Annotated in this window: 55 protein-coding genes and 1 tRNA gene (1 of these 56 running past the window's edge); 26 read left to right on the top strand and 30 right to left on the bottom strand. The window is 68.5% G+C overall.

Annotated elements, in window-relative coordinates:
* From BVIR_RS00280 to BVIR_RS00265, 4 genes are all read left to right on the top strand, one after another.
* Positions 1-1051: the 3' portion of a divergent polysaccharide deacetylase family protein gene (locus tag BVIR_RS00280; RefSeq protein ID WP_055035934.1), read on the top strand. Its footprint begins 155 nt before the window's first position; the window shows 1051 of its 1206 coding nt (coding positions 156-1206); its start codon lies off the left edge, out of view; it ends in the stop codon at positions 1049-1051.
* Between the two features lie 68 nt (positions 1052-1119).
* Entirely contained in the window at positions 1120-1725 is a 606-nt protein-coding gene (locus BVIR_RS00275; protein ID WP_055035933.1) for a DUF6338 family protein, read from the top strand.
* A gap of 276 nt (positions 1726-2001) precedes the next feature.
* Positions 2002-2520, top strand: coding sequence for an RNA pyrophosphohydrolase (locus tag BVIR_RS00270; protein ID WP_055038561.1), 519 nt, complete (start codon positions 2002-2004; stop codon positions 2518-2520).
* Positions 2510-3019, top strand: a complete 510-nt coding sequence (locus tag BVIR_RS00265) for a GNAT family N-acetyltransferase (protein ID WP_055035932.1) — start codon at positions 2510-2512, stop codon at positions 3017-3019. Before BVIR_RS00270 ends, BVIR_RS00265 begins: the two co-directional genes overlap by 11 nt.
* Before the next feature lie 117 nt (positions 3020-3136).
* Here the strand turns inward: BVIR_RS00265 and BVIR_RS00260 are convergent, their stop codons facing one another.
* The 9 genes from BVIR_RS00260 to BVIR_RS00220 form a co-directional block, all read right to left on the bottom strand.
* On the bottom strand, positions 3137-3571 hold the full coding sequence (locus tag BVIR_RS00260; protein WP_055035931.1) for a F0F1 ATP synthase subunit epsilon: 435 nt from the start codon (positions 3569-3571) through the stop codon (positions 3137-3139).
* A gap of 126 nt (positions 3572-3697) precedes the next feature.
* A complete protein-coding gene (atpD, locus tag BVIR_RS00255; protein ID WP_055035930.1) occupies positions 3698-5137 on the bottom strand; it encodes a F0F1 ATP synthase subunit beta in 1440 nt (479 codons plus the stop codon).
* Positions 5138-5154: 17 nt separating this feature from the next.
* Entirely contained in the window at positions 5155-5559 is a 405-nt protein-coding gene (locus BVIR_RS00250; protein ID WP_055035929.1) for an organic hydroperoxide resistance protein, read from the bottom strand.
* 25 nt (positions 5560-5584) lie between these two features.
* Positions 5585-6460 carry a F0F1 ATP synthase subunit gamma gene (locus tag BVIR_RS00245; RefSeq protein WP_055035928.1) on the bottom strand — a complete coding sequence of 292 codons (876 nt, stop codon included), beginning with the start codon at positions 6458-6460 and terminating at the stop codon, positions 5585-5587.
* Positions 6461-6497: 37 nt separating this feature from the next.
* A complete protein-coding gene (gene atpA, locus BVIR_RS00240) occupies positions 6498-8027 on the bottom strand; it encodes a F0F1 ATP synthase subunit alpha (RefSeq protein ID WP_055035927.1) in 1530 nt (509 codons plus the stop codon).
* On the bottom strand, positions 8027-8587 hold the full coding sequence (locus BVIR_RS00235) for a F0F1 ATP synthase subunit delta (protein WP_082416499.1): 561 nt from the start codon (positions 8585-8587) through the stop codon (positions 8027-8029). The genes atpA and BVIR_RS00235 overlap by 1 nt, the downstream gene beginning before the upstream one ends.
* A 421-nt stretch (positions 8588-9008) precedes the next feature.
* Positions 9009-11183 carry a primosomal protein N' gene (locus BVIR_RS00230; protein WP_055035925.1) on the bottom strand — a complete coding sequence of 725 codons (2175 nt, stop codon included), beginning with the start codon at positions 11181-11183 and terminating at the stop codon, positions 9009-9011.
* A 61-nt stretch (positions 11184-11244) separates the two neighbouring features.
* The gene (locus tag BVIR_RS00225) at positions 11245-11829 is read right to left on the bottom strand and encodes a helix-turn-helix domain-containing protein (RefSeq protein WP_082416497.1); all 585 of its coding nucleotides are present in this window, start codon (positions 11827-11829) and stop codon (positions 11245-11247) included.
* A 234-nt stretch (positions 11830-12063) separates the two neighbouring features.
* A tRNA-Arg gene (locus tag BVIR_RS00220) sits at positions 12064-12140 on the bottom strand.
* Between the two features lie 106 nt (positions 12141-12246).
* Between BVIR_RS00220 and BVIR_RS00215 the strand changes: the two genes are divergently transcribed.
* Positions 12247-13053, top strand: a complete 807-nt coding sequence (locus tag BVIR_RS00215; protein ID WP_145911922.1) for a hypothetical protein — start codon at positions 12247-12249, stop codon at positions 13051-13053.
* The gene (locus BVIR_RS00210) at positions 13050-14573 is read left to right on the top strand and encodes a M48 family metalloprotease (RefSeq protein WP_236823638.1); all 1524 of its coding nucleotides are present in this window, start codon (positions 13050-13052) and stop codon (positions 14571-14573) included. Before BVIR_RS00215 ends, BVIR_RS00210 begins: the two co-directional genes overlap by 4 nt.
* Positions 14574-14924: 351 nt before the next feature.
* Here the strand turns inward: BVIR_RS00210 and BVIR_RS00205 are convergent, their stop codons facing one another.
* The 6 genes from BVIR_RS00205 to BVIR_RS00175 form a co-directional block, all read right to left on the bottom strand.
* A complete protein-coding gene (locus tag BVIR_RS00205) occupies positions 14925-15797 on the bottom strand; it encodes an RNA polymerase factor sigma-32 (RefSeq protein ID WP_055035922.1) in 873 nt (290 codons plus the stop codon).
* Positions 15798-16628: 831 nt separating this feature from the next.
* Positions 16629-17231 (bottom strand): CarD family transcriptional regulator, encoded by a 603-nt coding sequence (locus BVIR_RS00195; RefSeq protein WP_055035920.1) that lies wholly within the window; start codon positions 17229-17231, stop codon positions 16629-16631.
* A gap of 349 nt (positions 17232-17580) precedes the next feature.
* Complete coding sequence (gene fdxA, locus BVIR_RS00190; RefSeq protein ID WP_055035919.1) at positions 17581-17916, bottom strand: ferredoxin FdxA; 336 nt, start codon at positions 17914-17916, stop codon at positions 17581-17583.
* A 160-nt stretch (positions 17917-18076) separates the two neighbouring features.
* Complete coding sequence (locus BVIR_RS00185; protein ID WP_055035918.1) at positions 18077-18361, bottom strand: RNA-binding S4 domain-containing protein; 285 nt, start codon at positions 18359-18361, stop codon at positions 18077-18079.
* A gap of 79 nt (positions 18362-18440) precedes the next feature.
* Positions 18441-21773: a helicase-related protein gene (locus BVIR_RS00180; protein WP_055035917.1), complete on the bottom strand. Its 3333-nt coding sequence runs from the start codon at positions 21771-21773 to the stop codon at positions 18441-18443.
* 328 nt (positions 21774-22101) lie between these two features.
* Positions 22102-22989 (bottom strand): DUF3108 domain-containing protein, encoded by an 888-nt coding sequence (locus BVIR_RS00175; protein WP_058124851.1) that lies wholly within the window; start codon positions 22987-22989, stop codon positions 22102-22104.
* A gap of 194 nt (positions 22990-23183) precedes the next feature.
* On the opposite strand from BVIR_RS00175, the gene rpmB reads away from it, so the two are divergent.
* The gene (rpmB, locus tag BVIR_RS00170) at positions 23184-23474 is read left to right on the top strand and encodes a 50S ribosomal protein L28 (protein ID WP_055035915.1); all 291 of its coding nucleotides are present in this window, start codon (positions 23184-23186) and stop codon (positions 23472-23474) included.
* A 302-nt stretch (positions 23475-23776) separates the two neighbouring features.
* Here the strand turns inward: rpmB and BVIR_RS00165 are convergent, their stop codons facing one another.
* Positions 23777-24073 (bottom strand): DUF2312 domain-containing protein, encoded by a 297-nt coding sequence (locus BVIR_RS00165; RefSeq protein WP_055035914.1) that lies wholly within the window; start codon positions 24071-24073, stop codon positions 23777-23779.
* A gap of 385 nt (positions 24074-24458) precedes the next feature.
* On the opposite strand from BVIR_RS00165, the gene BVIR_RS00160 reads away from it, so the two are divergent.
* Together BVIR_RS00160 and BVIR_RS00155 are read left to right on the top strand one after the other, a co-directional pair.
* Positions 24459-25019: a LemA family protein gene (locus tag BVIR_RS00160; RefSeq protein WP_055035913.1), complete on the top strand. Its 561-nt coding sequence runs from the start codon at positions 24459-24461 to the stop codon at positions 25017-25019.
* Positions 25016-26011: a M48 family metallopeptidase gene (locus BVIR_RS00155; protein WP_055035912.1), complete on the top strand. Its 996-nt coding sequence runs from the start codon at positions 25016-25018 to the stop codon at positions 26009-26011. Before BVIR_RS00160 ends, BVIR_RS00155 begins: the two co-directional genes overlap by 4 nt.
* Before the next feature lie 224 nt (positions 26012-26235).
* Here BVIR_RS00155 and mtaB read toward each other — a convergent pair whose 3' ends face one another.
* Together mtaB and dapF are read right to left on the bottom strand one after the other, a co-directional pair.
* Positions 26236-27498, bottom strand: coding sequence for a tRNA (N(6)-L-threonylcarbamoyladenosine(37)-C(2))-methylthiotransferase MtaB (mtaB, locus tag BVIR_RS00150; RefSeq protein ID WP_055038559.1), 1263 nt, complete (start codon positions 27496-27498; stop codon positions 26236-26238).
* A 96-nt stretch (positions 27499-27594) separates the two neighbouring features.
* A complete protein-coding gene (gene dapF, locus BVIR_RS00145; RefSeq protein ID WP_055035911.1) occupies positions 27595-28458 on the bottom strand; it encodes a diaminopimelate epimerase in 864 nt (287 codons plus the stop codon).
* Positions 28459-28645: 187 nt separating this feature from the next.
* Here dapF and BVIR_RS00140 point away from each other — a divergent pair, with 187 nt between their 5' ends.
* From BVIR_RS00140 to BVIR_RS00115, 6 genes are all read left to right on the top strand, one after another.
* Positions 28646-29251 (top strand): GyrI-like domain-containing protein, encoded by a 606-nt coding sequence (locus BVIR_RS00140; protein WP_055035910.1) that lies wholly within the window; start codon positions 28646-28648, stop codon positions 29249-29251.
* A gap of 165 nt (positions 29252-29416) precedes the next feature.
* Positions 29417-29890: a tellurite resistance TerB family protein gene (locus BVIR_RS00135; protein WP_055035909.1), complete on the top strand. Its 474-nt coding sequence runs from the start codon at positions 29417-29419 to the stop codon at positions 29888-29890.
* A 173-nt stretch (positions 29891-30063) separates the two neighbouring features.
* Positions 30064-30861 (top strand): SDR family NAD(P)-dependent oxidoreductase, encoded by a 798-nt coding sequence (locus tag BVIR_RS00130; protein WP_055035908.1) that lies wholly within the window; start codon positions 30064-30066, stop codon positions 30859-30861.
* 426 nt (positions 30862-31287) lie between these two features.
* The gene (locus tag BVIR_RS00125) at positions 31288-31662 is read left to right on the top strand and encodes a DUF190 domain-containing protein (RefSeq protein ID WP_055035907.1); all 375 of its coding nucleotides are present in this window, start codon (positions 31288-31290) and stop codon (positions 31660-31662) included.
* A gap of 63 nt (positions 31663-31725) precedes the next feature.
* On the top strand, positions 31726-32109 hold the full coding sequence (gene crcB / locus BVIR_RS00120) for a fluoride efflux transporter CrcB (RefSeq protein WP_055035906.1): 384 nt from the start codon (positions 31726-31728) through the stop codon (positions 32107-32109).
* 71 nt (positions 32110-32180) lie between these two features.
* Positions 32181-33308, top strand: a complete 1128-nt coding sequence (locus BVIR_RS00115) for an SbmA/BacA-like family transporter (RefSeq protein ID WP_055035905.1) — start codon at positions 32181-32183, stop codon at positions 33306-33308.
* Positions 33309-33311: 3 nt separating this feature from the next.
* Here the strand turns inward: BVIR_RS00115 and BVIR_RS00110 are convergent, their stop codons facing one another.
* The gene (locus BVIR_RS00110) at positions 33312-34649 is read right to left on the bottom strand and encodes a GH1 family beta-glucosidase (protein ID WP_055035904.1); all 1338 of its coding nucleotides are present in this window, start codon (positions 34647-34649) and stop codon (positions 33312-33314) included.
* A 90-nt stretch (positions 34650-34739) separates the two neighbouring features.
* On the opposite strand from BVIR_RS00110, the gene BVIR_RS00105 reads away from it, so the two are divergent.
* Positions 34740-36119, top strand: a complete 1380-nt coding sequence (locus BVIR_RS00105; RefSeq protein ID WP_055035903.1) for a hypothetical protein — start codon at positions 34740-34742, stop codon at positions 36117-36119.
* A gap of 327 nt (positions 36120-36446) precedes the next feature.
* Positions 36447-36740 carry a hypothetical protein gene (locus BVIR_RS00100; protein WP_055035902.1) on the top strand — a complete coding sequence of 98 codons (294 nt, stop codon included), beginning with the start codon at positions 36447-36449 and terminating at the stop codon, positions 36738-36740.
* 135 nt (positions 36741-36875) lie between these two features.
* Here BVIR_RS00100 and BVIR_RS00095 read toward each other — a convergent pair whose 3' ends face one another.
* From BVIR_RS00095 to BVIR_RS00085, 3 genes are all read right to left on the bottom strand, one after another.
* Entirely contained in the window at positions 36876-37175 is a 300-nt protein-coding gene (locus BVIR_RS00095) for a 4a-hydroxytetrahydrobiopterin dehydratase (protein ID WP_055035901.1), read from the bottom strand.
* A gap of 22 nt (positions 37176-37197) precedes the next feature.
* Positions 37198-37731 carry an RNA 2',3'-cyclic phosphodiesterase gene (gene thpR, locus BVIR_RS00090; protein ID WP_055038558.1) on the bottom strand — a complete coding sequence of 178 codons (534 nt, stop codon included), beginning with the start codon at positions 37729-37731 and terminating at the stop codon, positions 37198-37200.
* Between the two features lie 99 nt (positions 37732-37830).
* Positions 37831-38463 (bottom strand): arylesterase, encoded by a 633-nt coding sequence (locus tag BVIR_RS00085; protein WP_082417267.1) that lies wholly within the window; start codon positions 38461-38463, stop codon positions 37831-37833.
* Positions 38464-38602: 139 nt separating this feature from the next.
* Between BVIR_RS00085 and BVIR_RS00080 the strand changes: the two genes are divergently transcribed.
* Entirely contained in the window at positions 38603-39328 is a 726-nt protein-coding gene (locus BVIR_RS00080; protein WP_055035900.1) for an ABC transporter ATP-binding protein, read from the top strand.
* A 10-nt stretch (positions 39329-39338) separates the two neighbouring features.
* The gene (locus tag BVIR_RS00075) at positions 39339-41912 is read left to right on the top strand and encodes an ABC transporter permease (RefSeq protein WP_055035899.1); all 2574 of its coding nucleotides are present in this window, start codon (positions 39339-39341) and stop codon (positions 41910-41912) included.
* 104 nt (positions 41913-42016) lie between these two features.
* Here BVIR_RS00075 and BVIR_RS00070 read toward each other — a convergent pair whose 3' ends face one another.
* A complete protein-coding gene (locus BVIR_RS00070) occupies positions 42017-42247 on the bottom strand; it encodes a hypothetical protein (RefSeq protein WP_145911925.1) in 231 nt (76 codons plus the stop codon).
* A 291-nt stretch (positions 42248-42538) separates the two neighbouring features.
* On the opposite strand from BVIR_RS00070, the gene BVIR_RS00065 reads away from it, so the two are divergent.
* Positions 42539-43327: a Bax inhibitor-1/YccA family protein gene (locus BVIR_RS00065; protein WP_055035897.1), complete on the top strand. Its 789-nt coding sequence runs from the start codon at positions 42539-42541 to the stop codon at positions 43325-43327.
* Positions 43328-43480: 153 nt separating this feature from the next.
* Here the strand turns inward: BVIR_RS00065 and BVIR_RS16560 are convergent, their stop codons facing one another.
* The 4 genes from BVIR_RS16560 to BVIR_RS00050 form a co-directional block, all read right to left on the bottom strand.
* Positions 43481-43816, bottom strand: coding sequence for a hypothetical protein (locus BVIR_RS16560; protein WP_156331020.1), 336 nt, complete (start codon positions 43814-43816; stop codon positions 43481-43483).
* A 171-nt stretch (positions 43817-43987) separates the two neighbouring features.
* Positions 43988-44494, bottom strand: a complete 507-nt coding sequence (locus BVIR_RS16185; protein ID WP_082416491.1) for a type II toxin-antitoxin system VapC family toxin — start codon at positions 44492-44494, stop codon at positions 43988-43990.
* Positions 44487-45344, bottom strand: coding sequence for a hypothetical protein (locus BVIR_RS16555; RefSeq protein ID WP_145911927.1), 858 nt, complete (start codon positions 45342-45344; stop codon positions 44487-44489). Before BVIR_RS16555 ends, BVIR_RS16185 begins: the two co-directional genes overlap by 8 nt.
* A gap of 18 nt (positions 45345-45362) precedes the next feature.
* Positions 45363-46274, bottom strand: a complete 912-nt coding sequence (locus tag BVIR_RS00050) for an IS1595 family transposase (RefSeq protein WP_055035895.1) — start codon at positions 46272-46274, stop codon at positions 45363-45365.
* 109 nt (positions 46275-46383) lie between these two features.
* Here BVIR_RS00050 and BVIR_RS00045 point away from each other — a divergent pair, with 109 nt between their 5' ends.
* Complete coding sequence (locus BVIR_RS00045) at positions 46384-46938, top strand: GNAT family N-acetyltransferase (protein WP_145911928.1); 555 nt, start codon at positions 46384-46386, stop codon at positions 46936-46938.
* Position 46939: 1 nt separating this feature from the next.
* On the opposite strand, the gene BVIR_RS00040 is transcribed toward BVIR_RS00045, so the two are convergent.
* From BVIR_RS00040 to acnA, 3 genes are all read right to left on the bottom strand, one after another.
* Complete coding sequence (locus BVIR_RS00040; RefSeq protein ID WP_082417265.1) at positions 46940-47296, bottom strand: DUF2794 domain-containing protein; 357 nt, start codon at positions 47294-47296, stop codon at positions 46940-46942.
* Positions 47297-47809: 513 nt separating this feature from the next.
* Positions 47810-48550 carry a DUF1223 domain-containing protein gene (locus BVIR_RS00035; protein WP_055035894.1) on the bottom strand — a complete coding sequence of 247 codons (741 nt, stop codon included), beginning with the start codon at positions 48548-48550 and terminating at the stop codon, positions 47810-47812.
* A 95-nt stretch (positions 48551-48645) separates the two neighbouring features.
* Positions 48646-51354 carry an aconitate hydratase AcnA gene (acnA, locus tag BVIR_RS00030; RefSeq protein ID WP_055035893.1) on the bottom strand — a complete coding sequence of 903 codons (2709 nt, stop codon included), beginning with the start codon at positions 51352-51354 and terminating at the stop codon, positions 48646-48648.
* A 323-nt stretch (positions 51355-51677) separates the two neighbouring features.
* On the opposite strand from acnA, the gene ccmA reads away from it, so the two are divergent.
* From ccmA to BVIR_RS00005, 5 genes are all read left to right on the top strand, one after another.
* Positions 51678-52301, top strand: coding sequence for a heme ABC exporter ATP-binding protein CcmA (gene ccmA, locus BVIR_RS00025; protein ID WP_055035892.1), 624 nt, complete (start codon positions 51678-51680; stop codon positions 52299-52301).
* Entirely contained in the window at positions 52298-52966 is a 669-nt protein-coding gene (gene ccmB / locus BVIR_RS00020; RefSeq protein WP_055035891.1) for a heme exporter protein CcmB, read from the top strand. Before ccmA ends, ccmB begins: the two co-directional genes overlap by 4 nt.
* Before the next feature lie 88 nt (positions 52967-53054).
* Positions 53055-53792, top strand: a complete 738-nt coding sequence (locus tag BVIR_RS00015; RefSeq protein WP_055035890.1) for a heme ABC transporter permease — start codon at positions 53055-53057, stop codon at positions 53790-53792.
* Positions 53793-53799: 7 nt separating this feature from the next.
* Positions 53800-54012, top strand: a complete 213-nt coding sequence (gene ccmD / locus BVIR_RS00010; protein ID WP_055035889.1) for a heme exporter protein CcmD — start codon at positions 53800-53802, stop codon at positions 54010-54012.
* The gene (locus BVIR_RS00005; protein ID WP_055035888.1) at positions 54009-54581 is read left to right on the top strand and encodes a DsbE family thiol:disulfide interchange protein; all 573 of its coding nucleotides are present in this window, start codon (positions 54009-54011) and stop codon (positions 54579-54581) included. The genes ccmD and BVIR_RS00005 overlap by 4 nt, the downstream gene beginning before the upstream one ends.
* The last annotated feature ends 192 nt before the right edge of the window (positions 54582-54773 follow it).

Below are 54773 nucleotides of genomic sequence, written 5' to 3'. Positions count from 1 at the left end.
GATGATGACCGTCAACGACCCGCTCGGCGGCGAACCGGTGGCCCGGGTCAAGATCATCGGCACGCTGGACGAGGCGTCAACACCGCCCCCAGCGTCGACGCCGCCCCCCGCCGCCAGCACGTCCGCGGCGACGGCCGCGCCCGCCCAGCCGGCGGTCAACGTGATCGACGGCCGCAGCGGCAAGACCAACGAGGTGGTGGTCGGCGGCAGCGGTGGAACCGAAGGCGGCCAGCTCGCGCCGGCGCCCGACCCTCGCCTGATCGAGCAAACCCGCCACGGCAACGTGCCGCGGATCGGCAGCGATGGCGCCCGGCCGTTCGATGCCTACGCCCGAGCGGCGCCGGCGCTCTCGCCCGCCAAGGCGGCAATGCCGCGCATCGCCATCGTCATCGGCGGCCTTGGCATCAGCGCCAACGGCACCAGCGAGACCATTGCCAAGCTGCCGCCGGAGGTGACGCTGGCGTTCGCGCCCTACGGCACCGATCTTGAGCGCGTCGCCGCCCGCGCCCGCACCAAAGGGCACGAGCTGCTGCTCCAGGTGCCGATGGAGCCATTCGACTATCCCGACAACGACCCCGGTCCGCAGACCCTGCTGACGACGATGACGGGCGACCAGAACGTCGACCGCCTGCAGTGGTTCCTGTCGCGGTTTCCCGGCTTCATCGGCGTCGCCGCCTATATGGGGGCCCGCTTCACCTCATCGGAAAGCGCACTGTTGCCGGTGATGCGCGACGTCACCCAGCGCGGACTGATGTATCTCGACGACGGCGCCTCCCAGCGCAGCGTGACGCGGGAGATCGCCGGCGGCCTCGGCACCACGTTCGCCCGCGCCGACGTCGTGCTCGACGCCGTCGCCTCGCCGGTCGAGATCGACAACGCGCTGATGCGGCTGGAGAAGCTCGCGGGTGAGCACGGCACGGCGGTGGGCTTCGCCTCGGCGATGCCGGTGTCGGTCGAGCGCATCGCCCGCTGGGTGCGCGAGGCGGAGAGCCGCGGCTATCTGCTGGTGCCGCTCAGCGCCGTCGTCGCCCGCAACAAGAAGCCGGTCTGACCTCCTCCGCAGCACCTGCCGCTGTGATAGGCTGGTTGTATCCACGGAAATCGCAGCGGCCTGCAACCATGGACGACCTGCTTAAGGAGTTCGACACTTACCGGGCAATTGCCCTGTTTGCTCTTCTTGCGCTGCCGGGGTTCATCTCGATCCAGGTGTGGCGGCTTCTGGTTCCGGCAACCGAGCGCAATCTGAAGGATATTATTCCGGAAGCGCTGGCGTTCGGGCTACTCAACGCAGCCGTTGGCGCGCCGCCGGTACTGCTGTTCGCCGCCACGCCCGGCCAGGCTTACGGCTTCGCATTTCTCGTGCTGGTGGTGCTGCCGACGCTGTGGCCTTTCGCGGTGCGGTCAGCACTTGAGCGGCTGGAGCGGGCAAACCTGATCTTGAATCGGGCGCGAACCGGATGGGACGCGGCGTTTCTTCGGCGGGAGCCGTATTTTGTCATCGTCCACCTCAAGGACGGCCGCCGCATCGGCGGATATTACGGCACCGACTCCTATGCGGGGCTCCATCCTTGTTCCGGCCACCTTTACCTGGAGCAAACCTGGACTCTCGACGCTTCCGGCCGCTTCGTCACGCCGGTGGCGGACTCCCGGGGGCTGGTGCTCCGGCCTGACGATTACCATTTTGTTGAACTGTTCTCCCCTGGCCAGGAGGCGAAGAATGTCTGACGGGTCCAAACAAGGCAGAACAACGTTCGGGTGGGGCGTAGCAGCGCTGCCGCAGGGTTCGGGCGACCGCGTGACAGTGCGAAACGGCACCTCAGCGGCGGCAAAGCCATCGCCCAGAACGCCGCACGTCGATCCCCGCCCGCCCGCTGGCGGCTCGGCTGTGCCCCCGGCGGGCGGCCAGAAGAAGTAGCTGGCTTCGCGGCGGCGCTTGAGTGGTGTGGTTGGTTCGGGCAATGAGAGGCTCCGGCGTTTTGAAGCCGGTTGTAGATGCGCAAAATGGCCCGCCACAAAGACGTCTCTCCCGAGCACCTGCCTTACCGCCGTTGCGTCGGCGTGGTGCTGCTCAATGCCGAGAACCTCGTGTTCGTCGGCAGCCGCACCGAAGGACCCGAGCACACCGACAGTGCCCGCCCCTGGCAGATGCCGCAGGGCGGCATCGACGACGGCGAGGAGCCCTACCCCGCCGCGTTGCGCGAGCTCTATGAGGAGACCAACGTCCGCTCGGTCGAGCTTCTCGCCGAGGCCCGTGACTGGTTCACCTACGATCTGCCGCCCGAGCTGGTCGGCCACGCCTGGAAGGGCAAGTATCGCGGCCAGACCCAGAAATGGTTCGCGCTGCGCTTCACCGGCACCGACAGCGAAATCGACATCCACCACCCCGCCGGCGGCGCCCACCCGCCCGAGTTCAAGGCGTGGCGGTGGGAGCGGCTGGAGCGGCTGCCCGAGCTGATCGTACCGTTCAAGCGCGCGGTCTATCACCGCGTCGTTCAGGAGTTCGCCCACCTTGTCGGCTGAGCCGTTTCGCTGGCGGCCGCTGTCGCCGCGCGACCTCGGCGACGTGATGGCGGTCGCCGAGGTGGTGCACGCCGCCTACCCGGAGCGGCGCGAGAGCTTCGCCGACAAGCTGGCGCTGGCGCCGGACTGCTGCTTCGGTCTTGCCGGGGCGAACGACGTCTTGGCCGGCTACGCCGTGGCGTTGCCGTGGACGCGCGGCGAGACGGTGGCGCTCGACGCTATGCTCGGCCAGCTCCCCGCCCGCTGCGACGCGCTCTACATCCACGACATCGCCATTCTGCCGGCGGCGCGAGGGCGCGGGCTGGCCGGCGCGGTCGTCACGCTCCTGGCCGAGGTGGCACGCCGCCACGACGTTCGCGCCATGACGCTCACCGCGGTCTATGGCGCGGAGGCGGTGTGGTCGCGGCACGGTTTCCACCCGGTCGAGACGGCGGCGTTGCGCGCCAAGCTCGCCTCCTACGGCAGCGAGGCGCGTTACATGGAACGGCTGCTTGGTTGAACGGTATCCCGGCCGCACCAGCCCCCCCCCCGGCCAATCCAAAGCGACAGCCTGCCCGCACAAACAAAACGGCCCGGCAGATGCCGGGCCGTTTTGTCGTTTGGTTGAAAGAGCCGGTCAGTGGCCGGGCGTCGGTCCCGCCGCCAGCCCGCTTTGGGCCAGCGCGGCGCGGAATTCGCGCAGCTGCTCAAGCTTCTCCTGTGCCGCCTGGCGCTTGGCATCGTCGGTGGCGTCGGCGACGTCTTCCTCGGCGTCCTGGATCTCCTGGGCAAGCCGCGCGGCGTCGAGCTCCTCAAGCGGCATGGCCACGGTCGCCAACACCGTCAACCCGTCCGGCCGCGCCTCGGCGAAACCGCCGCGGACGAACAGGTATCGCGGCTCGGTGCCGGCGGCGAAGATCGTCAGCAGCCCGGGCTTCAGCGTCGACATCACCGGGGCGTGGCCGGCGAGCACGCCGAACTCACCATCGGAGCCCGGCACCACCACTTGCTCAACCTGACCGGAGAACACCAGCCGTTCCGGGCTCACCAACTCGAAGGGAAATTCGGCCATGTCTCAGCTCTCGGTCTTTCAGCCCACGTCGTCGTTCAATCCACCCGGACCCGGTCGGTCCGGCCGCGATCCCTTTCGCAAGGGACCCCGGCGGCGCGATCGCTCCGGCCGGAGCCGTTCGGCCGCTTACGCGGCCTCGGCGGCGAGCTTCTTGCCCTTCTCGACCGCCTGCTCGATGGTGCCGACCATGTAGAACGCCGGCTCCGGCAGGTGATCGTACTTGCCTTCGCACAGACCCTTGAAGCCTTTGATGGTGTCCTCGATCGCCACGAACACGCCCGGCGAGCCGGTGAACACTTCGGCGACGTGGAACGGCTGCGACAGGAAGCGCTCGATCTTGCGGGCGCGCGCCACCGTGGTCTTGTCCTCTTCCGACAGCTCGTCCATGCCCAGGATGGCGATGATGTCCTGCAGCGCCTTGTAGCGCTGGAGGATCTGCTGAACCTGGCGGGCGATCTGGTAGTGCTCGTCGCCAACCACGCGAGGGTCGAGCATGCGCGAGGTCGAGTCGAGCGGATCGACCGCCGGATAGATGCCCTTCTCGGCGATCGAGCGCGACAGCACGGTGGTGGCGTCAAGGTGGGCGAACGAGGTCGCCGGCGCCGGGTCGGTCAAGTCGTCGGCCGGCACGTAGATCGCCTGCACCGAGGTGATCGAGCCCTTGGTGGTGGTGGTGATGCGCTCCTGCAGCGCGCCCATGTCGGTCGCGAGCGTCGGCTGATAGCCCACCGCCGACGGAATACGGCCGAGCAGCGCCGACACTTCCGAACCGGCCTGGGTGAAGCGGAAGATGTTGTCGACGAAGAACAGAACGTCCTGGCCCTGGTCGCGGAAGTACTCCGCCAGGGTCAGGCCGGTGAGGCCGACGCGAGCGCGGGCGCCGGGCGGCTCGTTCATCTGGCCGAACACCAGGGCGCACTTGGAGCCGGTGGTCTCGCCATTGTTCGCCTTCGGGTCCTTGTTGACGCCGGACTCGATGAACTCGTGATAGAGGTCATTGCCCTCGCGGGTACGCTCGCCGACGCCAGCGAACACCGAATAGCCGCCGTGGGCCTTGGCGACGTTGTTGATCAGCTCCTGGATCAGCACGGTCTTGCCGACGCCGGCGCCGCCGAACAGGCCGACCTTGCCGCCTTTGGCGTACGGCGCGAGCAGATCGACCACCTTGATGCCGGTGACCAGGATTTCGGATTCGGTCGACTGCTCGGTGTAGCTCGGCGCCGGCGCGTGGATTGGCATGCGCAGCTCGCACGGAATGGCGCCCGCCTCGTCGACCGCGTCGCCGACCACGTTCATGATGCGGCCGAGCGTGCCCGGTCCGACCGGCACCGCGATCGGCTGGTCGGTATCCTTCACCGCCTGGCCGCGCACCAGACCTTCGGTCGAGTCCATCGCGATCGTGCGGACGGTCGACTCGCCGAGGTGCTGGGCCACTTCCAGCACCAGGCGATGGCCCTGATTCTCGGTCTCGAGCGCGTTCAGAATGGCCGGCAGATGGCCCTCGAACTGCACGTCGACGACGGCGCCGATGACTTGGACGATGCGTCCGAGCTTGCTGTCAGCCATGTTAGTCTCCGAAATGCTCAAATGACGGTCAGCGTGACGGGAACGTTCCCGCGCGTCGCCTTGGAATAGGGGCAGATGGCGTGGGCGTCCTCGGCAAGGGCCTGAACCTTGGCCTTGTCAGCGCCCGGAATTTGGACCTTGATCTCGACGGCGAGCGCGAAACTGGTCGCGTCCTTGTCGATGGCGACATCGACGGTGACCCGCGCCGCGGAACCGTCGACGTCGTGTTTCTTGGCGAGCGCCAGGATGGCCTGGCCGAAGCAGGACGACCAGCCGAGCGCGAACAGCTGCTCGGGATTATGGCCCTCGCCGTTGCCGCCCATCGCCTTGGGCAGCGCCATCGCCAAGGCCAGCTTGCCGTCCTCGAGAAGGGCGCGCCCGTCGCGCCCGCCTTTGGTCGTCGCCGTGGTGGAGTAGGCCATCGCAGATCCTCCCTCGCCCCCCGGCTTACAACGCCTCGGCGCCCGAGATGATCTCGATCAGCTCTTTCGTGATCATCGCCTGACGAGTGCGGTTGTAGGTCTGCGTCTGCTTCTTGATCATCTCGCCGGCGTTGCGGGTGGCCGCGTCCATCGCGGTCATGCGCGCGCCCTGCTCGGAAGCAGCGTTTTCCAGCAGCGCCCGGAAAATCTGCACCGAGATGTTGCGCGGCAAGAGATCGGCGAGAATCTCGGTCTCGTCCGGCTCGTAGTCGTAGACCGCCTTCGGCGCGTCGTCCGCCGCGGCCGGGAACGAGGCCGGAATGATCTGCGTCGCGGTCGGAACCTGCGCGATCACCGACTTGTAGCGCGAGAAGAACAGCGTGCAGACGTCGAAACTGCCAACCTCGAACAGGCCGATCACCTCTTTGGCAATGGCCTCGGCATTGACGTAGGCGAGGTTGCGCACGCCGCGCAGCTCGACCGTCTTGACGATCTGCTTGTCGAACTGCCGGCGGAGCTGGTCATAGCCCTTGCGGCCGACGCAGAAGAACGTGACCTCCTTGCCCTCGGCCATCAGCGCGTGGGCGCGTTCGCGCACCAGCCGGATGATCGAGGAGTTGAACGGGCCGCACAGGCCGCGCTCGGAGGTGCACACCAGCAGCAGGTGCCGCTGCTGCGAGCCGGTTCCGGCCAGCAGTTTCGGCGCCTGCGAGATGTCGGACACCGCGCCGGCAATATTGCCGAGCACTTGGTCCATCCGTTCGGCGAAGGGCCGGGCGGCCACGGCGGCAGCCTGGGCACGGCGCAGTTTCGCCGCGGCCACCATCTGCATGGCCCGGGTGATCTTCTGCGTCGCCTTGACCGAGGCGATGCGGTTGCGAAGTTCCTTCAGGCTCGCCATGGCGCGGGTCGGATCCTGATGCTGATGCCGCCCGCGGTCAGGCGAAGGTCTTGGCGAAGGTGTCGCACGCCGACTTGAGCTTGGCGCGGACGTCGTCCGCGAGCGCGCGCGTGGTGCGGATGGATTCGAGAATGTCGGGATGCTGGCTGTAGAGATAGCCGAGCAGCCCCTCCTCGAACGCCCGCACCTTGTTCAGGGGCAGCGGGTCGAGATAGCCCGAAGTGCCGGCGAAGATCACCGCCACCTGCTCCTCCATCTTCAGCGGCGAGAACTGCGGCTGCTTGAGGAGCTCGGTGAGGCGGGCGCCGCGGTTCAGCATGCGCTGGGTGGAGGCGTCGAGGTCGGAGCCGAACTGCGCGAATGCCGCCATCTCGCGGTACTGCGCCAGCTCGCCCTTGATCTTGCCTGCGACCGACTTCATCGCCTTGGTCTGGGCCGCCGAGCCGACGCGCGACACCGACAGGCCGACGTTCAGCGCCGGGCGGATGCCCTGGTAGAACAGGTCGGTCTCCAGGAAGATCTGGCCGTCGGTGATCGAGATCACGTTGGTCGGGATGTAGGCGGAGACGTCGTTGGCCTGGGTTTCGATCACCGGCAGCGCGGTCAGCGAACCGGAGCCATTGTCGTCGTTCATCTTGGCCGCGCGCTCGAGCAGGCGCGAATGCAGATAGAACACGTCGCCGGGATAGGCTTCGCGGCCGGGCGGGCGGCGCAGCAGCAGCGACATCTGGCGGTAGGCGACGGCCTGCTTGGACAGGTCGTCATAGAAGATGACCGCGTGCATGCCGTTGTCGCGGAAGAACTCGCCCATGGCGCAGCCCGAGAACGGCGCCAGGAACTGCATCGGCGCCGGGTCGGAGGCGGTGGCGGCGACGACGATCGAATATTCGAGCGCCCCGTTCTCCTCCAGCGCCTTCACGAACTGCGCGACGGTCGAGCGCTTCTGGCCGACCGCGACGTAGACGCAGTAGAGCTTGACGTGCTCGTCGGTCGACTTGTTGAGCGGCTTCTGGTTGAGAATGGTGTCGAGCAGGATCGCGGTCTTGCCGGTCTGGCGGTCGCCGATCACCAGCTCGCGCTGGCCGCGGCCGATCGGGATCAGGGCGTCGATCGCCTTGAGGCCGGTCGCCATCGGTTCATGGACCGACTTGCGCGGAATGATGCCCGGCGCCTTGACGTCGACGCGGCGACGCTCGGTGGACGGGATCGGACCCTTGCCGTCGATCGGATTGCCAAGCGCGTCGACCACGCGGCCGAGCAGGCCCTTGCCGACCGGCACGTCGACGATGGCGCGGGTGCGCTTGACGGTGTCGCCTTCCTTGATCTCGCGGTCGTTGCCGAAGATCACGACGCCGACATTGTCGATTTCCAGGTTGAGCGCCATCCCGCGGATGCCGTTCCCGAACTCGACCATCTCGCCGGCCTGGACGTTGTCGAGGCCATAGACGCGCGCGATGCCGTCGCCGACCGACAGCACCTGCCCGACTTCCGAGACTTCCGCCTCCTGGCCAAAGCCCTTGATCTGCTGTTTGAGGATCGCAGAAATTTCAGCGGCGCGGATGTCCATCAGCCGACCTCTTTCATCGCGTGCCTGATCGCGTTCAGTTTGGTGCGCAGCGACGCATCGACCATGCGGCTGCCGAGTTTGACGGTAAGACCGCCGATGAGCGCCGGATCGACAGTGAGGTCGATCGCGACGTCCTTGCCGGTCACGGAATTGAGCGTTGCGGCCAGCGCCGCACGGTGGGTCTCGGACAGCGGCTCGGCCACCGTCACCTGGGCGCGAATCTCGCCACGGTGGCGCGCGACCCGGGCGCGGAATGCCCGCAGGATGTCCTGCACCGCGAACAGGCGGCGATTGGCGGTCACGGTCCGGAGGAAGTTGCCGGCAAGCCCGCCGATTTCCGCCTTCTCGAGCACCGCCGTCAGCGCCCGAAGCTGCTCGTCCGAGCCGTACACCGGGCTGCGGACAAGATACAGCAGATCGGCACTGGCACTGAGCAGAGCCTCGAAGCGGTCAATATCGGCGGAGACGGCATCGACCATGCCGGCTTCCAGCGCGAGTTCGAACAAGGCGGTCGCGTAGCGACCTGCCATGCCGGATACGATCGGGTCTTCGCCTTGCACGTCGCGTCTCGGGCTAATTCACAAGAGCGCCGCCAGCGCCAAGGCTGGCGCGCCGAAAGCCCTTGGATTCCAAAGGAACTCTGCCGAGGGTCAGGGATAACCGGCCCAACCCGTCAAGCCGGCCGGCTGAGTAGCACGACTGACCGGGGGCTGCAACACGACGGTGTGCCCAAATACTCGACGCGATCCCGGGCCATTGGTCGGATGCCGGCCGCGGCATTGGTTGCGCGCGTAACGTTGCCCGGAAACCGTCCTGTTCGCCGCTGCCGACCTCATGGCGCGACCTCATGGTGCGGAGGCGGCGAAGCCGCCGTCTCGACCCATCAGCTCGCCGCAACGCGCGTCAGCCTCGCCCGTCGCGACCGCCCTTTCAAGCCGCATCACGCGCGGTCAGACGAACGCCGCTCGCGTCCTCCGCCAGTCACGCGAAGCTCTGCGGGTCGACATCCACCGCCAGCGTCACGTTGCTCCGCGGCGGCGGCACCTTGGCCAGCCACTCCCGGACATAGTCGGATACGTTCACGGCCCGCGCGGCCCGCACCAACAGGCGCACCCGGTGGCGGCCGCGCAGCACCGCGATCGGCGCCTCGGCCGGCCCCAGCACCCGCACCCCGTCGCGGCTCGGGGCGGCGGCGGCGACGGTGCGGGCGTAGGCTTCGGCCGCCGCGGCATCGGCCGCCGCCACCAGCAAGGTGGCGAGCCGGCCGAACGGCGGCAGGCCGGCGCGCTCGCGGGCGGCGATCTCGGTATCGTAGAACAGCTCGCGGTCGCCGGCGATCAGCGCCGTCATCACCGGGTGCTTTGGCTGATAGGTCTGGATCAGGCCGCTGCCGTGGCCCGATTCGCGGCCGGCCCGGCCCACCACCTGGTGCAGCAACTGGAAGGTGCGCTCGGCGGCGCGCGGGTCGCCATGGGCGAGGCCGAGGTCGCCGTCGACGATCCCCGCCAGCGTCAGGCGCGGGAAGTGATGGCCCTTGGCGATCAGCTGGGTGCCGATGACGAGGTCGACCTCGCCGCGTTCGATCGCGGTGATCTCCGCGCGCAGCCGTTCGACCCCGACCACGAGGTCCGACGACAGGATCGACAGCCGGGCGTCGGGAAACCGCGCCTGCGCTTCCTCGGCCAGTCGCTCGACGCCGGGCCCCACCGCGACGAACGACTCCGCCGCCTGGCAGTGCGGGCACGCGGTCGGCCGCGGCATCGAGTAGCCGCAATGGTGACAGACCAGCCGGCGGCGGAAGCGGTGCTCGACCAGCCAGGCATCGCACGACGGGCAACGCAGGCGGTGGCCGCAGGCGCGGCACAGCGTCAGCGGGGCGTAGCCGCGGCGGTTGAGGAACAGCAGCGCCTGCTCCTGGCGGGCGATGGTCGCCTCGATCGCCGCCACCAGGCTGGGCGCGATCCAGCGGCCGCGCTCGGGGCCCTGGCGGGTCATGTCGATCGCCGTGATCTCGGGCAGCGCCGCGCCGCCGACCCGGCTCGGCAGGGCCAGGCGGCGGTAGCGCCCGCGCCTGGCATTGACCTCGCTTTCGATCGAGGGCGTCGCCGACGCCAGCACGATCGGCACCTCGGCCAGGCGGGCGCGCACCACCGCCATGTCGCGGGCGTTGTAGGCGACGCCGTCCTCCTGCTTGTAGGAGGCGTCGTGCTCCTCGTCGACCACGATCAGGCCGAGATCGCGGAACGGCAGGAACAGCGCCGAGCGGGCACCGGCCACCACCTGGGTGTCGCCGGCGGCGAGGCCGCGCCAGGTGCGCTCGCGCCGGCGCGGCGGTACCTCGGAATGCCACTCCGCCGGCCGCACCCCGAACCGCTTGACGAAGCGCTCGAGGAACGCGGTGGTCAGCGCGATCTCCGGCAGCAGCAGCAGCACCTGGCGGCCGCGCCGCAGCGCCGCCGCCACCGCCTCGAAATAGACTTCGGTCTTGCCGGAGCCGGTGACGCCGTCGAGCAAAAAGGTGGCAAAGCCGCCGCGCGACGCCGCTGCGGCCAGGCTCGCCGCCGCCTCGGCCTGGGTTGCGCTCAGCGCGAGGGCGGGATGGTCGGGGTCGGGCCGGGCCGCCGGCACCTCCGGTGCCAGCTCGACCGCCTCCAGCGTGCCCTCGTCGACCAGCCCCTCGATCACCGCCACCGACACCCCGACCTCGCGGGCGAGGTCGCTCTTGCCGTAGCTGAGCCCGCCCTCCAGCGCCGCCAGCACCCTGGCGCGCTGCGCGGTCATGCGAGCGGGCTCAGGCCCGGCGCGGCGGATGCCGGCGCGGGGCCGCGGCGGACCGAGATTTTCGTTGAGGCGCAGCGCCATGCGCAGCACGGCGCCGCGCGGCGCCACGGTGTAGCCGGCCACCCATTCGATGAAGTTCATCAGTTCGGGCCGGAACCCCTCGACCTCGACCCGGCCGTCGATCTTGCGCAGCTTGGCGGGGTTGGCAAAGCGCGGCGTGGCACCGAGCGACCACACCACCCCGGTCACGGTGCGCGGGCCGAGCGGTACGTGGACGAGGTCGCCGACCGCGACGGCGAGCCCGTCCGGCACGGCGTAGGAATAGGGCTGGTCGATGCCGAGCGGCACCAGCACTTCGGCGAATCGGGCGGTCATGCCATCATTTCGGGCTGCGCTCTGGGTGGCGCCACGCGGCGCGGCCGCGCCGCTTCGCCGATCAGATCGACGAAATCGAGACGATGAAGCGCGCGCTGCGCTGGTACGGGTTGCTGACCATCATGCCACAGCCCCGCGGCACGTGAATGCAGTCGCCCGCGTCCAGCGCATAGGCGGTCAGGCTGGCGCCGTCGTCAATGGCCAGCTCCAGCCTGCCGTCCAGCACCAGCACCTGATGCTCGGTGCTCTCGAACGGCGGATCGCGATAATCGCAGGCGGCGCCCGGCGGATATTCGATCTCGACCAGCTCGGTGAGGGCGCCGACGCCGTCGGGGGTCAGCCGGCGGCGGACGATGGCGGTTTCGGGATCGCGCCAGCTCGACTGCTCCGCCCGGGGGCTGACCCGCGACTGCACCGCGGCCGACAGCATCAGATCGACCATGCGCACGCCGAGCGCGACGCTGAGGCGGCGGACGAATCGGCCGGTGAGGCAGACGTTCCCGGTTTCGATATCGGACAGCGTGGCAAGGTCGATACCGGCGCGGCAGGCCAGATCGTCCAGCGTCAGGTCCAGTTCGAAACGCAATGTACGGATTCGCTCACCGACGATCCGATCCCAGTCCGATGAAGAACTGGTTGTCTTCATCTTTACACCCGCGCTGTCGTCCCGGCGTCAGGGGCCAATTTGACGAGGGTGGGCCCAATTTGACGATGATCGTATGATGCCATGAATCGCGACCACGCGCGTCTCGGTTCTCACGGTCGCCCCCGCTTGATATCGGCGACGCCAGCCCGTCGACAACCCGTTCGGCACGAGGCTGTCACCCATGTCATAGGCACAAACCGTCACCTATGTCTCCAGGCTGGACACAGCGTAGGCTGGCGGTCCCGGAGGGAGTCGAACCCCCGACCAACGGTTTAGGAAACCGCTGCTCTATCCTGCTGAGCTACGGGACCACGACGGCTTCCTACCACATCGCCCCCGCCTGCGCACAACCCTCGCCGTGGTCGTGCCGCACTGTCGCCCGAATGGGATTCTTTTTCTAGGGCGAGGGAGCATCCGATGGCGGCGGGGTGGACGGCCAACATCGCCCGGGCTGGGCGGCGGGTTCTGGCCATGGCGGCGGCGCTTCATGCCGGTGGCTGGCCGATGGCCGCCGCCGCGCAGACCGCCGCGGCCGACGCCGGCGCGGTCGCGGCGTGCGCGCCGCGGGTCGCGGTCCGCGGCCGGGTGGTGGCGGCAGCCGGCGCCGAGCTGACGCTGGCGGATGGCACCTTGGTGGTGAGCCCCAGCCTGCGATTTGCCGCCGCCGACGGTTTCCGCGCCGCCATCGGCCGTACCATCGCGGTTCGCGCCGGCGCCCCGCCCGACCGCTGGGGCCGGCTGTCTGCTGCGGCGATGGTGGCGGAGGACGGTACCTGGCTCGAAGCGCTGGCGATCGAGGACGGCCGCGCCATCGTCGCGATTCGTCCCGGCGCCAGCTGTGCCGGTGCCCTGCTGGCGCGCGAGGCCCGCGCGCGGGCGGCCGGGCTCGGTCTGTGGGCCGATCCGGCCAACCGCCCGGTGGCGGCGGACGATCTCGGCCGCCTGCGCCGGCTGGAAGGCCGCTATGCCGTGGTCGAGGGCCGCATTTCCGCCGTTGGCGGGCGTCGTGGGACGGTTTATGTGAATTTCGGCCGGCGCTGGAGCGAGGATTTCACCGTGCTTGTGGCCGCGCGCGACCGCCGGGCGTTTGCGCGGGCCGGCCTCGACCTGGAACGCCTGGTCGGGCGGGCGGTGCGGGTCCGCGGCCATCTCGAACTGCGCGGCGGTCCCGCCATCGCGGCACTGGCGCCCGACCAAATCGAGCTCCTTGAGGCCAACCGGTGATCGACCTCCGGCAGCAAGCATGGCGTGGCCCGCAAGGTCGCCTTGGCCGCCTCGGTGCGGTGCTACGGCTCAGCGCTGTCGTGGTGCTCGGCGCGCTGGTGGTCGGCTGCGGCACCATCGGGCTGCCCGAGGGCGGGCGCCCGGACCCCGACGTGCCGCGGGCGCGGCTGACCTCGCCGCCGCCGCCGGCCCGCGGCGAAGAGCGCGAGCACGCCCGCATCCTCGCCAGCTATGGCGGCGCCTACAGCGACGTCGCGCTGCAGGCCTATATCGAGACCACCATCGAGCGGCTGGTGGCGGCGTCGGAGCGGCCGGATCTGCGCTACCGCCTCACCATCCTCAATTCGCCCTCGGTCAACGCCTTCGCGCTGCCGTCGGGCTCGCTCTACGTCACCCGCGGCCTGCTGGCGCTGGCCAACGACCGCGCCGAGCTGGCCTCGGTGCTGGCGCACGAGATGGCGCACGTCGTCGCCCGCCACGCCGTCGCCCGCGAAGAACAGGTTCGCCAGGCCGCCATCGTCTCGAAAGTGATTTCCGACGTGCTGCAGGACCCTCAGCTTGGCGCGCTGTCGATGGCGCGCTCCAAGCTGAGCATCGCCAGCTTCTCGCGCCAGCAGGAGCTGGAGGCCGACGTCATCGGCGTTGCCACCAGCGCCCGCGCCGGCTTCGACCCCTACGGCGCCTCGCGGTTTTTGAGCTCGCTCGCCCGCCACGGCGCGCTGCGCGACCAGGCGCTCGGCTCCGACCGCGCCGTCTCCGACACCGTCGATTTTTTGTCGAGCCACCCGTCCGCGCCGGACCGGCTGTCGATTGCCATCACCAACGCTCGCCAGTTCGCCGGTCCGGGCGACGCCGGCGAGCGCGACCGCGACGGCTATCTCGCCCGCATCGACGGCCTGACTTACGGCGACGACCCCAGCGAGGGCTATGTCCGCGGCCGCCGCTTCATCCACCCCAAACTCGGCTTCACCCTGATCGCACCGGACGGCTTTTCGCTGGAGAACACCGCGCAGGCCGTGCTCGGCGCCTCGCTCGGCGGCCGCGAGGCACTGCGGCTCGACGCGGCGCGGATGGGCGGCACCGACGATCTCTCCGGCTACCTGTCGTCGGGCTGGATCGAAGGCGTCGAGACCGCCTCGGTGGAGGTGCTGAACCTCAACGGCTTCGAGGCGGCGACCGCGGTGGCGCGCGGCAAGGAGTGGTCGTTCCGGCTCTACGCCATCCGGTTCGGCAGCGAGGTCTATCGGCTGATCTTCGCCGCCCGCGCACTGACGCCGGACATCGACCGCCAGTTCCAAACGGCGGCGCAAACATTTCGGCGCGTCAGCTTGGAGGAGGCCGACCGGTTGCGCCCGCTCCGGCTCAAGATCGTCACCGTCGGGCCGGGCGAGACCGCCGACAGCTTCGCCGACCGCATGGCCCAGCTCGATCGGCCGGTCGAGCGGTTTGTCGTGCTGAACGGGCTCGACCGCGCCAAGCCGCTGCAGGCCGGACAGAAGGTCAAGACCGTGGTCGAGTGATGCGATTTCCGTTTGATCAGCTCGGCTCTTCCTTCCCTCTCCCCTTGCGGGAGAGGGTGCCGAGCGATCTTTAGATCGCGAGGCGGGTGAGGGGGCCTGCTGCGCAGAAGGCTGACATACCCCTCACCCGGCTCGGATTTCGCTGCGCTCATCCTTGCCACCCTCTCCCACAAGGGGAGATGGAAAAGACGCGCCCCCGACCAACGGCCATTCCGAGCCGATCAGCCGAAACCGTATGATCCAGCGTCCGCTGCGCGGGATGCGGACGACGGCGCAAGGTCTGCGCCGCGGCGTCCTGCCTTGGACGTCGGACGGCACCGCGCCGTGGAGCGCAGCGCGCACAGGTCCTGCTCAGATCATTGCGGTGCGGGCGTCGGGCTGCTGGGCGTCGAGCGCCTGCCGCAGCTTCTCGATGGCGCGGGTCTCGATCTGGCGGACGCGCTCCTTGGAGATGCCAAGGCGGGAGCCAAGCGCCTCCAGGGTGGAGGCGTTGTCGACCAGTCGCCGCTCGCGCAGGATGCGCATCTCGCGCTCCGACAGCACCGCCAGCGCCGCCCGCAACCACTTGGCCCGCCGCACCCGGTCGATTTCCTCGCCGGCCTGCTCGTCCGGCGCCGGACCGTCCCACACCAGAAAGTCCTGCCGCTCCGAGGACGCCGCGCTGTCCGGGTCGGACATCGGCGCGTTGAGCGACATATCGTGTCCCGACAGCCGCGCGTCCATCATCGCGACGTCGTTGACCGACACGCCGATGGTCTCGGCGATGTTCTGGTAGAGCTGCGAGGTCGAGATGTCCTCGCCGCGCTGGGCGAGGCGTGCCCGCATGCGGCGAAGGTTGAAGAACAGCGCCTTTTGTGCCGACGAGGTGCCGCCGCGCACGATCGACCAGTTACGCAGCACATAGTCCTGGATCGCCGCGCGGATCCACCAAGTGGCGTAGGTCGAAAACCGCACCTCGCGTTCGGGGTCAAACCGAGCCGCGGCCTCCAGCAAGCCGACATGTCCTTCCTGGATCAGGTCGGCCATCGGCAAATTGTAGTGCTTGAAGCGGGCGGCGATCGCGATCACCAGCCGGATGTGCGCCGACGCCAAGCGGTGCAGCGCGTCCTGATCGCCCACCGCCTTCCAGCGCACGGCAAGATCGTGCTCCTCCTCGCGGCCGAGGAACGGCGCATTCATGGCAGCTTTAACGAAACGCTGGCGAACCCCCATGACGCGGGCCATGCTGTTCTCCCATTGATCTTCCCGGAAGCATTTTTGTTTTCTATTTATTTGCGTACGCGCCGCCCCGTTGGATCACAAGCCGGCGTCGTTTGTGGCTCAATGGGGGAAACGGCCTGGGTCCGCGCCCGGTTCCCAAGCGCCAGTTGCGCAATATATTCATTCTAAATCGGTATTGCGAGGCGTCCGGCCGGAGCCGCCGCACCGGCGTTGCCACGCTGGCGGCGGCGAGACATCTTGTCGCACAGCGGTCGCGAACAGCGGGGTGACGGGCGCGCGGTCGACGGTTGCCTCGGCAACTATGGCACCGGCGAGGTCGCCGGAGCTGGTGTTACCCTACGTGCAGGTTGCCGCAAGTTGCGGTCACCCGCGCCCTGGTTATGTCCAACGCCCGATCGAGCGACGACCCGGAAATCTGCCGCGGATTCAGGGCGCCGGCGGAGCTGGCGGCCGGCCGTTCGATGCGGAGCAAGCACTCGGCCTCATGGTGCGAAGGCTGCCACTGGGTCGCGCTGCTGGCGCGCCCGATGCCAGGCTCCGCAGCCGTCTCAAACCATGGGGCCGACCTCGGCTCTAAAGTCCGCCTCATCCTTCGGACCCCCGCTTTCGCGGGCTCAGGATGAGGCGAGCTGGCGTTGGTGGAAGGTCAGGCTCAAAGGCAGCAGTTATCAGATCGGCGCATGCCCGGACCCCTGCTGCCGCGTTCCGCCGCGCGGGTCGGCGCCGCCGCGCACCTTCTCCGACGCCGCCGCCAAAACAAAACTCCGGCCGCGAGGGCCGGAGTTCGTTGGATCGGTCGAGCGCTCGCCGGCGGATGATCGCCGCTGCGGACGATCAGGCCGCTTCGGCTGCGGTCTCGGTCTCGGCGGTGTCTTCCGCCTCGGGCTCCGCATCTTCGGCCTTGCCGCCGCGGCGCGGCCCCTTGGCGAGCTGCGCTTCGATGCGCTTGATCGCCTCGGTTTCGGTGAGGTCTTCGACCGCTGCGATCTCGCGGGCCATGCGGTCGAGCGCCTGCTCGAACAGCTGGCGTTCGGAGTAGGACTGCTCAGGCTGCTGTTCGGAGCGGTAAAGATCGCGCACGACTTCGGCGATGGCGACGAGATCGCCGGAATTGATCTTCGCCTCGTATTCCTGGGCGCGGCGCGACCACATGGTGCGCTTGATGCGGGCACGGCCCTTCAGGGTATCGAGCCCTTTCTTGACCACGTTTCCTTCGGCGAGCTTGCGCATCCCCACGGCCACGGCCTTGCTGGTCGGGACTCGCAGCTTCATCTTCTCCTTGTCGAAGGCGATGACGAACAGTTCAAGCTTGAAACCGGCGACTTCCTGCTCTTCGATGGCAACGATCTGGCCGACGCCGTGAGCCGGATAGACGATGAACTCATTCGTCTTGAAGCCATGACGGGTCTGAGCCGCGGCCGTCTTCTTGGCGGTCATGCGCTTTCACACTCCTGGATTTGGCCGGCGCTGGCGCGAGGCGGCCTAAAATCCCTCAACGATGCACCCAATGGCGCGCCAGAGAGACTGCCCGCCCTTGGGAAATCTGTTTCCTCAGGGGAGCCCGAGCAGCCGGCAGCCAAACTTGCCCGCCCCCGAGCCGACCATCGCGCAACAGCGCGAGCCGCCACCGGAGACGTTTCAGATTTCACTGATCCGAGATCCGAAAAAAACGCTCCACATGGGAGCGCTTCAGCGCGAAGAAGTCCGACTGTTCTGTGACCGTATCACGAACAGCGAAAAAAATCAAAGATATTTGGACTTCCTGCGCGCAGGCCTGTCGGCAACCTCAGTCGCCTTCGCCAGGATTTGATGAAAACTGTGCTTTTTTGCCCGCAATGCCGTCCCAATCCTTGGCGTCGGCCGGCGGCTCACGTTTCATCGTAACGTTGGGCCATTCCTTTGCATACTGCGCATTCAACGCCAGCCACCCGTCGAGGTCCGGCTCGGTGTCGGGCTTGATCGCCTCCGCCGGGCACTCCGGCTCACACACGCCGCAGTCGATGCATTCGTCCGGGTTGATGACGAGCATGTTCTCGCCCTCGTAGAAGCAGTCGACCGGACACACTTCCACGCAATCCATATACTTGCACTTGATGCAATTCTCGGTAACGACGTAGCTCATTTCAGCCCCTGAGACGCGGGTGACAGCCGGCATTTGTCGGTTTTCGGACACCCCCTAGCCGAGGCCGCCTGCGCCGGCAAGTCCGAAGCGTTCCGTCCGGTGAAAGCAGGCCGGCGGCATGCGACCAGCGCATGGCACTCGGGAAAGCTCGCGGCCCGGGTCAGGTTTTCGTGATGTCCTCGACCAGACCCCGCGCCTCGTCCGCGCTGCCGCGCCGTGCCGCAAACCCGAGCACCCGCAATAGCCGCGGACCGCGGTCGAGCGCAACCGTGATGATGTCGCCGGGATGCACGGTGCGGGTGACGCCCGCCACCCGCACCCCGTTGACGCGAACGTAGCCGGCCCGGACCAAGTCCGCCGCGTCGGCGCGGGTGCGGACGATGCGAGCGTGACACAGCCAGCGATCAATGCGCTGAGCTGATTCGCGACCGACCGCCTCGCTCATGACCGGCCCATCACTCAGTTCCCACCGCAGCGCGGAGCGGCGCGCAAACCGTGTCAGCTCGCGCCGCACCCCCGGCGTGTCACGGCTTGTCCGCCTCCATGCGGGCCTTGAGGATCGCCAGCTTGGCGAACGGCGAATCCGGGTCCACCGGCTTGTCCTCGCGGCGATCGGCCCGCGATTCGTAACGCGGCCGCTCCGCGTTGGGTCCACGCGGCCGGTCGTCGCGACGCGGACCGCCCCGCCCCTCACCTCGGCCTTCGCCGCGGCCCTCGCCACGGTCGGGCCGTCCCGGCGCCGGGCCGCGGCCGAACCGCTCGCCCCGCTCCGGCCGTTCGCTGCGCTCGGGTCGCTCCCGGCCCGGCTCACCGTCCGGCCGGCGGCGCTGATCGGGCCGCGGCCGGTCGAACCGGCGGGGCCGCGACGCATCGGGCTCAGCCGGCGCGGCCTCGCCGGGGGTCGCAGGCGCCTCGGCCGGGGCCCGCCGCGGCGGGCGGCCGCGGCCTTCGCCCGGGGCATGGCGCGGCCGCCGCGCCTCGTGCCGGCCGCCGACGCGCCAAACTTCGATCATCGCCGGGTCGGCCGGCGTGGCCTCCGCATCGCCCGCTTCGGCGGTTGCCACGGCTGTTGTCTCAACCGGTGTCTCGTCACTCGCCGCCGCAGCGGGATCGCCCGCCGCCTCGACGGCCGGCGCCTCGGGCTCCGCGGCATCGGCCTCGGCGACGGAGGTTTCGGACTCCTCGCCGTCGGGCTGGACGGAGGTCTCCGCCGCTTCGGCCAGTGCAGCGGTCTCCGTCGCGTCGTCCTCAGCCGGAATCTCCTCCGGTGGGGTCGCCGACCCCTCGCTGGGCGCCTCGGCGTCGGCACCGGCGGTTTCCGCATCCGACTCGGCCGCGGTCTCGACCAGCGCGCCATCGGCCGGCGCGGTCTCGACCGGTGCGGCCTCCGGCGGCGGCGCCCGCCGCTCCATGCGATAGCCCAGCGCCTTGAGGATCGAGGCAAAATCGTCACCGGAGCACCCGACCAGCGAGGTCATGCCGACGGTGACGGTGAAACCGGTGCCGTCGACCGCGCCCGGCGGCTTGGCCCCGGGTGCAGCCGGCCGCCACGCCAGCGCCGGCCGGATCAGGTCGGCGAGACGCTCCAGAATGTCGACGCGCACCGCGCGCTCGCCGACCACCCGATAGCCGACGGCGCGGTAGAGCGCCTTCTGCACCTCGTGATCGACCGGAATCGAGGTGCGGCCGGAGGCGGCGAGGTGCGGCAGGGTGTCGAGGCCCTTCTGCTCCAGACCGCCGTGCTTGAGCGCCCACAGCTGCAGCGCCAGCGCGCGCGGCGCCGGCTTCAGCAGCGCGGGCAGATAGAGGTGGTGGGCGCCGAACCGCACGCCGTATTTGCGCAGCACCGCGCGGGAGGTCTGGTCGAGGCCCTTGACATCGTCGGCGACGCGCTGCCGCTCCAGCACGCCGAGCGCTTCGGCGATCTGGAAGGCGACGCCGCGGGCGATGCCGGTGATGTCCTCGGCATTGACCAGGGCGAGCAGCGGCCCCAGCAGCTTTTCGATATGGGCAGCGAGCCACAGGTCGAGCCGGGCCTGAACCTGATCGCGCGCCGCGCCGGTGAGCTGCTCGTCGGCGATCAGCCGGGTCCGCGGCTTCAGCACGTCGTCGCCGGACAGGATGCGGGCGATCGCCTCGCCCAGCCACCGCACGGTGCCATCGGCGGCGAGCACGATCGATTCGTCGCGCGCCTCGCCAAATCGCGCCGCGCGCTGATCGATCTCGCCGGCGAGCGCCTTGGCCGAGGCGGCACGCAACGCCCGAGCGTCCGGGCCGGCGGTGCTGGCTTCCGGTGCGAAATGGAAGCCTTGAAGGTGGCCGATCCGGTGGCCTTCTACCAACACATCGCCGGTCTTGCTGATTTCGGTCTCGAGCATTGTATTTTCTCTGAGGCGCCGCATCAGCACGCTGGTGCGGCGGTCGACAAATCGCTGGGTGAGTCGCTCATGAAGGGCGTCAGACAGCTTGTCCTCGAGCCCGCGAGTGATGGCCTGCCAATATTCCGGATCTTTAAGCCAATCGGGCCGATTGGCCACGAATGTCCAGGTCCGCATATGGGCGATTCGCGTCGACAACGTATCGATATCGCCGTCGGTACGATCGGCGAGCGCCAGCTGTCGGGCGAACCAGTCCGCAGGAACACTACCGTTCCGCTGCAGGAAACCATAGAGGGTCGTGCACAGCTCGGCGTGGGCGGCTGGCGCAATCTTGCGATAGTCGGGAACCTGGCAACAGTCCCACAACCGGGCGACCGCCTCGCGCGTCCGGGCCACTTCCCGTACTTCACCGTCACGAACCGCAGCCTCCAGAACCAGCACATCCTCCGCCACCGGCGCCCGCGTCAAGCCGGGTTCGGCAGGTACACGCGCCAAGGACATCTGCAACGCCGCCAGCGAGCCGAAGTCCAGGTGCGTGTTGCGCCACTGTAGAACCTTGGCCGGCTCGAAACTATGACTTTCGAGCTGTTCCACCAGCTCCGTCTCAAACGGCGCGCAGCGGCCGGTGACGCCGAAGGTGCCGTCCCGCATCGCCCGGCCGGCGCGGCCGGCCACCTGCGCCAGTTCGGCCGGCGACAGCCGGCGGTACTGGTAGCCGTCGAATTTACGGTCGGAGGCGAAGGCGACGTGGTCGACGTCGAGGTTGAGGCCCATGCCGATGGCATCGGTCGCCACCAGATAGTCGACGTCGCCCGACTGGTAGAGCGCAACCTGGGCGTTGCGGGTGCGCGGGCTGAGCGCGCCCAGCACCACCGCGGCGCCGCCTTGCTGGCGACGGATCAGCTCGGCGATGGCGTAAACTTCCTCGGCCGAGAACGCGACGATGGCGGACCGCGGCGGCAGCCGCGTCAATTTCTTCTCGCCGGCATAGACCAGTTGCGACAGCCGCGGCCGCTGCACCACGGTGACACCCGGCAGCAGCCGCTCCACCAGCGGGCGCATGGTGGCGGCCCCCAGCACCAGCGTCTCGTCGCGGCCGCGGCGGTTGAGGAAACGGTCGCAGAACACGTGGCCGCGCTCGAAATCGGCGGCGAGCTGGATCTCGTCGATGGCGACGAACGACACGTCGAGGTCGCGCGGCATCGCTTCGACGGTGGCGACCCAGTAGCGCGGGTTGGGCGGCTTGATCTTCTCCTCGCCGGTGACCAGCGCCACCTCGCGCTCGCCAATGCGACTGACGATGTGGCCGTAGACCTCGCGCGCGAGCAGACGCAGCGGCAGGCCGATCAAGCCGGTCGGGTGCGCCAACATGCGCTCGATCGCCAGCCGGGTCTTGCCGGTGTTGGTCGGCCCGAGCACAGCGGTGACACCGCGGGCGCGCAGGGACGGAGGAAGGACCGAAGAAAGAAACTGGGACACGGGCGGTCGTTACTCGGCGCGCAAAGAACCCGGGGCTCGCCTCGCTTGTATCATATCGCGACGCCGATGGGACGGCCGCCGCCGCGATTGCGCGACGAAACGGAACGACCCCCGAACGAACCGGGGCCGAATCGACGACCCGGCGGAAATCATCCTTCGTTCCCGCCGGCCGCCGCCCCTTATCTAGGGTGCCGCGGCGCAATCGCGAGGGGTCGCGACCGCCCGCCGGCGGCGGCGCCGGTCGCAAAGACGCCAAAGGCCGGCCCGGTGTTCGAACACAGACCTGCCGCGGCGGTGTCCGGGCGATCGCGACGACCTTGGCGCGCCGTCAGCGCGCCGTCCCGCCCTCGGCCGGCACCGCGGCGCGGGCCTCGGTGTGCTGGGTCGAGAAGCTTTTCGCCTCGATCACGCAGGTGCCGACCTTGGTCGCCACCGAGATTCTGAACGGCACCAGCACCCGGCTGCCGGCGACCGGGACCAGCCACACCGAGATGTCGTTGTTGGCCTCCATGTACTCGATGTCTTTGCGCCCGAGCCGGTGGCCGGCGACCGCCTTGAAGGCGACCTGGCACACCACCGCGGTGCCGCTGAAGCCCTTGGCGGCGACCGTATCCTGGCGGGCGTAGCTGAGGGTCAGGTCGTAGCGCGCCACGCCATCGAAGATCGGCAGCACGCGGTTGCACGCCTCCGGCCCGATCACGTCGCCGGTGCCGGGCACCGCGAACAGCGTCGCGCTCATCGGGTCGAGCACGTTGCGGCGGTGGGCATCGGTCACCTCCAGCCGGTCCGGCCGCGGCTGCGGCGTCGGCGTGACCTGGAGATTCTTGACCGCGCCGGCCTTGTCGAAGCCGAACTGGATTTCGAGGTGGCGACTGTCGCTGTCGGCGGTGAGGGCGAACGAGCCCGGCTGGAGCTTGTCCTTGACCAGCGTGCCGCGGGCGCCGGCGCGGCCTTTGCCCTCGGCGACGATCTGGGCGACGCCGGTCACCTTGGCGTTCGATACCGTGGTGAAGGTGTTGGCGTTGATGTCGACGACGAACGCGGCCTTGCCGATCTCAATGCCGGCCAACGTGACCTCGTATTGCGCGATCACCTTGCTGTCGCCGGCCGCCGCCGACCCCGCCGCCGGCAATACGGCGATCATGGCGGCGATGGCGGCGAGGCGCGCACCGGGTTGGCGGGCTGGTCGGATTCCTGGCAGGACGAATGACAGCATGACATCCCCCGGTGCGACGCAAATCCGGCAGAACTGTGCCGCAGACCCGCCCCGTCTGTCACGGAAACTGCGCTGGCGGCAGCGCCGGGCGCCAACGCGCTTGACGCGCCGGATCCAGATGATTATACGCCCACTCTCCCTATGACGAGTTTGAGACGGCCGCCGCATTGGAGCGGCCTCATTGAGGTTGTGACATGTCCCGGCGTTGCGATCTGACCGGCAAAGCGGTTCTGGTGGGTCACAAGGTGAGCCACTCGAACCGAAAGACCAAGCGGCGGTTCCTGCCGAACCTGTGCAATGTCACGTTCCGGTCCGATGTGCTCGGCCGCGAAGTGCGACTGCGGGTGTCCGCCAACGCGATCAAGACCGTCGACCACCGCGGTGGCTTCGACGCCTTCCTGGTCAAGGCGCGGGCCGAGGAACTCTCGCCGCGTGCGCTCGAGATGAAGCGCGCCGTCGAGAAGGCCCAGGTCGTCGCGGCCTGAGATTTCGCGAATTCAGTTCGGTTGACAAAACGCCGCCCGGCCTCGCCGGGCGGCGTTTTGCTGTTTGCTGCTTCCCGGCTGGAGCCAGAACCGCGCCCCGGGCTCGGCTGAGCCTTGCGCCCGGGGCAGCAGCATCGGTCGAACACAGCGGTCCGGGCTCGATCCGCCGGAAGCTGGCTCATTCCGCCTTTGGCCGATCACCTCGTGAAAGCGGACACAGCCTGGCCGAAAACCCTTGATTGGAAGGGGAGATCGTTCGGCGAGAGGGCTGCGAACCCCGGCCCGATCGGCCGGGTTTCAGATCACTCGCCCTGGATCATGCCGAGCGCGACCATATAGAGCTCGACGATCGCCTCGTGCTCCTGGCGCTCGTCGCGGTCCTGCTTGCGCAGCTTCAGGATCTCCTTCAGCGCCTTGACGTCGAAGCCGTTGGCCTTGGCCTCGGCGAACACGTCCTTGATGTCGTCGGCGATGGCCTTCTTCTCTTCCTCGAGGCGCTCGATGCGCTCGACGATGGCCTTGAGCTGGTCCTTGGCAAAATTGGTGGCCTCGCCGGTGATATCGGTATCGGCTTGGCGGGCGGGTCTGGATGCGGCCATCGATGGTCCCTTGTCCAAAGTGGGGGATTGCCGCCGCGGAACCGGCCGGCCATGCCGCGCGTCTCGCTCAAACCCGATCCGCTCGCCGACGACCCTGGACCGTCGCGACCTTGGACCGTCCTGGAACGGACGCGCGCTGCCGTGTCAGCCCCTGAAGGCGGCCTTGCGCGGAGTGTCGGCAAGCTCCGCCGACACCGTGTTGAAACTGTGGTCGAAACGGTTAGCAAATCGGCAACCTCGCGAGCGCTTTGCAGGGGAAAGATTTGATCCTGTCGGCGCGCGCGGCGCCGCTATAATGGAGCCGTCGGCGCGGGGCGCGACATCGTCTGTGGTTGGCATGGCCGGCGGCACTGGCCGGCAACGACGTCGGAGCGGAGGATGGATCATGGGTTGGCTCGTTCTGGGTGTGATCGTCGCGGCCGCGCTGTGGGCGGTGGTGGTCTACAATCGCCTGGTGGCGCTGCGGCAGGCGGTCAACAACGCCGAAGGCGACATCGACGTGCAGCTGCGCCAGCGCTTCGACCTGGTGCCGCAGCTGGTGGAGACGGTGAAGGGCTACGCCCAGCACGAATCGGGCGTCCTTGAGAGGATCACCGAGGCCCGCACCGCGGTGGCGGCGGCCGACACGCCGGCCGCAAAGATGGCGGCGGAAGCGGGTCTCAGCCGGGCGCTGGGCGGGCTGATCGCGGTGGCCGAGGCCTATCCCGACCTCAAGGCCAGCGCCAATTTCCAGACGCTGCAGACCCAGTTGATGGACATCGAGGACAAGATCGCCGCGGCGCGGCGCTTCCTCAACAATTCGGTCAGCGAGTACAACGCCTCGATCGCGCAGATCCCGGCAGTGCTGTTCGCCACGCGGCTCGGCTTCGCGCCCGCCCAGTTCTATGACCTGCCGGCCGACCGCGCCGCCGAAATCAACGAGCCGGTCAAGGTCAGCTTCAAATGAGCGACCGGCCGCTCGGCCCGGCGGCGAGCGCTGCGGCGTCGCCGCGGCCGCTGCCGGCCGGCGTGGTCGGGCTCAAGACCTGGATCTGGCGCAACAACTCGCGCAGCGTGCTGCTGCTGATCGCATTCCCGGCGCTGATGGCCGCGGTCACCTTCGTGCTGTGCCACGCCTTTGCGCTGATCGTGACCGAGGATGGCAGCTCCGCGCCGGCCGACGCCAACCAGGCGTTCGCGCTGGCGCTCCCGGTGGTGCTGGCGGCAACCGGGCTGTGGTTCGCCATCGCCTATCTGGTGCAGCGGCCGGCGATCCTGGCGTTGGCCGGCGCCAAGCTCGACGACAGCTCGGAGGGCGCGCGGCGGGTGCGGCGGCTCATCGAGCCGCTTGCGATCTCGCGCGGGCTGCCGACGCCCAAGGTCGCGGTGATCGACAGCTCCGGCCTCAACGCCTTTGCCACCGGCTGGAGCGAGCGGAACGCGGTGGTCGGCGTCACCTCAGGGCTGCTCGCCGCGCTCGACGACCGCGAGCTGGAGGCGGTGCTGGCCCACGAGATGACCCACGTCATCAATCGCGACACCCGGCTGCTGATCGTCTCGGTGGTGTTCGTCGGGGTGTTCGCCCTCGCCGCCGAACTCGCCACCCAGCTGATGCGCGGCGCCTCCTATTCGCGGAACGGCAAGAAGGCCGGCCAGATTCTCATGTTCCTGGTGGTGGCGGTGACGGTGCTGTGGCTGGCGCGGCTGGTGTCGCTGGCGTTGCGCTTTGCCATCTCCCGCAAGCGCGAATTCCTGGCCGACGCCGGCGCCATCGAGCTGACCAAGAACCCAGGCGCCCTGGTGTCGGCGCTGACCAAGATCGAGGCCAAGCCCGAGGTCGGCGCGGTCGCCGACGAGGTCCAGCAGATGTTCATCTTCGACCCGCCGGACGGCTTGAGCTGGTTCTCCACCCACCCCACCATGACCGCCCGCATCGCCGCGATCCGGGCGGTGGGGTAAGGGTCGCAGGAGGCTCGACCTGTCGTCCTCGGCGAGCATCGCAAAGCGATGCGAGAGAAGAGGACCCAGGAACCGCGACTTTCAGGAAATATGCCGGCAGGAGATATGCCGGCACCGTGGTCCCTGGGTTCCCTTCCCCTCGCCGCCAAGGCGGCTCGGCCGGGAATGACCGGATGCGCTGCCGCACCGGTATTCCCACGATTCGGCCGGGAGAACGTGCGCGGTCACCCCGCGATCAGCCGCCGGCCGTCATGGCTGCGAATGGTCACCTCGACCAGGCTGCCGGGCGCGGCCGGCTCGGCGAGCTGAACTTGCGTGAACTGCGGCGTGCGGCCAAGGCCGTCCGATTCCACCAGCACGGCGTGGCGGGCGCCGATCTGCTCATCGAGGTGGAGCCTCAGCCGCTCCTCGCCCGTGGCGCGGAGCCGTGCCGCCCGCGCCTTCACCACCTCGCGCTCGACCAGCGGCATCTTGGCCGCCGGGGTGCCGTCCCGGGGCGAGAACGGGAAGACGTGGAGGAAGGTCAATCCGCAGTCCTCGACGTGGCGAACGGTGTTCTCCGCCATGTCGTCGGTCTCGGTCGGGAAGCCGGCGATCAGGTCGGCGCCGAACACCATGTCGGGCCGCAAGGCGCGCAGCAGGTCGCAGAACGCCACGGCGTCCTGGGCGCGGTGGCGGCGCTTCATGCGCTTCAACACCATGTCGTCGCCCGCCTGCAACGACAGGTGCAGATGCGGCATCAGCCGCGCCTCGCTGGCCAACGCATCGACCAGGTCGCGGTCGGCCTCGACCGAATCGATCGACGACAACCGCAATCGCTTCAGCTCCGGCACGTGCCGGAGGATGGCCTTGACCAGGGTGCCGAGCTTGGGCGCGCCGGGCAGATCGCCGCCGTAAGAGGTGAGGTCGACCCCGGTCAGCACCACCTCGGCGTGGCCGGTCTCGACCAGATGGCGCACCGCCGCCACCGCCTCTCCCATCGCCACCGAGCGCGAGACACCGCGGCCGTAAGGGATGATGCAGAAGGTGCAGCGGTGGTCGCAGCCGTTCTGCACCTGCACGAAGGCGCGGGTGCGGCCGTCGAGGCCGTCGATCAGGTGGGCGGCGGTCTCGCGCACCGCAAAGATGTCGTTGACCGCGACCTTTTCGGTGTCGGAGGCGCCGAAATCGAGCGCGGAACGGGTGGCGGCCCACGCCGTCGGCAAGGTCTTGTCGCCATTGCCGATCACCCGGGCCACCTCCGGCATGTCGGCGAAGGTGGCGGGCTCGGTCTGGGCGGCGCAGCCGGTGACGACGATGCGGGCGCCGGGGTTCTCGCGCTTCAGCTTGCGGATCGACTGCCGCGCCTGGCGCACCGCTTCCGCGGTCACCGCGCAGGTGTTGACGATGACGGCGTCCTTGAGCCCGGCCTCGTCGGCGGCGCGCCGCATCGCTTCCGATTCCACGGTGTTGAGCCGGCAGCCGAAGGTGACGATCTCGACCATCAGAGCATTTTCCGAAAAAGTTGGAACCGGTTTTGCGAAGAAAATGCGAAAGATCAGCAACGTAAAGCATCCGGCCTGACTTCAGTCAGGTTGGATGCTTCAGGCCGCGGCCTCGAACCAGTGGGGGTCGAACCGCCCGGCGAACTCGTGCTCGACCGGGCCGGTCATCAGCACGCGGTCGTCGCTGTGGCGCCATTCGATGACGAGGTCGCCGCCGGGCAGCGACACCCTGGCCTTGCGCTCGGTGCGGCGGGTGCGGACGGCGGCGACCACCGCGGCACAGGCCGCCGAGCCGCAGGCCAGCGTGATGCCGGCGCCGCGCTCCCAAACTTTCAGCCGGATATGGCCGCGGTCGATCACCTGGGCGAGCGAGATGTTGGCGCGCTCGGGAAACAGCGGGTGGCATTCGAGCAGCGGCCCGACCCGGGCGAGGTCGACCGCCTCGACGTCGTCCACCCAGAAGATGGCGTGGGGGTTGCCCATGTTGACCACCGCGGGCGAGTGCAGGATCGGCGCGCCGCGCGGGCCGATCTCGAGCTCGATGGCGCGGGTGTCGGCGAACGGCTCGGCCAGCGGGATCTCGTCCCATCTCAGCCGCGGCGGCCCCATGTCCACCGTGATCAGTCCGCCCTCGGCCCGAACGCACGGCAACAGCCCGGCGCGGGTCTCGAACAGCAGGGCATCCTTGCCGGTCTCGGCGAACACAATGTCGGCGATGCAGCGGGTGCCGTTGCCGCAGGCGCCCGATTCGGAGCCGTCCTGGTTGAGGATGCGAACATAGGCGTCGCTGCCCGGCGTGCGCGGCGGATAGAGCACCATCATCTGGTCGAACGGCACCCGCGCGGCCACCGCGCACACTTCGTCGGCCGGGATCGACACCGGGTCAGCCCGCAGATCCAGCACGATGATGGCGTTGCCGGCGCCGTTCATCTTGAGAAAGGGGCGATCAGCCAATGTGGCCACGATGAACCTCGGTCAAACCTCTGGCCGGCTATATGGCGGATTGGCGGTTGTTTTGCGAGTCGCCTCCATGGCCAAACTGCGGACATGGTAGTGTTCGCCGCCACCCGGGGACGTCATGATGCGCCGAACTGCTTCGACTTTGCTGCTCGCCCTTGCACTGGGCGCTGGACCAGCCTTCAGCCCGGCTATGGCCGAGACGCCGCCGGCCGCGGCACCGTCGGCACCACCGCCCGCGCCGAGCGCGCCGCCCGACCCCGCCGCCCCAGGCGCACCCGCCGCGCCCGGCACGGCGCCCGCCGAGGCCACCACCACCGCCACCAAGCCCGACGACCCGTTCGGCGAGGAGGTGAGCTATGCCGAGCGCCCGCTGCTGTCGATCAAGGGCGGCACCGGCTGGGAAAATGGCTTCGAGACGTTGCAGAAGGCGTTCAAGGCCGTCAATGCCGCGCTCGCCGCCCGCAATCTGACGCCGGCCGGCCCGCCCACCGTGGTCTATCTGCGCGCCGACGACGCCGGCTTCGATTTCGAGGCCGGGGTGCCGCTGGCCGAGGCGCCGCCGCCGTCCGCCGTCGCCGAGGAACCCAGCGTGCGGCCCTCCCCCGCCGGCCGCGCCCTGCGCTTCACCCACCGCGGGTCTTTCGACACCCTCGATGGCACTTATGAGACGATGACCAATTTTCTCGATCAAAAACGAGTCGACGTCCGCGATCTTTACGTTGAAGAATACCTGACAGACCCGATCTCCACACCCGAGACCGAGTTGCGGGTGTTGATCTACGTGTTTCCGAACTGACCGGCTGCCGAAACATCTCCCGGCCGGCCGGTTAATGCGGATGAATCCATCACCTGGATGACTCCGGCCCGGATGAGATGCCGCCTGCACGCCCTCCGGCGTCCCGGCGGCGTCCCGGCCGCCAAAACAGGTGACCCAAAGCCCAGGTGGCAGGGAGCTGACGCGATGTTGCGGTCTTTGGTGCGTCTGGTGAGCGAGTTGACCGGGGGGCGGCCCGAGAGCGCGGAATTCTCCGATTACGACTACCGGCTGGCGGCGACCGCGCTGTTGGTCCACCTCGTCTCGGTCGACGGCGAGATGAGCGCGGTCGAGCGCGAGCACCTTGCCGCGATCCTGCGCCAGCGTTTCGACCTCGATGCCGGCGAGGCCGCCCGGCTGATCGCCGCCGCGATCGACAAGGACCTCGAGGCGATCGACCTCTACAGCTTCACCTCGGTGCTCAACCGCGCCCTCGACGACGAGGAGCGCCGCCGCATCGTCGAGATGATGTGGGAGGTGGTGTTTGCCGACGGCCGGGTCGACGAGCTGGAGGACAGCGTGGTGTGGCGGGCGGCCGACCTGCTTCACGTCCCGGCCCGCGACCGCATTGCGCTCAAGCTCAAGATCGCCGACCGCGCGGTTCCGGACGCGGACGCCTGATGGCCGGCCGCCATACGGCGTCGGGGTGACCCGTCGGGGTCGCGGAAACCGTATCAAGCCTGCAAAACGCTGGCCGGTCGAGGAAGATCGCGGTTTCGAGCACGGATGGCGGCTGAGTTGTTTCCGGGATTGCGGCGTGATCTCCCGGAAACCGGATGGGGGGATCTTGAGGGATGGCACGGCATCCGTTGGTGCTGGTCACCGGCGCCTCGACCGGGATCGGCGCGGCGCTCGCCCGGTTGTTCGCCGCCGACGGCCACCAATTGGCGCTGGTGGCGCGGCACGCGGCTGGCCTGTCCGCGCTCGCCGACGAGATCGCGGCAGCCGGGGCGCCGCGGCCGCTGGTGGTGCCGGCCGACCTTTGCCGGGGCGATAGCGCCGGCCTGGTGGCGGCCGAGCTCGCCGCCAAGGGGTTCGAGCCGGCCGTCGTGGTCAACAACGCCGGCTTCGGTCTGGTCGGCGCCGCCGGCGCGCTCGACCGCGCCGAGCAGCTCCAGATGATCGACCTCAACGTCCGCGCCCTGACCGACTTCAGCCTGCGCTTCCTGCCGGGGGTGATCCGGCACCGCGGCGGCATCCTCAACGTCGCCTCGGTGGCCGGCTTCCTGCCCGGGCCGGGGATGGCGGTCTATTACGCCACCAAGGCGTTCGTGCTGTCGTTTTCCGAGGCGCTGGCGCAGGAGCTTTCCGGCAGCGGTGCCAGCGTCACGGTGCTGTGCCCCGGCCCGGTGCCGACCGGGTTCCAGGCGCGCTCGGGCATGTCGCTGGCCAGCATTCCGTCCGCCATGACGATGTCGGCCGAGGCGGTGGCCAAGGCCGGCTATGACGGCTTCAATGCCGGCCGCCGCGTCGTGGTGCCGGGCATCACCAACCGGCTGGCCGCCGCGTTGGTCGGCCTGGTGCCGCGGCGATTGTTGCTGCCGGCGATGCAGCGTCTGCAGCAGCAGCGCGGCGCCGACGCCAGGCGCTGACGCCGCCGCCGGGTGGCCATGGCCGGTGCGGCATGACGAGGCCCGCGGCGACCGCCGTTTCGCACTCTGCGAACCACGATTCGCAGAACGCAATGCCAGATGCGCAGGCAGCGGCCTCGCCGGGCTATATCTCGGCGGGCGCCTCAATTCTGGCCGATATGTTGTGGTGTGTGGGTTGGCAACCGAATTGCTGAAGAGTTGGCATGGCCGGCCCTGGGTCTCGCGTAGCCGGCCGCCTCGGATGGCGAAGCCTTGGCAACGACCCCTGCCAGGCTTCGCTTCTCCGTGTTTTGCCGCCCTGTTCGGGCGGTCGTGGCGGCCCTGCCGCACCCTCCACCGAGCTGTTCGGCCTGCGCCCTCGCCCCGCTCGGCGAGGCGGTGCTATCCTAGCCGCCGCGCGATGGCTCGCGCGCCGGGAGAGGCACCATGCAGATCGCCAGGAATGCCATGCTGCTCCGCATCTTCTTCGGCGAGAGCGACCGCCATGGCCATCAAGCGCTTTATGAGGCCATCGTGACCAAGGCGCGCGAGTGCCAGCTCGCCGGCGCCACCGTGCTGCGCGGTCCGATGGGGTTCGGCCAGTCCAGCCGCCTGCATACCGCCAAAATTCTGCGGTTGTCGTTCGACCTGCCGATGGTGGTCGAGATCGTCGACACCGAGGACAAGATTCGTGGCTTCCTGCCTATGCTCGACGCCATGATGTCGGCCGGGCCGACCAGCGGCCTGGTCACGCTTGAGAAGGTCGAGGTGCTGCAATACGGCCCCGACGGCCTGAAGGAACGGGCGGGGCTTGAGCCATAGGCGCCGGGTACGCGGCGGGCACGGCGCGGAGCACCCCATGACAAACCAGGATGGACCGACCAGATGGAGTTGCTGTTGGTGGCCGTGGGCGGCGCGCTCGGCAGCGTGGCGCGCTATGGATGCTCGGGGTTGGCCGCCCGCTGGGTCGGCGAGAGCTTTCCGTTCGGCACCCTGGCCGTCAACGTGCTGGGCTCGTTCGTGATTGGCCTGGTCGCGGCGTTCGCCATCCCGGAAGGTCGGCTGTTCCTGTCCGCCAACACCCGGCTGTTCCTGATGTTCGGCCTCTGCGGCGGCTTCACCACCTTCTCCTCCTTCAGCCTGCAGACCCTGAACCTGGTCCGCGACGGCGAATGGCTGTGGGCCGGCGCCAACATCACGGCGTCGGTGGTGCTGTGCCTCGCCGCCACCTGGATCGGCCTCGCCGCCGGGCTTGCCGTCAACCGCTGACCCGCCGGCCTGCGGCGCACCCCTCCACCGCCCCAGCTCTCCGCAGCCAACCCCATCGTCCGAGTCGTTCAATGGTCGTCGAAACGCCCGAAACCTGGGCCGAGTACAAGCAGCGTGTTTCCCGGTTCTGGTCTGCCGCGCTGATGTTCTGGCGCGGCCGGCGCGCCTGGGTGGCGTGGAGCCTGTGCGCGGTGCTGGCGGTGCTGGTGCTGGCCCAGATCGGCGTCCAGTTCCTGCTCAACTATTGGAACGGGCGGTTCTTCGACGCCCTGGAGAAGCGCGACGCCGCCGCGCTGATGTTCGAGGCCAAGCTGTTCGTGCCGCTGGCCGTCACCTCGGTGGTGCTGTCGGCGACCGCGGTGGTGGTGCGCATGACCACCCAGCGCAAATGGCGCGAGGCGATGACGCGCTACGTCGTCGACCTGTGGCTGTCCGACAACCGCTTCCAGCGCATCGGCCACGTCAATTCCGGCTCGGAGAACCCGGAATACCGCATCGCCGAGGATATTCGCCTCGCCACCGACGCCCCGGTCGACCTCGCCACCGCGCTGGTATCGTCGGTCCTGACCGCGCTCACCTTTTTCGGCGTGCTGTGGAGCGTTGGCGGCTCGCTCACCGTCAAGGCGTTCGGCTCCGCCTGGACCATTCCGGCCTACCTGGTGTTCGCGGTGGTGCTGTATTCGACCTTCTTCACCTCGATGATGTTTCTGATCGGGCGGCGGCTGCCGCGGGTGATCGAGCAGAAGAACCAGGCCGAGGCCCGTTTCCGCGCCGCCGCCGACCTGTTGCGCGGCCAAACCCAGGCCGAGCTGGCGGCGACCTATTCTGAACGCCGCGCCATCTGGGTCGGCGTGATCGCGGCGCTGCGGCGCTGGCGCGACCTCGCCTACCAGCTTGCCCGCACCACCTTGGTGCAGCAGTCCAACGTGCTGTTGGCGCCGGTGGTGGCGTGGCTGCTGTGCGCGCCGAAATACCTCGACGGCACCATGAGCCTCGGCGAACTGACCCAGGCGGCGGCGGCGTTCGTCACCGTCCAGGGCGCTTTCAACTGGGTGGTCGACAATTACAACCGGCTGGCCGATTGGCGCTCGTCCGCCCACCGCGTCGCCACGCTGCTGGTGGCGATCGACGCGGTCGCCCCCGCCGCGCCGCCGCCGGGGCCAACCGACCCCGACCCGCCCGACGCCGCCGCGACCTGACCGTCAGCGCCGCGTCGCCTGGATCAGCTCGGCGAACCAGCGGAACGACGCCTTGGGCGTGCGCTTCTGCGTTTCGTAGTCGATATGGACGATGCCGAACCGCGAGGCGTAGCCGGCGCCCCACTCGAAATTGTCGGTCAGCGACCACACGAAATAGCCGCGAATGTCGGCGCCCTCGGCCATCGCCGCCCGCATCGCGCCGGTATAGGCGTCGAGATAGGCGATGCGCTCGGGATCATTGACCGCGCCGGTGGCGTCCGGCGCATCGTGCCCGCCCATGCCGTTCTCGGTGACATAGATCGGCAGGCGGTACTTTCTCGACGCCTCGACCAGCACGGCGCGGAAGGCGTCGGGTACGATCGGCCAGTCGATCGGCGTCTTCGGCGTGCCGGCCGGCATCGGCCCGAAGCCATAGCCCAGCGGCGACCACGGCGCCGCCTGGCAGTAGTTGGGCGAATAGTGGTTGATGCCGAAGAAATCGACCGGCCGGCAGATCCGCGCCATGTCGCCGGGGGCGACATAGGGCTCCATGTCCTCGGCGATCAGCGCCGGATAGGCGCCGATAAGCTGCGGATCGGGGAAGGCGTCGTTCCAATGGGCGCCGAACAGCGCCGCCGCCTTGGTATCAGCCTCCGAATCGGTGGCGCCAATGCACTGCTGGCGGCTGTGGACGCAGCCGATGGCGGCACCCGCGACGTGCGCCCGCACCACGTCCACCGCCGCGCCGTGGGCGAGATTGACGTGGTGGGTCGCCCGCCGCAGCGCCGCCGGACCCGACACCCCCGGCGCGCTGTCGCCCAGGCCGTAGCCGAACAGCGTGAACACCGACGGCTCGTTGATGGTCACCCAGCGCTTGACCCGGTCGCCATAGCGCCGCGCCACCACGCTCGCATAGTCGGCGAACCAGCCGGCGCAGTCGCGGGTCAGCCAGCCGCCACGGTCCGCCAGCGCCTGCGGCAGGTCCCAATGATAAAGACACAGCCACGGCTCGATGCCGGCTTCCAGCACCGCGTCGATCAGCCGGTCGTAGAACGCCAGCCCCGGCTCGTTCGCCGCGCCGCGGCCGTGCGGCAGGATGCGCGGCCAGGCGACCGAAAACCGATAGGCGCCGATCCCGAGCTCGCGCATCAAGGCGATGTCCTCGGGATAGCGGTGGTAATGGTCGCAGGCGACGTCGCCGGTGTCTCGGTTGGCCACCTTGCCGGCGGCACAGAACGTGTCCCACACGCTCATTCCGCGGCCGTCCTCGCGGGCCGCGCCCTCGATCTGGAACGCGGCGGTCGAGGTGCCCCAGACAAAGTCGCGCGGCACCGGATGGTGGACGTGGGCTGTCGGCGCCATGGTGGCCTCCCTCCTCGGCATCGCCTTTGATGCCTCTCACTTTATACCTGTCGGCGCCGGCGCATAGCCAAGCTACAGAACGGACTTGAAATGACGCAATCACTCTCAACCGCGGCAACCCGCTGGGGCGGCCGCCGTGACAGCCGCTTGCACGCCGCCGGTTTCTTCCGCACCGCCTGCCTCGACGGCGTGTGGTGGCTGGTGGATCCCGACGGCGGGCGCTGGCTGTCGAAGGGTGTCAACACCGTGCGCATCGACCAGGACCGGGCCGGCGACAGCGACCGCGTTCCCTACGCCGAGGCGTGCCTGGCCAAATACGGCAGCGCCGAAGCATGGCGGCGGGCGGCGGCGGCGCGACTCCGGTCGTGGGGCGTGAACACGCTGGGGGCGTGGTCGGACGAACAGGTGGCCGCCGCCGGCACCACGCTCGCCATCGCGCCCCTGCTCGACCTCGGCCAGAAGTTCGCGTTCAGCTTCGCCGGCCCGGCCGAGCCGTGGGGCGATGCGTTTCCTGACGTCTTCGACCCCCGCTTCGAGGCGTTCGCGCGCCAGCGCGCCCTCGATCTTTGCAGTCCTTACCGCGACGAGGCGGCGGTGGTGGGCTGGTTCGTCGACAACGAGCTGCGCTGGGGGCCGGACTGGCGCGGCCGCGACGAGCTGCTGACGCTGTACCTCAACTTGCCGGTGGGACGGCCGGGCCGCGCCGGCGCGGCCGAGCATCTGCGCCGGCGCTACGCCGACTTCGCCGCGTTCGAGGCGGTGTGGCGCACCGGGCTCAGCTCGTTCGCGGCGGTGGCGGAAAGCCCGGCGCCGATCGTGCAGCCGTTTCCGCGCCTGGCGATCTATGATCGCGACGCGGCCGACGAGGCCACGCTCAACCGCGTCTGCCCGGACCGCGCCACCTTCGTCGGCGACTGCGATTCGTTTTCCGGCGAGGTTGCCGAGCGCTACTTCGCCGTTACCACCGCCGCGGTGCGGGCGGTGGCGCCGAACCACCTCGTGCTCGGCTGCCGCTTCCATTTCCCGCCGCAGCGGGAGGTGGTGGCGGCAGCCGGCCGCCACCTCGATGTGGTGTCGTTCAACTGCTACGCCGCCGAGCCGCTGACCGCGATCGCCACCTATGCGGCGGCGGCCAAGCCCGCGCTGATCGGCGAGTTCTCGGTGCGCGGCGACGATGCCGGCCTGCCCAACACCCGCGGCGCCTCGCCACGGGTTGCGACCCAGGCCGAGCGCGCGGCGGCGTTTGGGCGGTTCGTCACCGCGGCGCTGGGGCAGCCGACGCTGGTCGGCTATCACTGGTTCGAGCACGCCGACCAGCCGGCCGAGGGCCGCCCCGACGGCGAGAACTCGAACTACGGCACCGTCACCATCGCCGATGCGGTCTATGCCGAGCTCACCGCGGCGATGACAACGACCAACGCCAGCGCCGACGCCCTGCACGCCGGCACCCGAGCCAGCGGCGTGACCTGACCGCCAGCCGGCCGCGACTGTCGCCGCCCCCGCCGCCCGGTCAAAACCCCGGCCCGACCCCAACGGCCTTGCCGGTCACAAAATCATGACTGGTCAAGCGCGCGCGCCTGCACGCTTTCCGCGTGGGCTTGGCCTTTCACGCAACCCCCAGCCGCCCCGGCCGCCGGAACCTCTCGCCGGCTGATGGCTTGGGGTGGCGCGTCGGGCAGGGTGCATCGCACCGATCGCCCCGGCCGCACGCTCCGCAAGCTTTTGAATTATCGCACGGTCTTCCGCAAACCTGGTTCCGCGTCTGCGGAAGATGTGCTCGTTGAGAGGAGAACTCCGATGAAGAAACTGCTGATCGGAATCGCCGCCGCGGCGCTGATGGCAGGTGCCGCCGTAGCGAACGATGGTACCGACCTCCGGGCCCTCGACCTTCCGGGCGAACCGCCGGGCGGCGGGGCATTGGGTCCCAATCGGGGTGACGTGGTGTTTCCGGATGGTCCCATCAATTCGCTCATAACCCGGCGCGGCGATTTCGGACCGCCCGGCTATTACGGCTATTATCAGGGCACGCCCACCGAGTATTTCGGACCCGGCCGCGGCGGCCGCTTTGTCCCGTCGCCGTATTACCAGTGAGCATCGGCCGGCTGGGCGGCGGTTGTCACCGTCCGCCCGTGTCCGTTGGGTCACATCGGATCGGAGCCTCGCCGCAGCGGCGGGGCTCGGCAGTTCCAGCGACAGCGGCCCGGTGGCCCGACGCTGCTCCGGGTCTCACCGGACCTGGGCGGCGATACCGTCCATGATCTTGGCCAGCGCCGCGTCGAGTTCGGTGACGCCGCCGGCGTCGTGGGTCGACAGCGTCACCTCGACCGTCTTGTAGACATTGAGCCATTCGGGATGGTGGTCCATGCGCTCGGCCACCAGGGCGACGCGCGTCATCCAGCCGAACGCCTCGCTGAAATCGCGGAACACGAACCGCTTGGTGATAGCGTCGCGGTCCTCGACCTCGCGCCAGCCGTGGAGCGCCTTGAGCGCCTGCTCGCGTTTCGGTCCGATCAGCTTTTCGCGCATGAAACCTCCTGAAGGCTCAACATCAGAGCAAGGGATAGGCCGCCTCGACGACGTACGGACCACCGCCGACCGAAGCCCGCGACGAGAACAGCACGAAGCGCGAGGCGCGGAACGGCGGGCTGCGATAGAGGCCGCGCGCCGCCAGATAGTCCGCCACCGTCCGCGGCGCCGTTTCGCGCAGCCGGGCCAGGGTGACGTGGGGCCGGTAGTTGCGACCTTCGGGTGAAAGGCCGATCCGCTGCATCAGCCGCTCGTGCTCGGCCTGCAGTTCGGCCAGCACCGACGGCGCCTCCACCGGGACATAGATCGCCCGGGGTTTCCGACCCCCGAACACGTCGAGCCCGACCAACGACAGCTCGAACGCCTTGCGCCGGATGTCGCCGAGCATGGCGGCGACCTCGCGGCCGACGCGATCGTCGACATCGCCGATGAAGCGCAGGGTGATGTGGAAGTCGCCGGGCTCGACCCAGCGCGCCCCCGGCACCCCGCCGCGCAGCAACATGAGCGAGCTGCCGATCTCGGCCGGGATTTCCAGCCCGGTGAAGAGACGCGGCATCACACCCTCCTCGCCAGCGCGGCCCCGCCCGCGCAGCGATGCCAAGGTTTGCCGGACGGCGCCGGCACGGTCAACCACGACCGGCAACAGTCGCGGCCGTCAGTGCCCGGCCCGCTTGGCCTCGACCTTCGCCAGCAGCCGCTCGACCGCGGGCAGCATCCGGTCGGCGATCAGGCCGACGCCCTCGGCGGTGGGGTGGATGCCGTCGTTCAGGTTGAACCGCGGCACCCCCACCACCCCCTCCAGCAGAAACGGATAGAACTCGACGCCATGCTGGCGGGCGAGGTCAGGATAGATCGCATCGAACGCTCGAGCGTAGGCCTCGCCGAGATTGCGCGGTGCCAGCATGCCGGCCAGCAGCACCTCCAGCCCCTTGGCCCGAAGGCGGCTCAGGATGGCATCGAGCGCCTTGCGGGTGACGGCGGGGTCGATGCCGCGCAGCGCGTCGTTGGCGCCGAGCGCCACGATCGCGCCCTCGGCGTCGGCGGCGATCGACCAGTCGAGCCGCTCCAGCCCGCCGGAGGCGGTGTCGCCCGACACCCCGGCATTGACGATCACCACCTTGTGACCGCGCGCCTCGAGCCGGCGCTGGAGCTGCACCGGCAGCGCCGCATCGGCCGGCAGGCCGTAGCCGGCGGTAAGGCTGTCGCCCAGCGCCACCAGGCGGAGCGCGCCGCCCTCGTTCGCGGCATCGGCGACGTGGGACATTGAACCGGCGAGCGAAATCGTCATCAGCACCCCTGCGGCCCCGGCCAGAAGCCCGCGGCGCCCTGAATCGCCACGGTTCTGGTCCCGGCGCGGAAACTCCCCATATTCTGCCGTCATGAACTCTTCCATCTCGGGGCGGCGCCCGAACCAGGACAATATCGGCATGACCGAAACCTCGGCGACAGCACAACCGGAGCCGGCGATCGCCCTGTCGGGGGTCGATCTCTGGCTGGGCCGAGGGGCGGCCCGCGTCCATGTCCTCAAGGACATCGATCTCACCATAGATCGGGGCGAGGCGGTTGGTTTGGTAGGGCCGTCGGGATCGGGCAAGTCGACCCTGCTGATGGTGCTGGCCGGACTGGAGAAACCCGATTCGGGCCGGGTGACGGTGGCCGGCGAGAACCTGATGCAGCTGAGCGAGGACGACCTTGCCCGCTTCCGCGGCCGCCATATCGGCATCGTGTTCCAGTCCTTCCACCTCATCCCGACCATGACGGCGCTTGAGAACGTCGCGGTGCCGCTGGAATTGGCTGGCGCCGCCGATGCCTTCGCCCGCGCCGAGCGAGAACTCGCCATCGTCGGGCTCAACGACCGGCTCGACCACTACCCCGCCCAGCTGTCCGGCGGCGAGCAGCAGCGCGTGGCGCTGGCCCGCGCGCTCGCCCCCAACCCGCCGATCCTGGTCGCCGACGAGCCGACCGGCAATCTCGACGAATCGACCGGCGGCACCATCGTCGAGCTGTTGTTCGACCAGCAGCGCGAACGCGGCACCACGCTCGTCATCGTCACCCACGACCTCGAGCTGGCGCGGCGCTGCGGCCGTACCGTGCGCATCCGCTCCGGCGGCATCGAGGGCGCTGCGACGTCGCGCGCCCAGGTTCTGGCGTAGAGGCCGGCCTATGAGCGCGTTCGTTTCCACCTCGCCCGGTGCGCTGGCCGGCGCCGCGCTGGCAGTCAGGCTCGCGGTGCGCGAGCTGCGCGGCGGCATCCAGGGCTTTCGCATCTTCCTCGCCTGCATCGCGCTTGGCGTCACCGCCATTGCCGGCGTCGGCTCGATGTCGCGCGCCCTCACCGACGGCATCGCCCACGAGGGCCGCACCATCCTCGGCGCCGACGCGGCGTTCTCGCTGATCCACCGCGAGGCCAGCCCGGAGGAGCGGGCGTTTCTCGACCGCAGCGGCACCGTCGGCGTGGTCGCCACCATGCGCGGCATGGCCCGCGCCGCGGACGGCGGCTCGACGCTGGTCGAAATGAAGGCGGTCGATGCCGGCTATCCGAGGCTCGGCGAGCTCAAGCTCGACCCGCAGCTCGCCACCGCCGATCTCCTCGCCCGCCGCGACGGCGCGTTCGGCGCCGCCGCCGACCCCGCCCTGCTGGCTCGGCTCAACCTCAAGCCCGGCGACCGCATCGAGGTCGGCGCTGCGACCTTCGAGCTGCGCGCCCTGGTGCGCCAGGAGCCCGATCGCCTCGCCGGCGGCATCGGCTTTGGCCCGCGCCTGCTGGTCGGCGAGGACGCGCTGCGCGCCACCGGCCTGGTGCAGCCCGGCAGCCTGGTGCGCTGGACCTACCGTGTGCTGCTGGCCGACGGCTCCGACGCGGCGGCGCAGGCGCTGACCGAGGCGGCGGAGGCGGCCTTCCCCCAGGCCGGTTGGGAGGCGCGCACCCGCGCCAACGCCTCGCCGCAGCTCGAGCGTCAGATCGAGCGCTTCACCCAGTTCCTCACCTTCGTCGGCCTCACCGCGCTGATGGTGGGCGGCGTCGGGGTGGCGAGCGCGGTGAAGAGCTACATGGACAAGAAGCGCGAGGTAATCGCCACCTTCAAGGCGCTGGGCGCCTCCGGCGCCAAGGTGTTTGCGATCTACCTCGCCCAGGTGCTGCTGCTCGGCGGCCTCGGCGTTATCATCGGCCTTGCCGTCGGCGCGGCGCTGCCGTTCGCGGTGGCGGCGCTGTTCGGCGCGGTGATTCCGATCCCGTTGGCACCGGCGCTCTATCCCGATGTGCTGGGGCTGGCGCTGCTTTACGGCCTCGTCACCGCGGCGGCGTTCGCGCTGTGGCCGCTCGGCCGCGCCCACGACGTGCCGGTGTCGGCGCTGTTCCGCGACATGGTGGCGCCGGAGCGGCGCTGGCCGCGGCCGCGCTACGCCGTGCTGACCGCCGTGGCGGTGGCGGCGCTCGCCGCCTTGGCGATCTTCACCTCCGGCGACCCCTGGCTCGCGGCGGTCTATGTCGGCGCCGCCGGCGCGGTGTTCGTGCTGCTGCGGCTGGTCGCCGCCGCCATCATGGCGCTGGCCCGCCGGGTGCCGCGGGTGCGCTCGACCGAGCTGCGCCTCGCGATCGCCAACATCCACCGCCCCGGTACGGTGACCCCGGCGGTGGTGCTGTCGCTCGGGCTCGGGCTTGCGCTGCTCGTCACGCTGGCACAGATCGATTCGAACCTGCGCCGCCAGCTCACCTCCTCGCTGCCGGAGCGGGCGCCGAGCTTCTTCTTCGTCGACATTCCCAACGCCGAGGCCGGCCGGTTCGATCGCTTCATCACGGAGCTGGTACCGGACGGCCAGCTCACCCGCGTGCCGATGCTGCGCGGCCGGCTGATCTCGCTCGGCGGCCGTGCCGTCGAGACCATCCAGGCGCCGCAGAACGTCGCCTGGGTGCTGTCGGGCGATCGGGGCATTACCTACGCCGAGGCCCCGCCCGACGGCTCGCGGGTGGTCGAGGGCGCGTGGTGGACGGCCGGCGAGACCGGCCCACCGCTGGTATCGATGGAAAAGCGCATCGCCGAGGCGTTCGACCTCAAGATCGGCGACAAGATCGTGGTCAACGTCCTGGGCCGCAACATCGAGGCGACGCTGTCGAACCTGCGCACGCTCGACTGGGAGTCGCTCGGCATCAATTTCGTGCTGGTGTTCAACCCGGAAACGTTCCGCGGCGCCCCCCACACCCACCTCGCCACCTTGAGCCTGGCGAACGGCAGCGACGGAACAAAGGCCGAGCTGGACGTGCTGACCAAGGTGGCGGCGGCGTTCCCGACTGTGACCACGGTGCGGGTCAAGGACGCGCTGGCCGCGGTCAACGACCTGGTCGGCAATTTGATCAACGGCATCCGCGGTGCCAGCATCCTCACGCTGGTCGCCGCCGTGCTGGTGCTGGCGGGCGCGCTCGCCGCCGGGCACCGCCACCGCGTCTATGACGCGGTGATTCTGAAGACGCTCGGTGCCACCCGCGGCCGGCTGCTCACGGCCTATGTGCTGGAATACGCCGCGCTCGGGCTGGTGACCGCGGTGTTCGGCGTGCTGGCGGGCTCGGTCGCTGGCTGGGCCATCGTCACCTACGCCATGAAGATCCCGTTCGCGTGGAACGGCCCCGGCGCGGTGGTGGCAGTGGTGGCGGCGCTGGTGCTGACGGTGGCGTTCGGACTGGCCGGCACCTGGCGCGCGCTCGGCGAAAAGCCCGCGCCAGTGCTGCGGCACCTGTGATGCGAACCCCGGCCGAGCCGTCTGGCGGCGGATGAGGGGATTTCGGGAGAGCGCCGGGCCGGCGCAAGGGCCGGAGCCGGCGTGGCGTTCCCTCGCCGAAGCCGTCAGCGACCGGCGAAGAAATGGGGGTGGCGGGTGCGTTGTTCCACGTATCGGATATAGTGCTCGACGTCCTCGCTCTCGCTATGGCGACTGACGTGGAAGCGGAGCTGGGTTCGGCACACCGGGCAGGCCACCGGCTCGGCGAACACCAGCCGATGGATCCGGGCGCGAAATATGCTGCGACATTCCGGGCAGCGTACGCGAGCCTTCATATTGTCGACCGGGTCTTGCATGGTCGCGGTCTCCCATCCTGGCCCGTGCATGCTGTCGCCGCCCCCTTGCGTAATGGTTGGCGTTTTCGCTCGAATTGGCGCGATGTGGACTTTGCGGAGGCGCGGAGCGGCGGCGGTCTGGGTTTTCAGATGGTTAACCCTTCGGCGCGGCTTGGCGCCGCACGCCGACTTTAACGGCAGGATCAAGGCCGGCGCGGTCTTGTGCCGCCTCGATTTGCCTCCATATTTCTCGGGTCGGCCGGGGGGCGAGCACCACGAGTGATCTCCGGCAGGGAAAGCACGAGGATTACGATGGCACAGTTTGATCGGAACGCTGCAGCGCCGTTCGGCAGAACGGTCTCGCGCGCCGAGGCCGCTGCGGTGGACGCCGGCCTGCGCGCCTACATGCTCAGCATCTACAATTACATGGTGCTCGGGCTCGCAATCACGGGCTTCGCAGCACTCGGCACCTACATGCTCGCGGTGACCGACAACCCGGCGGACGCGGTGGTTCGCCTGCGTGACGGCGTGTTCCTGACCTCGTTCGGTCAGTGGGTGTTCGTCAGCCCGCTCAAGTACGTCATCATGCTGGCGCCGCTCGGCGTGGTGTTCCTGCTCAGCGCTCGCGTCAATTCGATGAGCGCGCAGTCGGCCCAGATCACCTTCTGGGTATTCGCCGGCCTGATGGGCCTGTCGCTCGCCTCGATCTTCCTGGTGTTCACCCACACCTCGATCGTGCGGGTGTTCTTCATCACCGCCGCCTCGTTCGGTGCGCTGTCGCTGTACGGCTACACCACCCAGAAAGACCTGTCCGGCATGGCGTCGTTCCTGATCATGGGCCTGATCGGCATCGTGATCGCCTCGCTGGTCAACATCTTCCTGGCGTCGTCGGCGATGCAGTTCGCCATCTCGGTGATCGGCGTTCTGGTGTTCGCCGGCCTCACCGCCTACGACACCCAGCGCCTGAAGACCGAGTACCTCTATGGCGGCATGGACGGCTTTGCCCAGCAGAAGAGCGCCATCCTCGGCGCGCTGTCGCTCTACCTGAACTTCATCAACATGTTCACCATGTTGCTGCAGCTGTTCGGCAACCGCGAGTAACCGAACGCGGCTTCAACCGTCGCACCGAGGCCCCGGCGAAATCCGGGGCCTTTTGCTTTGGGAATTATATACTTCGCGAACCACGCGCGAATCGGGATAGGCTGTCCTGACGGCAACTCTAGGAGGCTCGCCATGTGGGCAGAGGTGGCGTGTTCAGCGTTGAGAAGCGGTAAGCGCCTTGAGTTGCGCTACGACGGCTTTTCTCGGGTTGTTGAGGTTCACACCGTTGGGGAAACGACTGCTGGCAACCTCGCCATGAGCGTCTGGCAGGTTCGTGGCGGCAGCAATAGCAACGAGCGTATCGGTTGGAAGACAATGCGCCTCGACGAAGCCTTCTCTGCTGCCGAGATCGACGAAAAATCCGACGCGCCCCGGAATGGATATGTCCGCAACGCGAAACCGTTCCGGCGCATAATCTGCCAGTTGTAAGCCGCCGCAGTCACAGGCAAACCCGGCGGCATGCAGCGCACAGTCAGACCAATGCTCCATTGATGTCTCCATGAAAAAGCCCGCTACTCAGCGGGCTTCTTTTTCGGCTCGGGTTTGGGCGCGCCCTTAGGCGGCGGTGCTGATGCCACCTTTTTCAAGGCTGAATCGAAGCGTGCCTCGTCTTCATCGGCGCCAAGTTCGCGGGCGGCGTCGACGAACCGCTGCGATTGCTTATCCTTTGCCAAGGGCTGCGAAGAGCGGGCCATCTGATGCCTCATCGGGTACACATATCTTGATGAGAGTGCCCGCCTTGGTGGCGAACTTTTCAGAGAGATGGAGCAAGTCCGATCCGTCATAGGTATGCATCTCGTCGAGAGACCATCGGATCGCGGACGCCAAATGCACTGCGTCTGGTCTCTTAGAGAGTTTAGGCGTCTCTCGGACCAGCTTTCGCGCCATATCGGCTATTTCCATGTCAACCGGCAGAAGTTTGATGAACGGCTGATTGAAGAATGCTTTGATTAGATCGAGATTTTCTGCGCTCAAGGGTTTTGGCTTACCCATTTCATGTTCGTATCGATTTACTTCAACCAATGAATACGTAGAAGTCCATAGCTCATATGAGCCGTCCCGTGCACCGTTATAGATAATCTCTAATGGCCTTTTGCGGCCGTCTTCTTTGTTCAAGAGGCCCAACCACGCGCAAGAATCCCAATAGACCCTCTTAGCCTTAGCCATTATCCGCGCCACGAATGAGGTTCAAAAAATCTGCGGCAGACATGCCACCTGTTATGTCGAGTTCGCGTAACTCATTGAGATCAACAATCCTCTCATCAACAACGCTAAGCGCGTCGACGTCCGCTTTGGCTATTTGGCCCTCTGTACTGTAATGCAGCGCACCGCCGACCATGACTCGCCGCCCGGCCCATATCTCGGTCCAACTATGGGCCGGCCCGACCTGCTGGGCAATGTCGGGTGACAAAACGCAGGTGATGCGATCACCCGTTAATCGCTCGCGAATAACGAGGGCCGGATTCTGATAGTGGCGGGTCGCTGCGATGATCTCCCCTTCAAACGATCCGAATTCAGTTCGTCGAAGGTTTGGAGCGGACAATTTCTCGTCGATCAACGCCTTCTCAAGCGAGATGACTCCGATTTGGGCTGTGGCAGGGAAAATCTGGATTGGATCGTCGCCCATCCGCAGGTCTGTTTGCCCAATCCCATTTAAGTTTCGTTCGAGAAGCCGTTTTGCAGTCCTCAGCGCCGCGCCATCCATCCAATCAGGCGGCTCGTGAGAAATAAGAAGCCCTGCTATGGCCTCCCTGGCGGTTCGCTTCGCCCGAGCGGCGCGCACATCAACTGAAACAGCAGGGTCTTTGGACCAGCCCTGCGCCTCGACCGTAAACGGACTATTCGTCGAAGCTCTCTTTAGCCGCCAGACAACCTTTGACTCTTCCGAGCCCTCAACCTCGTCGGCCTTCTCGACCAACTCGATCACGTCGAGAACCTGACGCATGGCATCCGCCACCGTCAGGTCGCTTTCACCTAACGCTGACGGATGCACCGTGATTGCCAGAAATTCCGCCACGCAACACCTATTTAGGTTTCACGTGGCGCTTCGTGAGCCACGGTAGGTAAGCCTCTTGCCGGCGATGCCGGACAGGGCGCGGATTGACCGCTCCTGATCCTCTACACCCACCGCAGAGCGATTGTTGTACCGAAAATCGAACTCCGCAAGGTAGCGATGCAGATGCTGCTTACCGCAATGTTGATACACGCCCTTCATGCCGCGCTTGAAGATGCTGAAATAGCCCTCAATCGTGTTCGTGTGGACCTCGCCCACGACGTACTCTTCCTTGCCGTGGCGGACGACGCCATGGTCGGCGAATTCACGGCCGATGTGCAGGTAGTGGCCGGCTTCGTCGGTCGCGAGGCGCGCTTCCTTGCTCATGTTCTCGCGCAGGATCGGGGCGATGGTCGCGGGCTTGAGGTCGTCCACGACCATGCTGCGGGCCTGCTTGGTTTCGCGATCAACGAGGGTGAGCACCTTCATCTTGTGATGGTAGGCGCGGCGCACCGGCTTGCCGGGCTCGCGACCGATAAAGGTCTCGTCCACTTCCACGATGCCGCCTTCGCCGCCCATGGGCGCGAGATCGCCAGAGCGCATAGCCTCGCGGATGCGGTGCATCATGAACCACGCCGTCTTATACGTGACTTCAAGGATGCGGTGCATCTGGTGCGCGCTCACGCCTTTTTTGGAAGCGCAGATCAGATAGACCGCCTGTAGCCACTTGTGCAGTTCGACATGAGAGGACTCGAAGACCGCTCCCACGCGAACCGTGAACTGCTTGCGGCAGTCGGCGCATTTACGAAGGCCAATGCGGGTCTTCGCCAGATCATAGTGCTTACCCATGTTGCCGCAATGCGGGCAGACAGGCCCCTTCGGCCACAGGATCGCCTCGACATGGGCGAACGCGGCGGCTTCGTCGTGAAAGAAGGGCTTGGAAAGCACGGACATGACTTATCTCCTTGAGATTCAAGGTACTAAATCATCCGTGGTTCGTCAAGTATATAATCGCCTTTGCTTTGGGGAAGATGCGGGGTCCCCCGCCGGCGGGATTTGGCGTATGCGTCGTGCCATGCTGACAGCCTTCACCCTCCGCCCCGCCGCGGACGGCGACGTTCCCGCCATCACCGCGATCTATGCAAAGGCCGTGCGCACCGGCACCGCCTCCTTCGAGCTCGACCCGCCCGACGAGGCCGAGATGCGCCGCCGCCTCGACGTCGTCACCGCGTTCGGCGGGCCCTATCTGGTGGCGGCCGGTGCGGACGGCGGCGTGCTCGGCTACGCCTACGCCGGGGCCTACCGCACCCGGCCGGCCTATCGCTTCACGGTGGAGGATTCGATCTATCTGGCCGAGGGTGCCTGCGGCCGCGGCATCGGTCGCGCCCTGCTCGGCCGGCTGATCGCCGAGACCACCGCGCGCGGCTTTCGCCAGATGGTGGCGGTGATCGGCGACCAGGACAACGCGCCCTCGATCGGCCTGCATGCCGCGATGGGGTTTCGCATGGTCGGCTCGCTGGTGTCGACCGGCTGGAAGCACGGCCGCTGGCTCGACAGCGTGCTGATGCAGCGCCCGCTGGGCGAAGGCGACGGCCTGCCACCGCCGCCCGGACGCTGACTCAGCCAGCCACCAGCCGCACCGGCTTGTCGAGCGCGCTCAGCACCCGGGCGAGGTCGGAGCCGCGCTTCAGGATCAGCCCGGTCGCCGTCACCACGCTGTAGGCGCCCTGCTTGCGGGCGAGGCGCGGGACCTTCTCGACCCGATACAGCGCCACCTCGGCCGAGCGCCGAAACACCGAGAACACCGCGCGGTCCTTGAGAAAGTCGATGGCGTAGTCGCGCCATTCGCCGGTGGCGACCTTGCGGCCGTAGAGGTTCAGGATGCTGTCGAGTTCGCGACGGTCGAAGGTGATGTACGCCGGCGCGGCTCCGATGGCGGCGATGGCGGCGGGCGGCACGGTCCAATCGACCGGCATGCCGCCGCGGGCCTGGCTAGGGTCGATGTCGTCCAAGCGCGCCTCCTGCTGGAGAATGTCACCCTTGCGTCATGATCGCTGGAATTTGGCGGCGTTCAAGCGGAAACGGCGGCATCGCCGCGGCCCAATCCCGCAAGGCTCAGTCATGGCAGCCCAAGGCGTACGCCATTATTTTCGGGCGGCCGGAACAACACGAGAGTCTCACGGTTATTGAGCCAAGGACCGACCGGCGCGGTGCCTCGGCAAAACCCCAGCCCCCCAGCCCCCGGGGTATAGCTCGGTCGGTCCACCTTTCGGCCGTGACGGCCTGAGCGTGAGAAACGCCCAGGCTAGAGCATTTTCCGCACAAGTGGGTTCCGGTTGTGCGAAAGAAAATGCGAAATTACAAAGACCTAGAGCATCTGACCTGATGCAGTCAGGTCGGATGATGCTCTAGCCTGCTGCCGACAGCGCCGTCAGATCGGTCGAGTTCGATGTTCGCCACCCTCGCAGGGTGGCGTTTTGGTATCGGGCTCAGCGCAGCGCCGCGGTGGCGGCGCCGATCACCGGCCCGAGCCGCCCCTCCGGCGCATCCTGCACCAGCACCACCACCAGATCGCAGCCCTCGTCCAGCCACTCGGCGGTGTCGAGGCTGACGGTGACCCTCCGGCCGCTCCAGCTCGCGACCTTGGTCATCGACCGCACGACGTTGCGATAGGTCGCGGTGCGGCCGGCATTCTCGCCGCGGCCGATGTCGACCCGGACGCGGCGCTGGACGCCGAGCGCCCACACCTCGCCGCTGCGGCCGCCGGCGTCGGCGATGGTGACGTCGACGCGGCCATCGCCCGGCTCGGCCGACACCCGCACCGGCAGCGTGGCTCGGGTCAGCGCCCTGGCGGTGCGCAGGGCGTGCTCGATGGTCGCCCGGTCATGGCCGGGCGCCGACTCGCGGCCATTGACGACCATCTGCGGCGTGAACAGCCGGCGGTCGCCGAGCGATGCGGCATAGGCCCGCTGGCGCGCGCTGTTGCCGGGCTGCGCCAGCGTGTCCTTCCAGCCGAGATAGTCCCAGTAGTCGACCGCCAGCGACAGCGCGATCACGCCCGGCCGGTCGGCCAGCTCGCTGATGTAGGAATCGGCGGGCGGGCAGGACGAGCAGCCCTGGCTGGTGAACAGCTCCACCACCATGGGCGCATCGCCGCTGGCGAACGCCGCGGCCGGGGCGACCGGGGCCAGCGCCAGCACAACACTGAGGATCCGCAGGGGCAGCTTCATCGAGCGTTGTCATAAACCGCGCCGCGTCCGCGGAGGAGTCACGTCTGTGTGTGGCCTCGCCGCCGCACGCAACGGCCGGCGGCGAGGCCACCGATTTACGCCGCCAGCCCGCGCAGCACGTAGTGCAGGATGCCGCCGTTCTTGAAGTACTCGAGCTCGTCGAGCGTATCGATCCGGCTGAGCAGCGGCACGTCGAAGGTCTCGCCATCGCCGCGCGTGATTGTGGCGGTCAGGGTCTGGCGCGGCTTCAGGCCGTTCTCCAGGCCCTTGATGGTGACGGTCTCGTCACCCTTCAGCCCCAGGCTCTGCCACGAGGTGCCCTCGAAGAACACCAGCGGCAGCACGCCCATGCCGACCAGGTTGGAGCGGTGGATGCGCTCGAACGACTGGGCGATCACCGCGCGGACGCCGAGCAGGTTGGTGCCCTTGGCCGCCCAGTCGCGCGAGGAGCCGGTGCCGTATTCCTTGCCGGCGAACACCACCAGCGGCACCTTCTCCTTGCGGTAGCGCATCGCCGCGTCATAGATCGGCAGTTCGTCGCCGGAGGGATAGTGGACGGTGAGCCCGCCCTCCTTGCCGCCCAGCATCTGGTTCTTGATGCGGATGTTGGCGAAGGTGCCGCGCATCATCACCTCGTGGTTGCCGCGGCGGGTGCCGTACTGGTTGAAGTCGGCCACCGGCACGCCGTGCGCGGTGAGGTACTTGCCGGCCGGGGACGCCGCCTTGATCGAGCCGGCCGGCGAGATGTGGTCGGTGGTGATCGAGTCGAGGAACAGGCCGAGCACCCGCGCCTTGTCGATGTCGGTGATCGGCTTGGGCTCGGCGCCCATCCCGACGAAATAGGGCGGGTTCTGCACGTAGGTCGAGGCGTTCTCCCAGGTGTAGGTCAGGCCGCCGGTGACCTTGATCTTGCGCCAGTTGGCATCGCCCTTGAACACGTCGGCGTATTTGGCCTTGAAGATCTTCTTGGTGACGAACTTGCGCACCAATGCGGCGACGTCGCGCTGCGAGGGCCAGATGTCTTGAAGGAAGACCGGCTTGCCGTCCTTGCCGGTACCGAGCGGCTCGGTGGTGAGGTCCTTTGCGACCGAGCCGGCCAGCGCATAGGCCACCACCAGCGGCGGCGAAGCGAGGTAGTTGGCCTGGACGTCCGGGTTCACCCGGCCTTCGAAATTGCGGTTGCCCGACAGCACCGCGGCGGCAATCAGCTTGTTGTCGTTGATCGATTTGGACACCGCCTCCGGCAGCGGGCCGGAATTGCCGATGCAGGTGGTGCAGCCGAACCCGACCAGGTTGAACCCGACCTTGTCTAAGTCCTTCTGCAGCCCGGCCGCCGCAAGATACTCCGCCACCACCTGCGAGCCCGGCGCCAGCGAGGTCTTCACCCACGGCTTGGCCTTCAGCCCCTTGGCCACCGCGTTGCGGGCGACGAGGCCCGCCGCCATCATCACGTAGGGGTTCGAGGTGTTGGTGCACGAGGTGATGGCGGCGATCGCCACGTCGCCATGGTGCAGCTCGTAAGCGGCGCCCTCGACCGGGGCCGCCTTGTCCTGTTCGCCAGGACGCTTGAACTCTGCTGCCAGCGCCTCGGCGAAGCGCGCCTTGACGTCAGGCAGCAGCACGCGGTCCTGCGGCCGCTTCGGCCCGGCCACTGACGGCTCGACGGTGGAAAGGTCGAGCTCCAGCGTGTCGGTGAACACCGGCTCGGGCGTGGCGCGGGTGCGGTAGAGCCCCTGGGCCTTGGCGTACTTCTCGACCAAGGCGACGCGGGCCGACTTGCGGCCGGTGTCGGCGAGGTAGCGCAGCGTATCCTCGTCGGTCGGGAAGAAGCCGCAGGTGGCGCCGTATTCGGGGGCCATGTTGGCGATGGTGGCGCGGTCTTCCAGCACCAGGGCGTTGAGGCCGGAGCCGAAGAACTCGACGAACTTGCCGACCACACCCTTCTTGCGCAGCATCTGCGTGATCGTCAGCACCAGGTCGGTGGCGGTGACGCCCTCGCGGATCTTGCCGGTGAGGCGGAAGCCCACCACCTCCGGGATCAGCATCGAGATCGGCTGGCCGAGCATGGCCGCCTCCGCCTCGATGCCGCCGACGCCCCAGCCCAGCACGGCGAGGCCGTTGATCATGGTGGTGTGGCTGTCGGTGCCGACCAGGGTGTCGGGATAGGCCACCTCGACGGTCGCGGCCTTGCCGCGCTTGATCACCTTCTCCTTCTTGGTCCACACCGTCTGGGCGAGGTACTCAAGATTGACCTGGTGGCAGATGCCGGTGCCGGGCGGCACCACCGAGAAGTTGGCGAACGCCGACTGGCCCCATTTGAGGAAGCGGTAGCGCTCGCCGTTGCGCTGATATTCCAGATCGACATTCTGCTTCAGCGCCCGTGCGGTGCCGAAATTGTCGACGATCACCGAGTGGTCGATGACGAGGTCGACCGGCACCAGCGGGTTGATCTGCTTGGGATCGCCGCCGAGCGTGGCCACGGCGTCGCGCATCGCGGCGAGGTCGACCACCGCCGGCACGCCGGTGAAGTCCTGCATCAGGACGCGCGCCGGGCGGAACGCGATTTCGCGCTCGGACTTGCCCTTCGACGTCAGCCAGTCCGCCATCGCCTTGATGTCGTCCTTGGTGACGGTGCGGCCATCCTCAAAGCGCAGCATGTTCTCCAGCAGCACCTTCATCGAAAACGGCAGGCGGGAAATGCCTTTCAGTCCGTTCTTCTCGGCGGCTTTGAGGCTGTAATAGGCGTAGGTCTTCGTGCCGACCGTGAGAGTCTTGCGGCACTTGAAGCTGTCGAGCGAAGTCATGGCGGAAGCCGTTCCCGAATGAAGGTGAAATCTGGCACGCCGCACAGGGCCAATGCCGAGAGTCCGGCCAAGCCAACTGGCCACCCCCCAAGATCATTGCGACGGCACTGCGGCTTATAGCCCCTTCAAACAACACGCGCGAGATCTGCCGAAACGCCTGCGACGAATGTCGCAATTTGAGGCGGCAAAGCCGGCCCGCCGCGGCGCGATCGCCGTCGCTACCGGCGTGTTGCGAGCGCCGCCGGCACGCCGGGGCCTCTTGCGCGCGGGGAGCGGGCGTGGTGTTGGTCTTCTCCCGTCCCGTTTCGCCGGTTTCTCTCGTCATGCCGTCACAACAGCGCCTCGTCGGCGAGCGTCTCATCTGCGAACGCGGCGGCCGCGAGGTGTTTCGCGACCTCTCGTTTTCGCTCGCCGCCGGTCGGGCGCTGGCGCTGGTCGGGCCGAACGGCGCCGGCAAATCGTCGCTGCTCCGCCTCACCGCCGGACTGGTGCGGCCGGTGTCGGGCACGCTGGAGCTTAAGGGGTTCGACCCCGAACTCACCGTGGCGGAGCAGGCGCACTATCTCGGCCATCTTGACGCGTTGAAGCCGGCGCTCACCGTGGCGGAGAACCTCGATTTCTGGATCCGCGCCCTCGGCGGCGGCCCCGGCGTTGCGCTCGGCGTCGCGCTCGACCAGGTCGGGCTGGCACGGCTCGCCGAGCTGCCGGCGCAGTATCTCTCGGCCGGCCAACGGCGGCGGCTGGCGCTGGCCCGGCTGCTGGTGGTGCATCGGCCGCTGTGGCTGCTCGACGAGCCGACCACCGCGCTCGACGTCGCCGCTCAGGCGCGGCTGTTCGAGCTGATCGCCGGCCACCTTGCCGCCGGCGGCTTGGTGATGGCGGCAACCCACCAGCCGCTCGCCGTCACCACCGACGAACTCAAGCTCGCCGGGGAGGCGGTGCAATGACCGCTTTGACGTCCATCGTCTTGCGCGACCTGCGGCTGGCCGTCCGCGTCGGCGGCGGCGCCTTCGTCGGCGTGCTGTTCTTCCTCACCGTGGTGGTGGTGATGCCGTTCGCCATCGGCCCGGACCTCAATCTCTTGCGCCGCATCGGCCCGGCCATCCTGTGGGTCGGCGCGCTGCTGGCGAGCCTGCTCGCGCTCGACCGGCTGTTCGCCCAGGATCAGGAGGACGGCACGCTCGACCTCCTCTTGATGGCGCACACCCCGCTGGAGCTGGTCGCCGCCACCAAGGGCCTCGCCCATTGGATCGCCACCGGCGTGCCGCTGGTGCTGGCGGCGCCGGTGCTGTCGCTGCTGCTCAATCTGGAGCCGGCGGCGATCGGCGCGGTGGTGCTGACGCTGCTGGTCGGCACCCCGGCGCTTACCTTCATCGGGCTGGTCGGCGCGGCGCTGGCGGTGACGCTTCGGCGCGGCGGCCTGTTGGTGGCGGTGCTGATCTTGCCGCTGTCGATCCCGATCCTGGTGTTCGGCATCTCGGCCTCGAACGCCGCCGTCACCGGCGGCGTGCCGTTCGGGGCGCCGTTCACGATCCTGTGCGCGCTCTCGCTCGGCAGCCTGGTGCTGGGGCCGGTCGCCGCCGGCGCCGCGATCCGGGCCGGGCTCGACTGAGGCGGAACGGACGCCGCCGCCTACGTGGATTCGCTGGCCCTTGACGCAGCGCATTGCAGGCCGCCGGCTCTCCCGGTAAAAGCCGCCCATGGCGCTCATCGATCTGGCTAATCCTACGCGGTTCCTCGCGTTCGCCCGCACGCTCATTCCGCTTTGCGGTGCGCTCGCCGCCGGCCTGCTCGCCGTCGGCATCTACTTCGCTTTCTTCGTGGCCCCGGAGGACTATCAGCAGGGCGCCACCGTCCGCATCCTCTACATCCACGTGCCCTCCGCCTGGCTGGGCATGGCCTGCTACGTGGTGATGACGCTGTCGGCGATCGGCACGCTGGTGTGGAAGCACCCGCTGGCCGACGTATCGCAGAAAGCCGCCGCCCCGATCGGCGCCGCCTTCACCCTGTTGTGCCTGCTCACCGGCGCGCTGTGGGGCCGGCCGATGTGGGGTACCTACTGGGTGTGGGATGCCCGGCTGACCTCGACCCTGGTGCTGCTGCTGATCTATCTCGGCCTGATCGCGCTGTGGCGCACGGTGGAGGACCCCGGCCGCGCCGGGCGTGCCGCCGCGGTGCTGACCCTGGTCGGCGCGGTGAACATCCCGATCATCAAGTTCTCGGTCGACTGGTGGAACACGCTGCATCAGCCGACCTCGGTGATCCGGCTCGACGGCCCGACCATCCATTCCTCGATCCTGACGCCGCTGCTGATCATGGCGCTCGGCGCCACCGCGCTGTTCATCACGCTGCACCTGTCCGCCATGCGCAACGAAATCCTGCGCCGGCGTGTTCGCACGCTGCGCATCCTCGCCGCCCAGCGCGGCGCCACCGCGTGAGCCCGTCATGATCGACCTTGGACCGCACGCCCTGTTCATCCAGCTCGCCTGGGGCGCCGCCGTGGCGATCACGCTCGGCCTGATCGCCTGGGTGATGCTCGACTATCGCGCCCGCCGCCGCGAACTCGCCAAGCTCGAGGCCGTGGCCGACGCCCGGCGCCGGCCGGCCGCGACGACGCCCAAGCCGGCGGCGGCGGTGGAAGGAGCCGGCCTGCCATGACCTCGACCGAAAAGACCCCTGCCGCCCCGCGCCGGCTGAGGCTCGCGCTGCTGCCGCTCGGCCTGTTCGCCGCGCTGACAACGCTGTTCTGGGTCGGGCTGTTCTCGGGCGACAAATCGAAGATTCCGTCCGCCCTGATCGGCAAGCCGGTGCCGGCGTTCGCGCTGACGCCGCTGCCGGGCAGCGGCCTGCCGGGGTTCGGCGCCGACACGCTGAATGGCCAGGTCACCTTGGTGAACGTGTGGGCGTCGTGGTGCATCCCCTGCCGTGAGGAGCACCCCCAGCTGGTCGAACTCGCCAAGGACCCGCGGTTCAAGCTTTATGGCCTGAACTACAAGGACAAGGACGACAACGCCAAGGCGTTCCTCGGCCGGTTCGGCAATCCCTATGTCGCGGTCGGTGTCGACCCGTCCGGCCGCACCGGCATCGATTGGGGCGTCTACGGCGTGCCGGAAACCTTCGTCATCGGCCGCGACGGCACCATTCGCTACAAGTTTATCGGCCCGATCATGCCGGACACGTTGAAATCGACGCTGCTGCCGGAGATCGAGAAGGCGCTGGCAAACTAGCGCCTTCTCCGCAGACGTGAGCCTCGTCGCGAGCGCGCGCCGGCCTCAAAGCGCCATGACATGGCCGCACCGGCCGAACCAGGCGGCCGCTCTCGAGCGTTGTCCGCCCCGCTTGCGCCGGACCTGACGCGCCGGAGTTTTTGATTTTCGCCCGCACGGCCGGCGATGCCAAAATGCGCCCGCGCCACCTCG

Origin of the sequence: Blastochloris viridis, assembly GCF_001402875.1 — a bacterium.
In the GTDB taxonomy this organism is placed as follows: domain Bacteria; phylum Pseudomonadota; class Alphaproteobacteria; order Rhizobiales; family Xanthobacteraceae; genus Blastochloris; species Blastochloris viridis.
The sequence above is the reverse complement of the archived record's forward strand: the minus strand, read 5'-3'. Positions and strand labels throughout refer to the sequence as shown.

What these genes read in the sequence shown, in the direction of transcription:
- BVIR_RS16185 (WP_082416491.1), bottom strand. Translation starts at nt 44,494, where the DNA reads ATGGCTAAGGCTAAGAGGGTCTATTGGGATTCTTGCGCGTGGTTGGGC.
- BVIR_RS00005 (WP_055035888.1), top strand. Translation starts at nt 54,009, where the DNA reads ATGACCTCGACCGAAAAGACCCCTGCCGCCCCGCGCCGGCTGAGGCTC.
- ccmA (WP_055035892.1), top strand. Translation starts at nt 51,678, where the DNA reads ATGCCGTCACAACAGCGCCTCGTCGGCGAGCGTCTCATCTGCGAACGC.
- BVIR_RS00095 (WP_055035901.1), bottom strand. Translation starts at nt 37,175, where the DNA reads ATGCGCGAAAAGCTGATCGGACCGAAACGCGAGCAGGCGCTCAAGGCG.
- BVIR_RS00040 (WP_082417265.1), bottom strand. Translation starts at nt 47,296, where the DNA reads ATGCCGGTCGATTGGACCGTGCCGCCCGCCGCCATCGCCGCCATCGGA.
- BVIR_RS00140 (WP_055035910.1), top strand. Translation starts at nt 28,646, where the DNA reads ATGGCCGAGACGCCGCCGGCCGCGGCACCGTCGGCACCACCGCCCGCG.
- crcB (WP_055035906.1), top strand. Translation starts at nt 31,726, where the DNA reads ATGGAGTTGCTGTTGGTGGCCGTGGGCGGCGCGCTCGGCAGCGTGGCG.
- BVIR_RS00135 (WP_055035909.1), top strand. Translation starts at nt 29,417, where the DNA reads ATGTTGCGGTCTTTGGTGCGTCTGGTGAGCGAGTTGACCGGGGGGCGG.
- BVIR_RS00085 (WP_082417267.1), bottom strand. Translation starts at nt 38,463, where the DNA reads ATGACGATTTCGCTCGCCGGTTCAATGTCCCACGTCGCCGATGCCGCG.
- BVIR_RS00205 (WP_055035922.1), bottom strand. Translation starts at nt 15,797, where the DNA reads ATGGCCCGCGTCATGGGGGTTCGCCAGCGTTTCGTTAAAGCTGCCATG.
- BVIR_RS00185 (WP_055035918.1), bottom strand. Translation starts at nt 18,361, where the DNA reads ATGAGCGAGGCGGTCGGTCGCGAATCAGCTCAGCGCATTGATCGCTGG.
- BVIR_RS00225 (WP_082416497.1), bottom strand. Translation starts at nt 11,829, where the DNA reads ATGAAGACAACCAGTTCTTCATCGGACTGGGATCGGATCGTCGGTGAG.
- BVIR_RS00245 (WP_055035928.1), bottom strand. Translation starts at nt 6,460, where the DNA reads ATGGCGAGCCTGAAGGAACTTCGCAACCGCATCGCCTCGGTCAAGGCG.
- BVIR_RS00165 (WP_055035914.1), bottom strand. Translation starts at nt 24,073, where the DNA reads ATGGCCGCATCCAGACCCGCCCGCCAAGCCGATACCGATATCACCGGC.
- BVIR_RS00275 (WP_055035933.1), top strand. Translation starts at nt 1,120, where the DNA reads ATGGACGACCTGCTTAAGGAGTTCGACACTTACCGGGCAATTGCCCTG.
- fdxA (WP_055035919.1), bottom strand. Translation starts at nt 17,916, where the DNA reads ATGAGCTACGTCGTTACCGAGAATTGCATCAAGTGCAAGTATATGGAT.
- BVIR_RS00175 (WP_058124851.1), bottom strand. Translation starts at nt 22,989, where the DNA reads ATGCTGTCATTCGTCCTGCCAGGAATCCGACCAGCCCGCCAACCCGGT.
- ccmD (WP_055035889.1), top strand. Translation starts at nt 53,800, where the DNA reads ATGATCGACCTTGGACCGCACGCCCTGTTCATCCAGCTCGCCTGGGGC.
- BVIR_RS00045 (WP_145911928.1), top strand. Translation starts at nt 46,384, where the DNA reads ATGCGTCGTGCCATGCTGACAGCCTTCACCCTCCGCCCCGCCGCGGAC.
- atpA (WP_055035927.1), bottom strand. Translation starts at nt 8,027, where the DNA reads ATGGACATCCGCGCCGCTGAAATTTCTGCGATCCTCAAACAGCAGATC.
- BVIR_RS00195 (WP_055035920.1), bottom strand. Translation starts at nt 17,231, where the DNA reads ATGACCGCCAAGAAGACGGCCGCGGCTCAGACCCGTCATGGCTTCAAG.
- BVIR_RS00125 (WP_055035907.1), top strand. Translation starts at nt 31,288, where the DNA reads ATGCAGATCGCCAGGAATGCCATGCTGCTCCGCATCTTCTTCGGCGAG.
- BVIR_RS00270 (WP_055038561.1), top strand. Translation starts at nt 2,002, where the DNA reads ATGGCCCGCCACAAAGACGTCTCTCCCGAGCACCTGCCTTACCGCCGT.
- rpmB (WP_055035915.1), top strand. Translation starts at nt 23,184, where the DNA reads ATGTCCCGGCGTTGCGATCTGACCGGCAAAGCGGTTCTGGTGGGTCAC.
- BVIR_RS00115 (WP_055035905.1), top strand. Translation starts at nt 32,181, where the DNA reads ATGGTCGTCGAAACGCCCGAAACCTGGGCCGAGTACAAGCAGCGTGTT.
- BVIR_RS00105 (WP_055035903.1), top strand. Translation starts at nt 34,740, where the DNA reads ATGACGCAATCACTCTCAACCGCGGCAACCCGCTGGGGCGGCCGCCGT.
- BVIR_RS00080 (WP_055035900.1), top strand. Translation starts at nt 38,603, where the DNA reads ATGACCGAAACCTCGGCGACAGCACAACCGGAGCCGGCGATCGCCCTG.
- BVIR_RS16560 (WP_156331020.1), bottom strand. Translation starts at nt 43,816, where the DNA reads ATGGAGCATTGGTCTGACTGTGCGCTGCATGCCGCCGGGTTTGCCTGT.
- BVIR_RS00065 (WP_055035897.1), top strand. Translation starts at nt 42,539, where the DNA reads ATGGCACAGTTTGATCGGAACGCTGCAGCGCCGTTCGGCAGAACGGTC.
- BVIR_RS00035 (WP_055035894.1), bottom strand. Translation starts at nt 48,550, where the DNA reads ATGAAGCTGCCCCTGCGGATCCTCAGTGTTGTGCTGGCGCTGGCCCCG.
- BVIR_RS00215 (WP_145911922.1), top strand. Translation starts at nt 12,247, where the DNA reads ATGGCGGCGGGGTGGACGGCCAACATCGCCCGGGCTGGGCGGCGGGTT.
- BVIR_RS00100 (WP_055035902.1), top strand. Translation starts at nt 36,447, where the DNA reads ATGAAGAAACTGCTGATCGGAATCGCCGCCGCGGCGCTGATGGCAGGT.
- BVIR_RS00110 (WP_055035904.1), bottom strand. Translation starts at nt 34,649, where the DNA reads ATGGCGCCGACAGCCCACGTCCACCATCCGGTGCCGCGCGACTTTGTC.
- BVIR_RS00230 (WP_055035925.1), bottom strand. Translation starts at nt 11,183, where the DNA reads ATGACCGCCCGATTCGCCGAAGTGCTGGTGCCGCTCGGCATCGACCAG.
- BVIR_RS00260 (WP_055035931.1), bottom strand. Translation starts at nt 3,571, where the DNA reads ATGGCCGAATTTCCCTTCGAGTTGGTGAGCCCGGAACGGCTGGTGTTC.
- BVIR_RS00050 (WP_055035895.1), bottom strand. Translation starts at nt 46,274, where the DNA reads ATGTCCGTGCTTTCCAAGCCCTTCTTTCACGACGAAGCCGCCGCGTTC.
- BVIR_RS00155 (WP_055035912.1), top strand. Translation starts at nt 25,016, where the DNA reads ATGAGCGACCGGCCGCTCGGCCCGGCGGCGAGCGCTGCGGCGTCGCCG.
- thpR (WP_055038558.1), bottom strand. Translation starts at nt 37,731, where the DNA reads ATGCCGCGTCTCTTCACCGGGCTGGAAATCCCGGCCGAGATCGGCAGC.
- BVIR_RS00250 (WP_055035929.1), bottom strand. Translation starts at nt 5,559, where the DNA reads ATGGCCTACTCCACCACGGCGACGACCAAAGGCGGGCGCGACGGGCGC.
- BVIR_RS00015 (WP_055035890.1), top strand. Translation starts at nt 53,055, where the DNA reads ATGGCGCTCATCGATCTGGCTAATCCTACGCGGTTCCTCGCGTTCGCC.
- acnA (WP_055035893.1), bottom strand. Translation starts at nt 51,354, where the DNA reads ATGACTTCGCTCGACAGCTTCAAGTGCCGCAAGACTCTCACGGTCGGC.
- BVIR_RS00070 (WP_145911925.1), bottom strand. Translation starts at nt 42,247, where the DNA reads ATGCAAGACCCGGTCGACAATATGAAGGCTCGCGTACGCTGCCCGGAA.
- atpD (WP_055035930.1), bottom strand. Translation starts at nt 5,137, where the DNA reads ATGGCTGACAGCAAGCTCGGACGCATCGTCCAAGTCATCGGCGCCGTC.
- BVIR_RS00130 (WP_055035908.1), top strand. Translation starts at nt 30,064, where the DNA reads ATGGCACGGCATCCGTTGGTGCTGGTCACCGGCGCCTCGACCGGGATC.
- BVIR_RS00160 (WP_055035913.1), top strand. Translation starts at nt 24,459, where the DNA reads ATGGGTTGGCTCGTTCTGGGTGTGATCGTCGCGGCCGCGCTGTGGGCG.
- BVIR_RS00075 (WP_055035899.1), top strand. Translation starts at nt 39,339, where the DNA reads ATGAGCGCGTTCGTTTCCACCTCGCCCGGTGCGCTGGCCGGCGCCGCG.
- ccmB (WP_055035891.1), top strand. Translation starts at nt 52,298, where the DNA reads ATGACCGCTTTGACGTCCATCGTCTTGCGCGACCTGCGGCTGGCCGTC.